Annotated in this window: 50 protein-coding genes and 2 pseudogenes; 25 read left to right on the top strand and 27 right to left on the bottom strand. The window is 59.8% G+C overall.

The window, feature by feature from the left end; genetic code table 11:
• The first annotated feature begins 254 nt into the window (after positions 1-254).
• Both M2401_RS26950 and M2401_RS26945 read left to right on the top strand, forming a co-directional pair.
• On the top strand, positions 255-1,160 hold the full coding sequence (locus M2401_RS26950) for a LysR family transcriptional regulator (protein ID WP_259108504.1): 906 nt from the start codon (positions 255-257) through the stop codon (positions 1,158-1,160).
• A gap of 168 nt (positions 1,161-1,328) precedes the next feature.
• On the top strand, positions 1,329-1,895 hold the full coding sequence (locus tag M2401_RS26945) for a hypothetical protein (protein ID WP_259108163.1): 567 nt from the start codon (positions 1,329-1,331) through the stop codon (positions 1,893-1,895).
• A gap of 46 nt (positions 1,896-1,941) precedes the next feature.
• On the opposite strand, the gene M2401_RS26940 is transcribed toward M2401_RS26945, so the two are convergent.
• The 6 genes from M2401_RS26940 to bioB form a co-directional block, all read right to left on the bottom strand.
• The gene (locus tag M2401_RS26940) at positions 1,942-2,859 is read right to left on the bottom strand and encodes a hypothetical protein (protein WP_259108161.1); all 918 of its coding nucleotides are present in this window, start codon (positions 2,857-2,859) and stop codon (positions 1,942-1,944) included.
• Between the two features lie 191 nt (positions 2,860-3,050).
• On the bottom strand, positions 3,051-3,731 hold the full coding sequence (gene bioD, locus M2401_RS26935; protein WP_259108158.1) for a dethiobiotin synthase: 681 nt from the start codon (positions 3,729-3,731) through the stop codon (positions 3,051-3,053).
• 147 nt (positions 3,732-3,878) lie between these two features.
• The gene (bioC, locus tag M2401_RS26930) at positions 3,879-4,688 is read right to left on the bottom strand and encodes a malonyl-ACP O-methyltransferase BioC (protein WP_259108155.1); all 810 of its coding nucleotides are present in this window, start codon (positions 4,686-4,688) and stop codon (positions 3,879-3,881) included.
• Positions 4,681-5,412, bottom strand: coding sequence for an alpha/beta fold hydrolase (locus tag M2401_RS26925; RefSeq protein WP_259108153.1), 732 nt, complete (start codon positions 5,410-5,412; stop codon positions 4,681-4,683). The genes bioC and M2401_RS26925 overlap by 8 nt, the downstream gene beginning before the upstream one ends.
• Positions 5,405-6,595 (bottom strand): 8-amino-7-oxononanoate synthase, encoded by a 1,191-nt coding sequence (gene bioF / locus M2401_RS26920; RefSeq protein WP_259108150.1) that lies wholly within the window; start codon positions 6,593-6,595, stop codon positions 5,405-5,407. Before bioF ends, M2401_RS26925 begins: the two co-directional genes overlap by 8 nt.
• Positions 6,596-6,771: 176 nt before the next feature.
• Complete coding sequence (bioB, locus tag M2401_RS26915) at positions 6,772-7,830, bottom strand: biotin synthase BioB (protein WP_259108147.1); 1,059 nt, start codon at positions 7,828-7,830, stop codon at positions 6,772-6,774.
• 111 nt (positions 7,831-7,941) lie between these two features.
• Between bioB and M2401_RS26910 the strand changes: the two genes are divergently transcribed.
• From M2401_RS26910 to rarD, 5 genes are all read left to right on the top strand, one after another.
• Entirely contained in the window at positions 7,942-8,676 is a 735-nt protein-coding gene (locus tag M2401_RS26910; RefSeq protein WP_259108143.1) for a ComF family protein, read from the top strand.
• A gap of 178 nt (positions 8,677-8,854) precedes the next feature.
• Positions 8,855-9,619 (top strand): TOBE domain-containing protein, encoded by a 765-nt coding sequence (locus M2401_RS26905; RefSeq protein ID WP_259108141.1) that lies wholly within the window; start codon positions 8,855-8,857, stop codon positions 9,617-9,619.
• An 85-nt stretch (positions 9,620-9,704) separates the two neighbouring features.
• Positions 9,705-11,606 carry a PhoX family phosphatase gene (locus tag M2401_RS26900; RefSeq protein ID WP_259108138.1) on the top strand — a complete coding sequence of 634 codons (1,902 nt, stop codon included), beginning with the start codon at positions 9,705-9,707 and terminating at the stop codon, positions 11,604-11,606.
• A gap of 199 nt (positions 11,607-11,805) precedes the next feature.
• Positions 11,806-12,780: a serine/threonine protein kinase gene (locus M2401_RS26895; protein ID WP_259108135.1), complete on the top strand. Its 975-nt coding sequence runs from the start codon at positions 11,806-11,808 to the stop codon at positions 12,778-12,780.
• Positions 12,781-12,896: 116 nt separating this feature from the next.
• Positions 12,897-13,784, top strand: a complete 888-nt coding sequence (rarD, locus tag M2401_RS26890) for an EamA family transporter RarD (RefSeq protein ID WP_259108132.1) — start codon at positions 12,897-12,899, stop codon at positions 13,782-13,784.
• A gap of 233 nt (positions 13,785-14,017) precedes the next feature.
• Here the strand turns inward: rarD and M2401_RS26885 are convergent, their stop codons facing one another.
• Complete coding sequence (locus M2401_RS26885; RefSeq protein WP_259108130.1) at positions 14,018-14,533, bottom strand: glycine cleavage system protein R; 516 nt, start codon at positions 14,531-14,533, stop codon at positions 14,018-14,020.
• A gap of 310 nt (positions 14,534-14,843) precedes the next feature.
• Here M2401_RS26885 and M2401_RS26880 point away from each other — a divergent pair, with 310 nt between their 5' ends.
• Complete coding sequence (locus M2401_RS26880) at positions 14,844-17,021, top strand: malate synthase G (RefSeq protein ID WP_259108127.1); 2,178 nt, start codon at positions 14,844-14,846, stop codon at positions 17,019-17,021.
• Positions 17,022-17,185: 164 nt separating this feature from the next.
• Here the strand turns inward: M2401_RS26880 and M2401_RS26875 are convergent, their stop codons facing one another.
• Positions 17,186-17,632: a response regulator gene (locus M2401_RS26875; protein ID WP_259108125.1), complete on the bottom strand. Its 447-nt coding sequence runs from the start codon at positions 17,630-17,632 to the stop codon at positions 17,186-17,188.
• 129 nt (positions 17,633-17,761) lie between these two features.
• Here M2401_RS26875 and M2401_RS26870 point away from each other — a divergent pair, with 129 nt between their 5' ends.
• The 8 genes from M2401_RS26870 to M2401_RS26835 all read left to right on the top strand — a co-directional run bounded on the left by M2401_RS26870 (position 17,762) and on the right by M2401_RS26835 (position 26,912).
• Positions 17,762-19,696: a putative nucleotidyltransferase substrate binding domain-containing protein gene (locus M2401_RS26870; protein ID WP_259108123.1), complete on the top strand. Its 1,935-nt coding sequence runs from the start codon at positions 17,762-17,764 to the stop codon at positions 19,694-19,696.
• Complete coding sequence (locus M2401_RS26865) at positions 19,693-20,406, top strand: PolC-type DNA polymerase III (protein WP_259108120.1); 714 nt, start codon at positions 19,693-19,695, stop codon at positions 20,404-20,406. The genes M2401_RS26870 and M2401_RS26865 overlap by 4 nt, the downstream gene beginning before the upstream one ends.
• A gap of 237 nt (positions 20,407-20,643) precedes the next feature.
• Positions 20,644-21,162, top strand: a complete 519-nt coding sequence (locus M2401_RS26860; RefSeq protein ID WP_259108117.1) for an RNA polymerase sigma factor — start codon at positions 20,644-20,646, stop codon at positions 21,160-21,162.
• Positions 21,159-22,148 carry a FecR domain-containing protein gene (locus M2401_RS26855; RefSeq protein WP_259108115.1) on the top strand — a complete coding sequence of 330 codons (990 nt, stop codon included), beginning with the start codon at positions 21,159-21,161 and terminating at the stop codon, positions 22,146-22,148. The genes M2401_RS26860 and M2401_RS26855 overlap by 4 nt, the downstream gene beginning before the upstream one ends.
• A gap of 287 nt (positions 22,149-22,435) precedes the next feature.
• Entirely contained in the window at positions 22,436-24,874 is a 2,439-nt protein-coding gene (locus M2401_RS26850) for a TonB-dependent siderophore receptor (protein ID WP_259108112.1), read from the top strand.
• A 64-nt stretch (positions 24,875-24,938) separates the two neighbouring features.
• Positions 24,939-26,039, top strand: coding sequence for a PepSY domain-containing protein (locus M2401_RS26845; RefSeq protein ID WP_259108110.1), 1,101 nt, complete (start codon positions 24,939-24,941; stop codon positions 26,037-26,039).
• Positions 26,036-26,218, top strand: a complete 183-nt coding sequence (locus tag M2401_RS26840) for a hypothetical protein (protein WP_259108108.1) — start codon at positions 26,036-26,038, stop codon at positions 26,216-26,218. The genes M2401_RS26845 and M2401_RS26840 overlap by 4 nt, the downstream gene beginning before the upstream one ends.
• A gap of 79 nt (positions 26,219-26,297) precedes the next feature.
• Positions 26,298-26,912 carry a glutathione S-transferase family protein gene (locus tag M2401_RS26835; RefSeq protein WP_259108502.1) on the top strand — a complete coding sequence of 205 codons (615 nt, stop codon included), beginning with the start codon at positions 26,298-26,300 and terminating at the stop codon, positions 26,910-26,912.
• Positions 26,913-27,157: 245 nt separating this feature from the next.
• On the opposite strand, the gene creD is transcribed toward M2401_RS26835, so the two are convergent.
• From creD to M2401_RS26815, 4 genes are all read right to left on the bottom strand, one after another.
• Entirely contained in the window at positions 27,158-28,537 is a 1,380-nt protein-coding gene (gene creD / locus M2401_RS26830) for a cell envelope integrity protein CreD (RefSeq protein WP_259108105.1), read from the bottom strand.
• A 126-nt stretch (positions 28,538-28,663) separates the two neighbouring features.
• A complete protein-coding gene (gene creC, locus M2401_RS26825) occupies positions 28,664-30,082 on the bottom strand; it encodes a two-component system sensor histidine kinase CreC (RefSeq protein ID WP_259108103.1) in 1,419 nt (472 codons plus the stop codon).
• Positions 30,082-30,762 carry a two-component system response regulator CreB gene (creB, locus tag M2401_RS26820; RefSeq protein WP_259108100.1) on the bottom strand — a complete coding sequence of 227 codons (681 nt, stop codon included), beginning with the start codon at positions 30,760-30,762 and terminating at the stop codon, positions 30,082-30,084. Before creB ends, creC begins: the two co-directional genes overlap by 1 nt.
• 59 nt (positions 30,763-30,821) lie before the next feature.
• Complete coding sequence (locus M2401_RS26815) at positions 30,822-31,322, bottom strand: ATP-dependent zinc protease (RefSeq protein ID WP_259108098.1); 501 nt, start codon at positions 31,320-31,322, stop codon at positions 30,822-30,824.
• Between the two features lie 176 nt (positions 31,323-31,498).
• Between M2401_RS26815 and M2401_RS26810 the strand changes: the two genes are divergently transcribed.
• From M2401_RS26810 to M2401_RS26790, 5 genes are all read left to right on the top strand, one after another.
• Positions 31,499-32,392, top strand: a complete 894-nt coding sequence (locus M2401_RS26810; protein ID WP_259108096.1) for an acyltransferase — start codon at positions 31,499-31,501, stop codon at positions 32,390-32,392.
• A gap of 240 nt (positions 32,393-32,632) precedes the next feature.
• The gene (locus M2401_RS26805; protein ID WP_259108093.1) at positions 32,633-33,268 is read left to right on the top strand and encodes a sigma-70 family RNA polymerase sigma factor; all 636 of its coding nucleotides are present in this window, start codon (positions 32,633-32,635) and stop codon (positions 33,266-33,268) included.
• Complete coding sequence (locus M2401_RS26800) at positions 33,265-33,939, top strand: anti-sigma factor domain-containing protein (protein WP_259108090.1); 675 nt, start codon at positions 33,265-33,267, stop codon at positions 33,937-33,939. The genes M2401_RS26805 and M2401_RS26800 overlap by 4 nt, the downstream gene beginning before the upstream one ends.
• Before the next feature lie 36 nt (positions 33,940-33,975).
• Complete coding sequence (locus M2401_RS26795) at positions 33,976-34,554, top strand: hypothetical protein (protein ID WP_259108088.1); 579 nt, start codon at positions 33,976-33,978, stop codon at positions 34,552-34,554.
• A gap of 225 nt (positions 34,555-34,779) precedes the next feature.
• Positions 34,780-35,775, top strand: a complete 996-nt coding sequence (locus M2401_RS26790; RefSeq protein WP_259108087.1) for an RHS repeat-associated core domain-containing protein — start codon at positions 34,780-34,782, stop codon at positions 35,773-35,775.
• Between the two features lie 54 nt (positions 35,776-35,829).
• Here the strand turns inward: M2401_RS26790 and fdhA are convergent, their stop codons facing one another.
• The 9 genes from fdhA to M2401_RS26745 form a co-directional block, all read right to left on the bottom strand.
• Entirely contained in the window at positions 35,830-37,029 is a 1,200-nt protein-coding gene (gene fdhA / locus M2401_RS26785) for a formaldehyde dehydrogenase, glutathione-independent (protein ID WP_259108085.1), read from the bottom strand.
• A 164-nt stretch (positions 37,030-37,193) separates the two neighbouring features.
• Positions 37,194-38,051 (bottom strand): formyltetrahydrofolate deformylase, encoded by an 858-nt coding sequence (gene purU, locus M2401_RS26780; RefSeq protein ID WP_259108083.1) that lies wholly within the window; start codon positions 38,049-38,051, stop codon positions 37,194-37,196.
• Between the two features lie 115 nt (positions 38,052-38,166).
• Complete coding sequence (locus M2401_RS26775; protein WP_259108082.1) at positions 38,167-38,799, bottom strand: sarcosine oxidase subunit gamma; 633 nt, start codon at positions 38,797-38,799, stop codon at positions 38,167-38,169.
• A gap of 113 nt (positions 38,800-38,912) precedes the next feature.
• Entirely contained in the window at positions 38,913-41,933 is a 3,021-nt protein-coding gene (locus M2401_RS26770) for a sarcosine oxidase subunit alpha (protein ID WP_259108080.1), read from the bottom strand.
• Positions 41,930-42,241, bottom strand: a complete 312-nt coding sequence (locus tag M2401_RS26765) for a sarcosine oxidase subunit delta (protein ID WP_259108078.1) — start codon at positions 42,239-42,241, stop codon at positions 41,930-41,932. The genes M2401_RS26770 and M2401_RS26765 overlap by 4 nt, the downstream gene beginning before the upstream one ends.
• A gap of 13 nt (positions 42,242-42,254) precedes the next feature.
• Entirely contained in the window at positions 42,255-43,505 is a 1,251-nt protein-coding gene (locus M2401_RS26760) for a sarcosine oxidase subunit beta family protein (protein WP_259108076.1), read from the bottom strand.
• A gap of 16 nt (positions 43,506-43,521) precedes the next feature.
• Positions 43,522-44,775, bottom strand: coding sequence for a serine hydroxymethyltransferase (gene glyA, locus M2401_RS26755; protein ID WP_259108074.1), 1,254 nt, complete (start codon positions 44,773-44,775; stop codon positions 43,522-43,524).
• A 366-nt stretch (positions 44,776-45,141) separates the two neighbouring features.
• Complete coding sequence (gene alaC, locus M2401_RS26750; protein ID WP_259108072.1) at positions 45,142-46,362, bottom strand: alanine transaminase; 1,221 nt, start codon at positions 46,360-46,362, stop codon at positions 45,142-45,144.
• A gap of 219 nt (positions 46,363-46,581) precedes the next feature.
• Positions 46,582-47,328, bottom strand: a complete 747-nt coding sequence (locus M2401_RS26745) for a conjugal transfer protein TraX (protein WP_259108069.1) — start codon at positions 47,326-47,328, stop codon at positions 46,582-46,584.
• Between the two features lie 217 nt (positions 47,329-47,545).
• Here M2401_RS26745 and M2401_RS26740 point away from each other — a divergent pair, with 217 nt between their 5' ends.
• Positions 47,546-48,586, top strand: coding sequence for a low specificity L-threonine aldolase (locus tag M2401_RS26740; RefSeq protein WP_259108066.1), 1,041 nt, complete (start codon positions 47,546-47,548; stop codon positions 48,584-48,586).
• 149 nt (positions 48,587-48,735) lie between these two features.
• Here the strand turns inward: M2401_RS26740 and M2401_RS26735 are convergent, their stop codons facing one another.
• Both M2401_RS26735 and M2401_RS26730 read right to left on the bottom strand, forming a co-directional pair.
• Positions 48,736-49,038 (bottom strand): cell division protein ZapA, encoded by a 303-nt coding sequence (locus tag M2401_RS26735; RefSeq protein WP_259108064.1) that lies wholly within the window; start codon positions 49,036-49,038, stop codon positions 48,736-48,738.
• Positions 49,035-49,268, bottom strand: a complete 234-nt coding sequence (locus M2401_RS26730; protein WP_259108061.1) for a hypothetical protein — start codon at positions 49,266-49,268, stop codon at positions 49,035-49,037. The genes M2401_RS26735 and M2401_RS26730 overlap by 4 nt, the downstream gene beginning before the upstream one ends.
• 288 nt (positions 49,269-49,556) lie before the next feature.
• Between M2401_RS26730 and M2401_RS34775 the strand changes: the two are divergent.
• Both M2401_RS34775 and M2401_RS34770 read left to right on the top strand, forming a co-directional pair.
• A pseudogene (locus M2401_RS34775) lies at positions 49,557-50,327 on the top strand (MCP four helix bundle domain-containing protein); the annotation flags it as partial.
• Entirely contained in the window at positions 50,310-51,182 is an 873-nt protein-coding gene (locus tag M2401_RS34770; RefSeq protein WP_409033991.1) for a methyl-accepting chemotaxis protein, read from the top strand. The pseudogene M2401_RS34775 and the gene M2401_RS34770, both read left to right, overlap by 18 nt.
• A gap of 142 nt (positions 51,183-51,324) precedes the next feature.
• Here the strand turns inward: M2401_RS34770 and gbcB are convergent, their stop codons facing one another.
• Positions 51,325-52,425: a glycine-betaine demethylase subunit GbcB gene (gbcB, locus tag M2401_RS26720; RefSeq protein ID WP_259108055.1), complete on the bottom strand. Its 1,101-nt coding sequence runs from the start codon at positions 52,423-52,425 to the stop codon at positions 51,325-51,327.
• Positions 52,426-52,744: 319 nt separating this feature from the next.
• On the opposite strand from gbcB, the gene gbcA reads away from it, so the two are divergent.
• Positions 52,745-54,040 carry a glycine-betaine demethylase subunit GbcA gene (gbcA, locus tag M2401_RS26715; protein ID WP_259108053.1) on the top strand — a complete coding sequence of 432 codons (1,296 nt, stop codon included), beginning with the start codon at positions 52,745-52,747 and terminating at the stop codon, positions 54,038-54,040.
• A gap of 737 nt (positions 54,041-54,777) precedes the next feature.
• Here gbcA and M2401_RS26710 read toward each other — a convergent pair.
• The 3 genes and pseudogenes from M2401_RS26710 to M2401_RS26700 all read right to left on the bottom strand — a co-directional run bounded on the left by M2401_RS26710 (position 54,778) and on the right by M2401_RS26700 (position 57,469).
• Positions 54,778-55,677, bottom strand: a complete 900-nt coding sequence (locus M2401_RS26710; RefSeq protein ID WP_259108050.1) for an RHS repeat-associated core domain-containing protein — start codon at positions 55,675-55,677, stop codon at positions 54,778-54,780.
• Positions 55,678-55,759: 82 nt separating this feature from the next.
• Positions 55,760-55,903: pseudogene (locus M2401_RS26705) on the bottom strand (GNAT family N-acetyltransferase); the annotation flags it as partial.
• A gap of 999 nt (positions 55,904-56,902) precedes the next feature.
• On the bottom strand, positions 56,903-57,469 hold the full coding sequence (locus M2401_RS26700) for a GNAT family N-acetyltransferase (RefSeq protein WP_259108047.1): 567 nt from the start codon (positions 57,467-57,469) through the stop codon (positions 56,903-56,905).
• Positions 57,470-57,671 lie beyond the last annotated feature (202 nt).

The following is a 57,671-nucleotide window of genomic DNA, read 5'->3' as shown; positions in this document are numbered from 1 at the left end:
CTGAATCGAATATCAAAAACCTCAGGTTGACGATGGCCCTTATGAATCAACGCCTGCGCACAAGTGTCATTTCTGCCATGCCTGAAAGGCATTAAAAATATTCTTTTTATGCAGCTCTTTACGTAGATACAGGTCAACCCATACGGCCTATGCTTATGCATTTAAAGCCTAAAAAACACTATAAACCTCTGTTGACGGAATAATCGTTGAGCCATGAAACTGCCACGCTCGCCTTATCGGAAGCTGTCTACACCATGGATCTGCGTCAGCTGCGCTACTTTATTGCCCTGCTCGAGCACCGCAGCTTTGTCCGCGCCGCCGATGCCATGGGCATTACCCAACCCGCCTTCAGCCGCAGCATCCAAGGGCTGGAACAGGAGTTCGGCTGCGTCCTGGTAGACCGCGGCAACAAGGACCTGCGCCCCACCGCCGAGGGCCAGGTGGTGTTGCAGCACGCCCTGCGCCTGGTGCAGGGCGCAGCGACCCTGAGCAATGAAGTCGCGCAGATGAATAAACTCGACGCCGGCGAATTGCGCCTGGGCAGCTGCGCCCTGGCCGCCGAGCAGTTGCTGCCCCAGGCCGTCGCGCAATTCGTTGGTGAATACCCGAAGGTCAGGACCCGCTTTCAGATCGGCGACAGCGAAAATCTGGGGCGCAGCCTGCAACGAGAAGATATCGAGTTTTTCATCGATGATATCCGCACCTTCGAGGCCGACCCCGCCTATCAGACCCTGGCCCTGACCCCACGCCACAGCGTGTTCTTCTGCCGTCCGCAGCATCCGCTGTGCAGCAAGGACAGCCTGTCCACCAACGAGCTGTTCAACTACCCATTGGCGGGCCCGGCACTACCGGCGGGCATGCGCAAGGTGTTGGCCAACCTGAGCGGCAAGACCGATCTGGCCTTGAGTATCGAAAGCCCGCACCTGAGTGCGCTGATCCGGGTCGTGCGGCAGTCCGATGCCATTGGCATCGCCACGCTGCAGGTGCTGCAGGAAGCGTTAGATCGCGGCGAGCTGGCGCGCCTGCACTGGCGTAACCAGCCGCACAACCTGGAAAGCCTGAGCCTGCGCCCCGGCATCGTCAGCCGCAGCGGCTATCGCCTCTCGGTGGCGGCGCAGATGATGATCGAGCGGCTACAGACCCTGGATCAGCTCGGCTGAGCGAACACTCATATAATTTTTCGGGGCAACTTCCGAAAAAAGACCAAAGTACCAATGTGTAGTCTATTTCATACAACGTTATGGGAATTATCTGACGAAGCTCTCAGGTCATCCAATTCATCGATCTGCCGTTACACCTCTCATGTACCCCTGACAGGAGAGACCACTATGAACCTGACTTTCTTCATGGATGCAAATCATTCATACAGACGCGCAATCGAAGTCGCCTATGAGAAGGCCAAAAAAAATGGCGGGGTTGATGAAGTAACTGCGCGGGAGTGCGAATGGATAATCAGCCAGCCGGAGCCGGATTATGTTTATCACGAGGTAGACCTTAGCCCGCGCCTACAGCCGGATGGATGCACATACTATAGAATGCTAAGTGGACGCGATACATGCGAACAAATAAAAATAGATGCCCGTAAGCGCGCAGCACAGAATGTCGCGAATCAAATGGATGAGACATGGAAAGATATCAAGAAGACCGCTGTCGACGTAGAACCTGAGTTATTGAACGAGCTAAGTTTCTCAGTCGACGAAAAAGGCACTATCAACCCCGTCAGCATTTCACGTCCACTCGATGCGAAAACCGAAAAGCTGCTTTTTGAATTACTGAATAATCACTCGGAATTCAAGAAAGTAGCAAAGGAGTATGTCTGGCTACTGGCAGGGCTGGTGGGACTTACGCTAGACGGCTTGTCAGCCCCATATGCCCGGCACTTTGCCGACTCTTGACTACAAGAAAGCTAACAGCATGAAACATGCCGTTAGCCTTTAACTATTACTGGATAAGTTTCATCGTGCAAATTTGAGTGATAGGCACGGGACTGCTGTTGGCAGCTGGATTGCCTCGGACAGACACGTGCCAGTGGCCGGTATTGTATGTGACTTGCCATTTGTTGATGAAGTCATATACCCCGGTAAAAATAGGGGTCACCTGGCGCCCGTGGCAGGCTGGAAAATTCACGTATTCCACGATCCCTCCCGTAACGGTGACGCGCTGCGACTCCGCCATGTTGGCGTTGGAAGGATGTTGGTCATCGGCAGTTATGACAAAATTGACGGTAGCCCCTTCAAGAAGGTGACCCGTTGAGTCCCTGATATTCGTCGCCCACATAATCTGGTCCCTGAATGTTTTTGTCCAGAACTGACTTCCGGTCGGCGGGGCTACTGTTTCGATTCTGACATAGTGCGCGTAGGGGGCTGAGCCGAAATCAATATGAAAGTACTTATCTGGGTGGAAGGGCTCTCCGACAAGGTGAGAAACTCTGAGTTGAACCTTCTGACCGGGGGTCAGCAAGGGCGTGATGACGGAGTCATACTTGGGTGCAGGTTGCCAATGCCCTGCGATGTTATACTCGACATTCCAGTAAGTCCCTTCAGTGCCTCGCAGGACATCGTTGATCATTACCTTCTGGCCGCGCAATGCCGTGAAGCTATAGTACTTCACCTCATTAGCGTTCTTTAACTTATCATAGAGTCGATTTATTTTGTCCGGCAAGTCGATGACTTGAACGGTGGGGGCCTCGACAAGCGCCTCAGTGGATCCTTGATTGTTCTTACTTTCACTTGTGTCAGTTTGCTCGCTGTTGCCTGGTTCACATTCCGGCGTGGGCAAAGCTGTTGAACCATATAAGCCGATTAGCGATAGGAAAAACGAGGTAGCAAGCACTGTCTTTTTAAGAGCGTGACTATTCATTGCAAATCCTTTTTTATATATTATTTTTTCCACGATGATGAGTACCCCGCGATACGCCAGGCACTCTTTAGTAATGTCTATTAGTTATTGTTCAACTAATGAAAGGACGTAATCATTGACTCCAGTCCATGGTCAACCCTGAGGATGTAAGCAAAAGTAAGCGCGCCACATCCTCTGCAGGTAGCGTCAGGCTAGTCCAGCAGCTCCAGGTGCAGATATTCCGCGACACCCTCAGCGCTCGGCCGCTTCAGTCGCGGCACGCGGCCCAGGCAAGGCGCAGGCAGACGTTCGGCCAGGGTGGCGAGGTTTTCTTCCAGGCGCGAGGTCTTGGGGTCGATGATATTGGCCACCCAGCCGGCCAGTTGCAGGCCGTCCTGGGCGATGGCTTCGGCGGTCAGCAAGGCATGGCTGATGCAGCCCAGGCGCACGCCCACCACCAGAATCACCGGCAGCCCCAGGCCAATGGCCAGGTCCGATAGATTGGCCTGGTCGGCCAGGGGCACGCGCCAGCCGCCCGCCCCTTCGATCAGGGTGAAGTCCGCGCCCTTGGCCAGCACCTCGCGCATTGGCCCGAGCAAGGCACTGACGGTCAGCGACACTCCGGCTTCTCGCGCCGCCAGATGCGGGGCGATGGCAGGTTCGAAGGCGAAGGGATTGACCTGGTCGTAGGTAAGGTTCAGCGAACACTCGGCCAGCAGCGCTAGGGCATCGGCGTTGCGCAGTCCTGCGGGCGTCACGTTGCATCCCGATGCCACGGGCTTGCCCGCCGCCGTGCTCAACCCCGACTGCCGCGCCGCATGCAACAGGCCCGCCGCCACGGTGGTCTTGCCGACATCGGTATCGGTGCCCGCGATGAAATACCCAATACTCATCTCAGTGGCCTTATCTAGTGGTGCTGGTTACTGAGTAGCACCGGCTTTAGCCGGGAAGGCTCAGGCATGATCGATACATATTCATTACCTGCCATATCGTCTTCCGGGCTAAAGCCGGTCCCACAGTTTTGTGCATGGGTTGTTCAATCAAGCCTTTTCCAGAACGGCATAAACCACCTGGTAGGTCGCTGTCAGGCCCTGGGGCTGGCGGAAGCGTTCGTAGGCCTCGATCAGCGCCATGATCCGCGCCCGTCCAGTCAGGCCGCCAGGGCGACCGGGATTGATGTTATGCGCACCCAGCGCCTTGAGTTCATGGGTCAGGCTACGTACATCAGGGTAGTGCAACACATGGGGTCGCACCTCCAGACTGCGCACGCGCAAGCCACTGGCCGCACACATATGCCGGTAATCATCGAGGGGGCGGAAGCGGTTGACGTGGACCATGCCGTCCACCGCCTGCCAGCTCTCGCGCAGCTCATACAGGGTGCCCACGCACAGGCTGGCAAAGGCAAAAACGCCGCCGGGCTGCAACACGCGATGGGCTTCGTTGAGCACGGCAGTGAAGTCAGCGCACCACTGCACGGCCAGACTGGAAAAAATCAGATCAAAGCTGCGATCACGCAGGGGCAGGCGTTCGGCATCGCCGGCGACAAAGTGTTTCGCGCCGCCCAAAGGTTGGGCATGACGCAGCATGCCTTCGGCAATATCCACGGCCACGCCGTCGCTGTCGGCAAAACGCTCGGCCAGGGCGCGACTGAAATAGCCGGTGCCGCTGCCCATATCCAGCCAGCGCGTCGGGCTCAACTCAGCCGGCAGTCGCGCCAGCAACTGGCTGCCGACATCGCGCTGCAGCTCGGCCACGCTGTCATAACTGGCTGCGGCCCGCGAGAAGGAAGCCGCCACCTGACGCTTGTCCGGCAAGGCGCCCGGCAGTGGCGGGTTGGAGAGATCAGTCATCGCTGGACTCGTGCAAAAAGGCCTGGATCGCCGCTGCCACTCCATGGGGGTTTTCCAGAATGAATGCGTGGCTGGCTTGTTCAATCAGGCCAACCTCAATGTCTGGCATCAGCGCCAGCAGGTCGCTCGCCGCTTCGGCGGGGACCAACGCATCGAGCCCGGCAAACAGATGCATCTGCGGGCCGCGATAGGTTTGCAGGGCGCTACGGGTGTCAAGTTTTTGCAACAGTTGCAGGCTCGCCAGCAGGCTTTCGCCGGAGCCGTGAGGCGCGGCGGCCTTGAGCAGGCGGGCGATACCGCGCGGGTCCTCGGCGCCTTGTGCGCAGAGCAGGCTGAAGCGCTTGAGGGTCGTTGCCGGGTCTTCAGCCCAGCCCGACAGGAAGGCTTCGAAATCACTCACAGCCATAGCCTGGGGCCAGGCACCGTGAGTGACGAAACAGGCGTTGCTGGCCAGGGTCAGCAAGCCGCAGCAGCGTTCGCCACGCCGTGCCGCCAGCTCCGCCGCCAGCATGCCACCCAGGGACCAGCCGCCCAGCCAGGCGTCGTTGGGCAGCGTGGCGTCCAGTTCGTCGAGCCATTCCTGCACGTCGCTGCTGTCCAGTTCCGGCAACGGTTCGATTTCCACCCGCAGGTGCTCATCGAGACCGCGCAACGCCGCCGCCAGGGGTTCCAGCGGTGAAATACCCAAACCCCAACCCGGCAACAGGATCAGACGATCACGCATGTTGTGACTCCACCGCGTCCTTCGGCCCGAGCAGCGGGTAACACTGCTCCAATGCATTCAACAATAGCTGCACTTGCGCTTCGCTGTGAGCCGCCGACAAGGTCACGCGCAAACGGGCGCTGCCAGCCGGTACAGTGGGCGGGCGAATGGCAGTGACCATCAGCCCACGTTCACGCAGCAATTGCGAAAGACGCAAGGCGCGGTCGGCATCACCGATCAGGATCGGTTGGATCGGCGTAAAACTGTCCATCAGGGTCAGGCCCAATTGCTCGGCGCCGCTGCGAAACTGCTTGATCAGCCGCACCAGATGCTCGCGCCGCCAATGCTCACTGCGCAGCAGCTCCAGGCTTTTCAGGGTCGCGCAGGCCAAAGCCGGGGGCTGACTGGTGGTGTAGATATAAGGCCGGGCGAACTGGATCAGGGTTTCGATCAGCTCTTCGCTGCCTGCAACAAAGGCACCTGACGTGCCGAACGCCTTGCCCAGAGTGCCGATCAATACCGGCACATCGTCCAGGCCCAGACCGAAGTGCTCGACGATCCCGCCGCCGTTGGCACCCAGTGGGCCGAAGCCATGGGCGTCGTCGACCATCAGCCAGGCGCCACGGGCTTTCGCGGCCTTGGCCAGGGCGGGCAGGTCGGCAATATCGCCGTCCATGCTGAACACGCCATCGGTGACCACCAGGGTATCGCCCACGGCCTTGTCGAGACGGCTGTTGAGGCTATCGGCATCGTTGTGCAGGTAGCGGGAGAATCGCGCACCGCTAAGCAGGCCGGCATCCAGCAAGGAGGCATGGTTGAGGCGATCTTCCAGCACGGTATCGCCCTGCCCGACCAGCGCCGTGACCGCGCCGAGATTGGCCATGTAGCCGTTGGAAAACAACAACGCACGAGGCCGGCCGGTCAATTCGGCCAGTGCTTCTTCCAGCTCGTGATGGGGCGTGCTGTGGCCGATCACCAGATGCGAGGCGCCACCGCCGACACCCCAACGCTCCGCCCCGGCCTGCCAGGCGGCAATGATCTCGGGGTGATTGGCCAGGCCCAGGTAATCGTTATTGCAGAAAGCCAACAGCGGCTGGCCATCGACCACTACCTGCGGCCCTTGCGGGCTTTGCAGCAGTGGGCGTTGGCGATAAAGATGTTCGGCGCGGCGCGCGGCAAGGCGGGCGCCCAGATCGAAAGACATGCGGGCCTCTGAAAAGAAAGGATGGTGGTCAGCAAAGTGGGTGCGAATTCATTCGCGAAAGAGGCAATTCAAACGATAGAGATCTGTTGGCTGTACCGACCTCTTCGCGAATGAATTCGCTCCCACAATGCGCGCCCGAATTTCGGCCCGCATGACCGCGGGCTGCCAACAACCTATCAAACAGCCGCAGCGTCGTAGAACATCGAGCTGCTCTTCTGCTCGACCAATGCCTGCTCAATCGCCGCCTGATGCACTTCGTCAGCGTGCTCCTCGCGGGCTTCGGGCTTGATGCCCAGGCGCGAGAACAGCAGCATGTCTTTGTCGGCCTGGGGATTGGCGGTGGTCAGCAGTTTGTCGCCGTAGAAAATCGAGTTGGCACCGGCAAAAAAGGCCAGGGCCTGCATCTGCTCGTTCATCGCCTCACGACCAGCGGACAGGCGCACGTGGGATTGCGGCATCAGGATGCGCGCAACGGCCAGCATGCGGATGAAGTCGAACGGGTCGATGTCTTCGGCGTTGGCCAGCGGAGTACCGGCGACCTTGACCAGCATGTTGATCGGCACCGACTCCGGATGCTCTGGCAGGTTGGCCAGCTGGATCAGCAGGTTGGCGCGGTCATCAAGGGACTCGCCCATGCCGAGGATGCCGCCGGAGCAGATCTTCATCCCGGAATCACGCACATAAGCCAGAGTCTGCAGGCGCTCGCTGTAGGTGCGGGTGGTGATGATGCTGGTGTAGAAATCCGGCGAGGTATCGAGGTTATGGTTGTAGTAGTCCAGGCCGGCATCGGCCAGGGCCTGGGTCTGGTCCTGATCCAGGCGACCCAGGGTCATGCAGGTTTCCAGGCCCATGGCTTTCACGCCCTTGACCATCTCCAGCACGTAAGGCATGTCCTTGGCCGATGGATGTTTCCAGGCGGCGCCCATGCAGAAGCGGGTCGAACCGATGGCCTTGGCCCGAGCGGCTTCTTCCAGGACCTTCTGCACTTCCAGCAGCTTCTCTTTCTCAAGACCGGTGTTGTAGTGGCCGGACTGCGGGCAGTATTTGCAGTCTTCCGGGCAGGCGCCGGTCTTGATCGACAACAGGGTGGAAACTTGTACGCGGTTGGCGTCGAAATGCGCGCGGTGCACCGTCTGCGCCTGAAACAGCAAGTCATTGAAGGGCTGTACGAACAGCGCCCTGACCTCGGCTAAAGTCCAGTCGTGACGCAGGGTAGCGGTAGTGCTGGCGCTCATCGGGCGGCTCCTTGGTGTTTTCTTGGCAATGGCCCGGTGGCTCGGCGGTGATGATTCACGCAGAAAGTCCACAGGCGCGACACGGATGTTTGGCATATTTAAGGAAGAGTCATGCGCTGTCAACCACAGAGCAATCATCAGGTTTACATCTGGTTAAAAAACAACCAAACCTGCCTGCTATGCGATGAACGCACCGATGCGGCACTGCCCATCTGCGTCGCCTGCGAGGCCGAGTTGCCGTGGCTCGGCGATCAGTGCATATGCTGTGCGCTGCCGATGCCCATGGACGGCCTGACCTGCGCAGCCTGTAGCAGACACCCGCCAGCGTTCAGCCAGGTTCTGGCTCCCTGGCATTACGACTTCCCCATCGACGCGCTGGTCACACGCTTCAAGCATCAAGCCCAGTGGCCCATGGGCCGTCTGCTGGCCGAACTGCTGGGGCAATTGCTGCAACACCGCTTCGACGACGCCCTGCCCCGCCCGGATTTTCTGCTGCCAGTGCCCCTGGCCAGCAAACGCCTGCGCCAGCGCGGCTACAACCAGGCCGCCATGCTGGCCAGGTGGCTAGGCGAACAATTAGAGCTGCCGGTTGCCGAACACTGGCTGCAACGCACCCGCGAAACGACGGCCCAACAAGGCCTGGACGCCAAGGCGCGCAAACGCAACCTGAGCGGGGCTTTTACCGTGGCTGATGGGCATGGCTTGCAGGGACGCCATGTGGCGCTAGTGGATGACGTACTGACGACCGGATCGACGGCAGATGTCATTGCACAAATATTGATCAAGGCAGGGGCGCGGCAGGTGGATGTTTATTGCTTGGCGCGGACGCCGAAGCCGGGGGATTGAAAACCGAGAATCCTCCTATCAGACACGATCCAGCTATTGATTTGAAATGATAGGTGAGAGCTTTTCTTTCATCCATAGACATGACACCGATGCCACCCAAACAAAGGCGCAGGAACGCTGCTAATCGGTAATTTGGCTTACACTCGGCGCTCATCAGTCACAAGCCAAACTGCCAGCCATGCCCCTGCCCACCCTCCTTACGCAACATATGGTCCACCGCCCGCAGCGTATCGCCCTGTTGCAGCACATTGCCGAGCAGGGCTCGATTACTCGGGCGGCGAAGAGTGCCGGGTTGAGTTACAAGGCGACCTGGGATGCCATCGATGAGTTGAATAACCTGGCGCAGAAGCCCTTGGTGGAGCGCAGTGTCGGTGGGCGCGGCGGTGGCGGGGCGAAGTTGTCGGCTGAGGGTGAGCGGGTATTGCGCCTGTATCAGCGTTTGCAGTTGTTGCAGGCGCAGGTGCTGGAGGCCACCGAGGAAAGCACTGATTTGCAGTTGCTTAACCGTCTGACTTTGCATACCAGTGCGCGTAATCAGTTGCTTGGGCGTATCGACACCATTACCCGACATGGCCATAAGGCGCTGGTGCGCCTGGCGCTGGCAGGGGACCTGTTTATCGAGTCGCAGATTACCCATGACAGCACGGTGCGTCTGCATCTGGAAACGGGCACTGAAGTGATGGCGCTAATCAAGGCCGGTTGGTTGCAGCTGCTGCCAGTCGGGCAGCCAGCAACAAGTGGATACAATTCCTTGAGCGGTAAAATCGAGGAAATTCTCGACGCCGAAGATGGCCCCAGCGAAGTCAAAATCACTCTGGCAAGTGGCCAGACATTGTGCGCGCTGGCAGAGCAGGCGCAGCTTTCAGCCTTGCAGCTGAAAATCGACAGCCCGGTACAGGTGCAATTCGACCCGACGATGGTGCTGCTGGGCACCACGGTTTAGGCCGACCCGGTCACTGTTTCGCCATAATTCCGTCATCTCTCCCTGCCTAAGGTTGCGGCCACAAAATCCGCAGGGAGCCGTGATGATGAGCCTGTTAGAAGAAAACCAAAGCACCGATCTCGAACAAATGGTCGGCCTTAGCCGCCGTCGTTTTATCAGCGCTGGCGCCTTGTGCGGCGCAGCCATGTTTCTGGGCGGCAACCTGCTGAGCCGCAGCGCATTGGCTGCCGGTGTCAGCGAGGCCTCGAGCAAACTGCTGGGCTTTGCCAGCATCCCCGCCGCCACCGCCGACAGCATCAGCCTGCCACCGGGCTATAAGTCTTCGGTACTGATCAGCTGGGGCCAGCCACTGCAAGCGGGCGGCCCGGCGTTCGACCCAAGCGGCAAGGGCAGCGCCGAGGCTCAGGAAGTGCAGTTCGGCGACAACAACGACGGCATGAGCCTGTTCCCCATGCCCGGCGACGGCAATCGCGCGCTGATGGCGATCAACAACGAATACACCAACTACCGCTACCTGTTCGATCACGGCCAGGCGCCGCAATCGGCCGAGGACGTGCGCAAGGCCCTGGCCAGCGAGGGCGTGTCGGTCATCGAGGTGCAGCACAAGAACGGCCAGTGGCAGTTCGTTCAGGGGTCGAAATACAACCGCCGCATCCACGGCAATACGCCGATTCGTCTGGGCGGCCCCGCTGCCGGGCATGATTGGCTGAAGACCGCCGCCGACGCCACCGGCACCAAGGTTCTGGGCACCTTCCAGAACTGCGCCAACGGTATGACCCCCTGGGGGACTTACCTGACCTGCGAAGAGAACTTCACCGATTGCTTCGGCAGCAGCAACGCCGAGCAGAAGTTCGATGCAGGCATCAAGCGCTACGGCGCGGTGGTGGCCAGCAAAGAAATCAACTGGCATCAACACGACGAGCGTTTCGATCTGGCGAAGAACCCCAATGAGATCAATCGCCATGGCTGGGTCGTCGAGATCGATCCGTTCGACCCGCAATCCACGCCGGTCAAACGCACCGCCCTGGGCCGCTTCAAGCATGAAAACGCCGCCCTGACCGAGACCAAAGACGGTCGCGCCGTGGTGTATATGGGCGACGATGAGCGCGGCGAGTTCATCTACAAATTCATCAGCCGCGACAAGATCAATCACAAGAATGCCAAAGCCAACCGCGACCTGCTGGACCACGGCACGCTGTACGTGGCGCGCTTCGATGGCGGCGACAGCAACCCGGACCACCCGAAAGGCAAGGGCGAATGGGTCGAGCTGAGCCACGGCAAACATGGCATCGATGCCAGCAGTGGCTTTGCCAGTCAGGCTGAAGTGCTGATCCATGCGCGCCTGGCTGCCAGTGTGATCAAGGCCACGCGTATGGACCGCCCGGAATGGATCGTGGTCAGCCCCAAGGACGGCAAGGTCTATTGCACCCTGACCAACAACGTCAAACGCGGCGACGACGGTCAGCCGGTCGGCGGCCCTAACCCACGGGCGAAGAACCAGTACGGGCAGATCCTGCGCTGGCAGGAAAGTGGCGACGACGCCGCGGCCATGAGCTTTGCCTGGGACCTGTTCGTGGTGGCCGGCAACCCGAGCGTACATGCCGGTACACCCCAGGGCGGTTCGAGCAATATCACCCCGCAGCACATGTTCAACAGCCCGGACGGCCTGGGTTTCGACAAGGCCGGGCGCCTGTGGATTCTCACCGATGGCGACATGAGCAATGCCGGGGACTTCGCCGGAATGGGCAATAACCAGATGCTCTGCGCCGACCCGCACAGCGGCGAGATTCGCCGCTTTATGGTCGGGCCGATCGGCTGTGAAGTCACCGGAATCAGCTTCTCGCCGGACCAGCGCACGCTGTTCGTCGGCATCCAGCACCCCGGCGAGAATGGCGGCTCGACCTTTCCCGAGCACCTGCCGAATGGCAAGCCACGCTCGTCGGTGATGGTGATCAGTCGGGAAGATGGTGGGATTGTCGGGGCGTGACAATTATTTGGCCAACGGGGTAATCCGTTGGAGCGAGGCTTGCCCGCGAAGAGGTCGGTACATCCGACATGGATTTATCGTTAATAACACGGCCTTCGCGGGCAAGCCTCGCTCCAACGGGATCGAGTTATGTCATCACGTGCCGGGTGCGCTAACATCTCTGGCCCGACGCAGCCGCCTGCTGCGCGCAGGAGTCAGCATGGCCCATCCGTTCTCAACACTTACCCCCGACCTGGTGCTCGATGCCGTTGAAAGCATCGGTTTTCTCAGTGACGCCCGCATCCTCGCGCTCAACAGCTACGAGAATCGCGTCTATCAGGTCGGTATTGAAGAGTCGCAGCCGCTGATCGCCAAGTTCTACCGGCCGCAGCGCTGGACCACCGAAGCCATTCTGGAAGAACACAGTTTTACTGCCGAACTGGCCGCCGTCGAAGTGCCCGTCGTCGCGCCCCTGGTGCATGAAGGTCGCACCCTGTTCGAACACGCCGGCTTCCGCTTCACTCTGTTTCCCCGCCGTGGCGGCCGTGCGCCGGAGCCGGGCAATCTCGATCAGTTGCACCGCCTGGGCCAGTTGCTCGGGCGCCTGCATGCGGTAGGCGCGACCAAGCCGTTCGAACATCGCGAAGCCCTGGCGGTGGAAAACTTCGGCCATGCCTCGGTCAACTACCTGCTGAACAACGACTGCATCCCGCGCAGCCTGCTGCCAGCCTACGAGTCCGTGGCCAAGGACCTGCTCAAGCGCGTCGAGGATGTCTACGCCAGGACCACCCATACCAATATCCGCATCCATGGCGACTGCCACCCCGGCAACATGATGTGTCGTGACGAAGTGTTCCATATCGTCGACCTCGACGACTGCCGTATGGGCCCGGCGGTGCAGGATATCTGGATGATGCTGGCCGGTGATCACCAGGAGTGCCTGAGCCAGCTGTCGGAGCTGATGGACGGCTACGGCGAGTTCCACGACTTCGACCCCCGCGAACTGGCACTGATCGAGCCGCTGCGCGCCCTGCGTCTGATGCACTACAGCGCCTGGCTGGCCCGGCGCTGGGACGACCCGGCGTTCCCCCACAGCTTCCCCTGGTTCGGCAACGAGCGTTATTGGGGCGACCATATCCTCGCCTTGCGTGAGCAGATGTCGGCGCTGAATGAAGAGCCGTTGAAGCTGTTCTGAACACATCCCACCGTAGGACCGGCTTTATCCCGGAGGGAGCACTCCCGGCTAAAGCCGGTCCTGCGAGGAGCGCGCATCACATTCAAATAAGGTCCACCTTTTTCCAGGGACGACACATGCAAGCCGCCAACCCGCGTCGCGGGTACATTCTGGGCCTGACGGCCTACATCATCTGGGGTCTTTTCCCGATCTACTTCAAACTGCTCGCCTCGGTGCCTGCCGTGGAGATCATCGTCAACCGGGCCATCTGGTCGGCGATTTCCGGGTCGTTGCTGCTGTTGGTGTGGAAACACCCCGGCTGGTGGCGCGAGCTGCGCGATAATCCACGCCGCCTGGCGATTCTGGCCGGTAGTGGCACGCTGATCGCCTCCAACTGGCTGATCTACGTGTGGGCGGTGAATAACGATCGCATGGTCGAGGCCAGCCTCGGCTACTTCATCAACCCGCTGGTCAACGTGATGCTGGGCATGCTGCTGCTACGTGAGCGCCTGCGGCCGCTGCAATGGCTGGCGGTGGGCCTGGCGGTGATCGGGGTGGCGCAGCAGGTCTGGCAGGTCGGCAGCCTGCCGTGGGTGTCCCTGGCGCTGGCGCTGACCTTTGGTTTCTACGGTTTGATCCGTAAGCAAGCGCCCGTTGCAGCCTTGCCTGGGCTGGTGGTGGAAACCTGGATACTGGTGCCCTTGGCATTGGCCTGGTTGTTGTTCAACCCCATGGCCCATAGCGCTCAACCCGAGTTCTGGAGTACGTCACAAGCGCTGTGGCTGGCGGCCGCTGGGCCGATCACCCTGGTGCCGCTGGTGTCGTTCAATGCCGCTGCCCGGCATCTGCCCTACACAACGCTGGGTTTCCTGCAGTACATCGCCCCGACTCTGGTACTGGCCCAGGCCGTACTGCTGTTCAACGAGCATCTGGCACCGGCGACACTGGTGACCTTCGCCTTTATCTGGGCGGGCCTGGCGGTCTACAGCGTGGATGCCTGGTTCAATCTGCGCCGCAGGGCCTGACTTAGACTCAGCAAAACCTGTACAAAAAACAACCAGACCGCTGCAAGCCAGGTAAATCCTGGCTTGCAGGCATCACTCCCAAGGTTATCCACAGCCTCGTTAAAGCTATTTGTGCACAACCCCGGCTCACTGACTATTTTTTGATCAGCTCACGCAACCCCTTGTAAAACGTGGTGTGCAGCTCCGTCTATACAGGTTATCCACAGGCAGGCGCAGGAAAACGTGGGATAACCTCAGTCTTCCTTGAGCACCAGCTCTACCATCAAGTCATCGGCCAGGGTTTCCAGGTGTTTCTGCAGGGTTTCCAGGGGCAGGGTCAGGGGCATGCCGAGGATCGCTTCGGCGTGGAACAGCATTTCGCTGCTCATCGGTGCCGGGCGTACATCAGTCACCAAGCGCTCGACGTTGACGCCCTGCTCCGCCAGCAGGCGGGTAATCTCGCGGACGATACCGGGGCGATCATTGCCCACCAATTCCATATTGATGTGCTTCCATACAGCGGTGGGTTCGATATCGTTTTCGGCAAACAGTACCTGGATGCCATGCACCGCCAGCTCGCGCAGGGCTTTTTTCAGCTCGGCCTGCTGCTCAATGGCGATGCCGATACGCACGATGCCGGTGAATTGCCCGGCCATGCGTGCCATACGGCTCTCCAGCCAGTTACCCTGATGATCGCCGATGCACTGGGCGATACGTTCGACCAGGCCCGGCCGGTCTGCGGCAAAAACGGTGACGACAATATGGTCCACAGGTCGATTCCTCATGTCCTGAATGTTGGGCAAGTATAGGCAAGGCCCGGCAAAGCGTGGCAAGGCCGAAAAACGCAAACTGTGTACAAAATGAAGTGTTATCTGGAACAATCGCCCGCTCGTTTGCGAGCATCGATCTCCTTAACGTGACTAACGATGCCAATCCAGTCGTTTGGTGACATCCTTCAGTCTCATTTTCACGTCGCCAATCATCATGTAGTATCCGCCGTCGCGCACTACATAATTGTTGGCGCTAACAAGACAGCGCTCCCAGAAGAACGCTAAAGCTGAGCAGAGTGAGGCAAATGCAATGACTGAACACGTTCAAGTCGGTGGCCTGCAGGTCGCCAAAGTGCTGTTCGACTTCGTGAATGACGAAGCCATTCCGGGCACCGGCCTCGATGCAACCGCTTTCTGGACCGGTGCCGATGCACTGATCCATGAGCTGGCGCCCAAGAACAAAGCTCTCCTCGCCAAACGTGATGACTTGCAGGCAAAAATCGACGCCTGGCACCAGTCCAATGCCGGTAAGGCCCACGACGCCCCGGCTTACAAAGCATTTCTTGAAGACATCGGTTATCTGCTGCCAGAAGTAGCGGACTTCCAGGTCTCGACGCAAAACGTCGACGAAGAAATCGCCCGCATGGCCGGCCCGCAGCTGGTTGTCCCGGTGATGAATGCCCGTTTCGCCCTGAACGCCTCGAATGCGCGTTGGGGCTCGCTGTACGACGCACTGTATGGCACCGATGCCATCAGCGAAGCCGACGGCGCGGAGAAAGGCAAAGGCTACAACAAGGTCCGCGGCGACAAGGTCATCGCCTTCGCCCGCGCCTTCCTCGACGAAGCCGCGCCACTGGCCGCAGGCTCCCACGTCGATTCCATCGGCTACAAACTGATCGACGGCAAACTCGTCGTCACCCTCAAGGGCGGCAGCAATACCGGCCTGAAAGACGACGCGCAGTTGATCGGCTTCCAGGGCGATAGCGCAGCGCCGACCACCGTGCTGCTCAAGCACAACGGTTTGCACTTCGAAATCCAGATAGATGCCGCAAGCCCGGTCGGCCAGACCGACGCCGCAGGCGTCAAAGACGTGCTGATGGAAGCGGCCCTGACCACCATCATGGACTGCGAGGACTCCATTGCCGCCGTCGACGCCGATGACAAGGTCGTGGTTTATCGCAACTGGCTGGGCCTGATGAAAGGCGATCTATCGGAATCGGTGTCCAAGGGTGGCAGCACCTTTACCCGCACCATGAACCCCGACCGCGTCTACACCTCGCCCACCGGCGAGCCGGTGACGCTGCACGGTCGCTCGCTGCTGTTCGTGCGCAACGTCGGTCACCTGATGACCATCGATGCGATCCTCGACAAAGACGGCAACGAAGTGCCCGAAGGCATTCTCGACGGTCTGCTGACCAGCCTCGCGGCGATCCATAACCTCAAGGGCAATACTTCCCGCGCCAACAGCCGCAGCGGTTCGATGTATATCGTCAAACCGAAGATGCACGGGCCGGAAGAAGCGGCGTTCACCAACGAACTGTTCGGCCGTATCGAGCAGGTCCTGGGCCTGGCGCACAACACCCTGAAAGTCGGGATCATGGACGAGGAGCGCCGCACCACGGTCAACCTCAAGGCCTGTATCAAGGCTGCCAGCGAGCGCGTGGTGTTCATCAACACCGGCTTCCTGGACCGCACCGGCGACGAAATCCATACCTCCATGGAAGCCGGCCCTGTCGTGCGCAAGGCGCAGATGAAAGCCGAGAAGTGGATTGCGGCCTACGAGAACTGGAACGTCGATATCGGCCTGAGCTGCGGCCTGCAAGGCCGTGCGCAGATCGGTAAAGGCATGTGGGCCATGCCCGACCTGATGGCGGCGATGCTGGAACAGAAAATCGCCCACCCACTGGCCGGCGCCAACACCGCCTGGGTGCCGTCGCCAACCGCCGCCGCCCTGCATGCCCTGCACTACCACAAAGTCGACGTGTTCGCCCGCCAGGCCGAACTGGCCCAGCGTGCCCGCGCTTCCCTGGACGACATTTTGACCATTCCCCTGGCGCCCAACACCAACTGGACGCCGGAAGAGATCAAGAACGAGCTGGACAACAACGCCCAGGGTATCCTCGGCTACGTCGTGCGCTGGATCGATCAGGGTGTGGGTTGCTCCAAGGTGCCGGACATCAATGACATCGGCCTGATGGAAGACCGTGCGACGCTGCGTATTTCCAGCCAGCACATCGCCAACTGGCTGCGCCACGGCGTGGTTGATCAGGCTCAGGTCATGGAAAGTCTCAAGCGCATGGCGCCTGTGGTCGACCGGCAGAACGCCAATGACCCGCTGTATCGCCCGCTGGCTCCGGATTTCGATAGCAATATCGCTTTCCAGGCGGCGGTGGAACTGGTCGTTGAAGGTGGCAAACAGCCTAACGGCTACACCGAGCCGGTGCTGCACCGTCGGCGTCGGGAGTTCAAGGCTAAAAACGGGTTGTAAGCACTACCTGTAAGGGAAAATCCTGTGGGGGCGAATTGTGGGAGCGAATTCATTCGCGAAGAGGCCGGTACATCCACCGCATCTTCAACGACTTGAATATCGCTTTCGCGAATAAATTCGCTCCCACAGGATTCGCCTCAGCAAATTGCCCCCACAATTTCCAGCTACACCATCCCCAATTCCCGCTTCACCAATTTCAATAATTGCTTGGTATTGATGGGTTTGAGCAGGAAGTCCACCACGCTCAGGTGCATGGCATCAATGGCATCGCGCACGCTGGCGTCGCCGGAAACGATGATGATCGGCAGCTCCGCGCGATTGGATTCGCGCACCTGGCGGATCAGGTCCAGGCCGCTGCACGGCACCATGCGCAGGTCGGTAATCAGCAGCGCGATGGATTCGCGCGCCTGAAGCAGATGCAGGGCGCTATTGCCACCGGCTGCGGTCAGGCAACTGATATCGTTGAGGCTGAGGATTTCCGCCAGCACTTCACGCGCTTCCCTGTCGTCGTCGACGATCAGCACCCGCTGCGGTGAATCAGGCACCGGGGCCAGCATGACTTCGTTGAGGGCCTCGCGCTCTTCGTCGCTCAAAATATCGTAGTCAGACATAGACATCTCTTCATTCCCTGCAATCAACGACGTGTAAGTGTCGCAGCCAGTACTAAGACTTACGTCCAATGGGCACCGTTGTGCAAGCGGTCGACCATTGTTTACAAATAAAAAAGCGCGGTACAGGTCATGAGCAAAGCGGACGCTTTCACCCAGGCAGGCAAAACAGCAGTGTTGCAGAACATTCATGGGACGATGCAGTTTCTGCAAAAGTTTCCGCCGTTCAACCTGATGGAGAACGCTCACCTCGCCTATCTGGTCGAGCAATGCCAGCTGCGTTTTTACGCCGCCGATGAGAGCATCATCAAGCCTGGCGATGGGCCAGTAGAGCACTTTTATATCGTCAAGCAGGGCCGCGTGGTCGGCGAACGCCCGCACACAGCCAAGGGCGGCACCGAAACCACCTTCGAAATCACTACCGGCGAGTGTTTCCCCCTCGCGGCATTGTTGGGTGAGCGGGCTACTCGTACCGAACACCTGGCCGCCGAAGACACCTTCTGCCTGCAGCTGAATAAACCGGCGTTCATCAAGCTGTTCGGTCTGTCCAACACCTTCCGCGACTTCGCCCTGCGCGGGGTCAGCAGCTTGCTCGATCAGGTCAACCAGCAAGTCCAGCAGCGCGCGGTTGAAACCCTCGGCACCCAATACTCGCTCAATACCCGCCTAGGCGAATTGGCCATGCGCCATCCGGTGATGTGCAGCCCGCAAACACCGTTGCGCGAAGCGGTGAGGATGATGCATGAGCATCAGGTGGGCAGCATCGTCATCGTCGACGAGCAGCAGGCACCCCTGGGGATTTTCACCCTGCGCGATTTGCGTGAGGCGGTCGCGGACGTCAACGCCGATTTCGGCCTGCCGATCCAGCAGCGGATGATCCAGGCCCCCTTCCATCTCAGCCCCGAAGCCAGTGCCTTTGATGCCGCCATTGCCATGACCGGGCGGCATATTGCCCACGTCTGCCTGGTCAAGGACGGGCGCCTGTGTGGCGTGGTCTCGGAGCGCGACCTGTTCTCGCTGCAACGGGTAGACCTTGTGCATCTAGCGAGGACCATCCGCAATGCCTCGCGCATCGAACAACTGGTCAATCTGCGCGGCGATATCGTTCAGCTTGTCGACCGCATGCTCGCGCACGGCGCCTCGTCGACCCAGATCACCCAGATCATCACCCTGCTCAACGACCACACGGTATGCCGCGTCATCGAACTGACTCTGGAAGAGAAAGGCGATCCCGGCGTGCCATTTAGCTGGTTGTGCTTCGGCAGCGAAGGCCGCCGCGAACAGACCCTGCACACCGATCAGGACAACGGTATTCTCTTTGAAGCCAAGGATGCCGCCGAAGCTGCGCACATCCGTGGTCTGCTGTTGCCCATCGCCGAGCGCATCAATCAGGGCCTGGCCCAGTGCGGCTTTACCCTGTGCAAGGGCAATATCATGGCGGGTAACCCGGAGCTGTGCCTGTCGCGGCTGGAATGGGCGCGGCGTTTCAGTGCGTTCATCCGCGAGGCGACGCCGGAGAACCTGCTGGCCTCGAGCATCTATTTCGACCTGCGGGTGGTCTGGGGCGACGAAAGCGGTGGGCAGCAACTGCGCCGCAGTATTCTCGATCAGGTGGCCGACAACCGTTTGTTTCAGCGCATGCTGGCAGAAAACGCCCTGCGCCAGCGTCCGCCCGTGGGCCGTTTCAAGGACTTCGTGCTGACCGGCAAAGGCAGCGACAAAGACACCCTGGACCTGAAGACCGCCGGGCTCACACCCTTCGTCGACGGCGCCCGGCTGCTGGCCTTGGCCAATGGCATCGAAGCCAACAACACCCTGGAGCGCCTGCGCCAGTTGGTTGAGCGCGAAGTGATCGACCCGCTGGACGGCGCCGCCTATGAAGAGGCCTATCACTTCATTCAACAGACTCGCATGCAACAGCATCAATTGCAGAGTCGGCAGAACCTGCCCTGGTCCAACCGGGTCGACCCCGACAGCCTCAATCATTTGGACCGACGCATCTTGCGCGAGTCTTTCCGCCAGGCCCAGCGCCTGCAAACCAGCCTGACCCTGCGCTATCAACTATGAATCTGTTCGAATGGCTACGCCCCAAGGCCAAGGCCGCTCCCCTGAGTTCCGAGCAAGAGCGGCGCCTGGGCCAACTGCACGCTTTTACATCCCTGGGCGAACATAGCCTGCGCCAACAGCGCTGGGTGGTGGTGGATCTGGAAACCACCGGCCTGAACATGAGCCGCGATCAGGTGCTATCCATCGGTGCCGTGGTCATCGAAGACGGTGCCATCGACCTGAGCCAGCAGTTCGAACAAACCCTGCTGCGGGTCGATCACAAGCCTGGCCCTGCCGTGCTGATCCATGGCCTGGGCCCCAGTGCGATTGCCGCGGGCAACGAGCCGGTCGAAGCGCTGCTGGATTTCATGGAGTTCGTCGGCGACAGCCCGCTGCTGGCCTTCCACGCGCCGTTTGACCAGCACATGCTGGGACGCGCCTTGAAAGACAGCCTCGGCTATCGTCTGCAACACGCCTTTCTCGATGTCGCCGATATCGCACCGATGCTTTGCCCCCAGGCCAACTTCCGCCAGGCAGGGCTGGATGACTGGACCGGTTTTTTCGGCCTGCACGCCGAAGAACGCCATCATGCCAGCGCCGACGCCATGGTCACCGCCGAGTTGGCGCTGATCCTGTTCAGCCACGCCCGCCGCCAACAGATCGACAGCCCGGCGCGGCTGGAGCAGTGCCTTGGGCAATGGCGGCGCAGAAAGCAGTCGCATTCCTTCTGAGCGCCCATGCCAGCCTGTGGGAGCGAGGCTGGCCCGCGAAGAGGCCAGTGCATCCGATACATTTTCCGAGCCTGGAACATAGCCTTCGCGGGCCAGCCTCGCTCCCACAGTGGCCCACCTAACAAATTTCGACGACTGGAGCGCAATAGATAATCACTACCAATTGCCAGCATCGATGTGCTCTGACACAATCGCGAATAATTCTCGTTAAATGATGTTACACACTCGGGGCTATTCGTGTCGTCAGTGCAAAGTTCTCAACGCGAGCTGGTAGGGACGCTGTATCGCGACCACCGTGGCTGGTTGCTGACCTGGCTGCGACGCAATGTAGCGTGCCCGCAGCGTGCCGAAGACTTGAGCCAGGACACCTTCGTGCGCCTGTTGGGCCGTGAAGCGTTCAATGACCCGCGCGAGCCCCGCGCCTTCCTCGTCGCCATCGCCAAGGGCCTGTTGTTCGACTATTTCCGTCGCGCCGCCCTAGAGCAGGCGTATCTGAACGAATTAATGCTGATTCCCGAAGGCGAACAACCGGGCCTGGAAGAGCAGCACCTGATTCTCGAAGACCTCAAGGAAATCGATCGCCTGTTGGGCAAGCTGTCGAGCAAGTCCCGTGCGGCTTTCCTTTATAACCGCCTCGATGGCCTGAGCCACGGCGAGATCGCCGAGCGCCTGGGGGTTTCCGTGCCCCGCGTGCGCCAGTACCTGGCCCAGGGCATGCGCCAGTGTTACATCGCCCTGTACGGCGAACCGACATGACCAGCTTCAATGCCCACCCCGTTTCCGCCAAAGTTCTGGATGCCGCCATCGCCTGGCAGTTGTGCCTGGACGGCGACAACGGCAGCGCGACCGAGCGTGAAGAATTCAATCAGTGGCTCGGCGCCAGTGAAGAACACAGCCGCGCATGGCGGCAACTGGGTCTGCTCGATCAACGCTTTGCCATTGGCACAGGTCCCGCGAGGCGGGCCTTGCAGCACAGTGACGAAAGTGCCCGGCGCAAAGTGCGTACGCTGCGCAGCAGTTTCTTCGGCATGCTGCTGGTCGGTGGCCTGGGTCTACTGTTGAGCAATACCCGTTATCTGCCAGTGGATTACTGGCTTGCCGATCAGCGAACGGCCACCGGCGAGCAGCGCAGCGTGCGCCTGGCCGATGACACCCTGGTGCGACTCAACACGCACAGCGCTATCGATGTACGTTTCGACGGCAAGGAGCGGCGAATCATTCTGCAGGATGGCGAAATCCTCGTCGAAACCGGCAGCCATAACGATCCACGCCCGTTTATCGTCGAAACCCGCGATGGCCGCATGCATGCACTGGGTACGCGCTTTCTGGTCAAGCGTGAAGACGACGACACCCTGCTCAGCGTGCTGCAATCGGCGGTCGCGGCCCATCCCCAGGCCAGTGAGCAGGAACAGATCGTTCGCGAAGGCCAGCAACTGCGCCTGAGCCGCGACAGCCTCAGCCCGCTGACCGCCCTCAATCCCGGCGCCGATGCCTGGACCCGAGGCATGCTGGTGGTGGACAACGCACGCCTGGGCGACCTGATCACCGAGCTGGGCCGCTATCGCATCGGGCATCTGGGCGTGGCACCGGAAGTGGCCGACCTGCGCATTACCGGCAGTTTCCCACTGAACAACTCCGACCTGGCCCTCAAGGCCCTGACCCCGACCCTGCCCGTGCAGATCGAACAGCACACACCGTGGTGGGTAACGGTGGTGGCACAGACGCCAAAACCTGGAACCTGACCCGTTGGAGCGAGGCTTGCCCGCGAAGGGGGTGTTCCTGACGACACATTTATTTCGGATGTACTGGTCAATACTCACAATGTGGGAGCCGCCTTGGTGGCGATCGAGTGCAAAGCGCTCGCAAAAGCGGCAGTGACTGATCTGCCGCTATCGCCAGCAAGCCGGCTCCCACAAGTTTTATTCCGTATCGGCAATCTAAATCAAAATTATTTTCGATCAGCCCTATCACTTTCCCATTCTCGTTCGGCACACAGGCATTGAGTACCGTTTCCCTCCAGGAGCCTCCTATGTCCCGCGCGCTTGAAACCCTGTTGCGACCCAGCCTGTTGGCTGTTGCCATTGCCCTGACCACTCCCCTCGCCAGCCTGTCGATCCAGGCCGCCGAGCAGGCTTCCAGCGTGCGGGCCTACAACTTGCCGGGCGGTTCGCTGTCCACGACCCTGAACCAGATCGCCAGCCAGGCCGGTATCGCCCTGGCCGTTGATCCGTCTCTGGTCGCCGGGCGCACCTCGGCGCCGGTACAGGGTCAGTTCGACGCCACCGGCGCCCTGCGCCAGGCCTTGCGTGGCAGTGGCCTGCAATTGGTGCAGAGCAGCGCAGGCAGCTTCAGCCTGATGGCCGCGCCGGAAGGCACCGTGGCCCTACCGGAAACCACCATTCAGGGTCAATCGGCCGGTGCTGAGAGCGCCTGGGGCCCGGTGGAAGGTTATGTCGCCAGCCGTACCGCCGCCGGCACCAAGACCGACACAGCCCTGGCCGAAGCGCCACGCTCGATCTCCGTCGCCACTCGCGAGCAGATGAAAGACCGCGCCGTACAGAACCTCGACGACGCCTTACGCTACATGCCGGGCGTCACCGCCAGCAGCTACGGCAGCGACAGCCGCGCCGAGTGGCTGAAAGTCCGTGGCTTCGAGCCGACCCAGTTCCTCGACGGCCTGGCGCTGCCCAAAGGCGCCTACGTGATGCCGAAGCTGGAAACCTGGGACCTGGAACGCGTCGCCCTGCTCCGCGGCCCGGCCTCTTCGGTCTATGGCCAGACGCCGGCAGGCGGCATGCTGGACATGGTCAGCCGTCGTCCTGAAGCCACCGCCAGCCACGAAATCCAGGCTCAGGTCGGCAGCTATCAGCGCAAGCAGATCAGCTTCGACAGCACCGGCCCGATCGATGATGAAGGTCGTTTCGAATACCGCGTCAGCGGCGTGGTGCGTGACAGCGGTACCAGCGTCGAGCACATCGACGACAAGCGCTACAACCTGGCCCCCAGCCTGACCTGGAACATCGACCCGGACACCAAGCTGACCTTCCTCAGCCAGTTCAACCGCGACGATACCGGTATCACCAGCCAGTTCCTGCCGCTGGAAGGCACGAAGCTGTCGACGCCAGCCGGCAAAGTGAAATATCACGAAAACCTGGGCGATCCGAAGTGGGAGTTCTACGACAAGACCTATTACGCACTGGGTTATGCCTTTGAACACCGCTTCAACGATGTCTGGCAGTTCAAGCAGAACCTGCGCTACACCAAGAGCGATCTGTCGTTCCAGGGCATCACTGCCGGTGGTTACTACGGCTCGGTCAGCGCTGACGGCACCGTGGCCCGCGGCGCCAACGTCGTGAACGAAGACATCAGCCAGTTCGCCGTGGACAACAATTTCCAGGCCGATTTCAATACCGGCATCATCCGCCACACGGTATTGCTGGGCCTGGATTACCAGCGCATCAACCACAACTACAAGTGGGAATACGGCAACGCGCCGACCAGCAACATCATCAACCCGATCTACGGCCAGGACTTCAGCAAGGTTTCGTACACCGCGTACCAGAACTACAACCAGAAGACCGACGATACCGGCCTCTATGTCCAGGACCAGATGGCTCTGGAAAACTGGCGCCTGACCCTGGGCGGCCGTCAGGATCTGCTGAAAACCGATTCAACCTTCTACAACATGAGCGACGCTCACGATAAGCGCACCGACAGCCACTTCAGCGGCAACGCGGCGCTGAGCTATGTGTTCGATTCCGGTTTCACTCCGTACATTTCCTACGCCGAGTCGTTCGAGGCTGAACAGGGCGGCAGCGACGGCAAGGCTTATCAGCCAGGCACCGGCAAGCAATATGAACTGGGTCTGAAGTACCAGCCACCGGGCAGCGACATCCTGTTCACTGCAGCGGTCTACGACCTGACCCGCGAAAACATCGTGCTCTCCGACACGTTCGGCAACACTCGCCCGTTGGGTGAAGCCAAGGTTCGCGGCCTGGAGCTGGAAGCGGTTGGCAACGTCACCGAAAACCTCAAGCTGACGGCGTCCTACACCAACGCCAACACCAAGATGACCAAGGTCGGCAACCCGCTGGACAAGAACCGTCCGCTGCCGCTGACCCCGGAAAACCAGGCGTCGGTCTGGGCTGACTACACCTTCCACAATGGTCCATTGGCAGGTTTCGGCATGGGTCTGGGCGTGCGTTATATCGGTGAGACCGATAACATCGCCATCGGCAGTCTGGGTTATGTCCGTGACAAATCCGACGGTCATACCAACGACTACACCCTGTGGGACGGTGCCGTGCACTACGACCTGAGCTACCTGAACCCGTCCCTCAAGGGCGTCAGCGTGGCGGTCAATGCCAACAACCTGTTCGACAAGGAATATCTATCCACCTGTGACGGCTTCTACTGCTACTACGGCGACCGCCGCAACGTAATGGCCAGCGTCGACTACAAGTGGTAAGAAACACCGAGTCAATCCGAGGGCCGCTGCGTGATCAGCGGCCTTTGGCTTTCTGGAAAATGCTATGAAAAGCCAGACTATCCGGCGCTGGTCCGCGATCCACACCTGGACCAGCCTGATCTGCACCCTGTTTCTGCTCATGCTGGCACTGACCGGCCTGCCGTTGATCTTTCATCATCAGATCGACCACCTGCTGGGTAACGCGCCGCAGTTCAAGGCGATGCCCGCCGACGCTCCACGCCTGAACCTGGACCAACTGATCAAGGCTGCCGAGGCGCACCGGCCCGGTGAAGCCATGCAGTATTTCGCCTGGGAAGAAGACGAACCCAATGGCGTGATGGCCATCATGGCCGCCACACCGGGCACCGAGCCCAACTCGTCCCACACCTTCATGCTCGATGCCCGTACCGGTGAGGCTCTGGAAATGCCTTCGGCCAATGGTGGCTTCATGATGGTCATGCTGCGCCTGCATGTGGACATGTACGCCGGGCTGCCGGGCAAACTGCTGCTGGCCTTCATGGGCCTGATGTTCGTCCTCGCGATTGTCTCGGGGATCGTGCTCTACGCGCCCTTCATGCGTCGCCTGCCGTTCGCCACCGTGCGCCCGGAGAAATCCACGCGCATCCGCTGGCTCGACCTGCATAACCTGATTGGCGCCGTCACCCTGAGCTGGGCGCTGGTGGTGGGCCTGACCGGGGTAATCAACGCTTGCGCCGACCTGCTGATCACCTCCTGGCGCAACGACAGCCTGGCGGCAATGATCGCGCCCTATCGCGACGCCCCGCCCCTGACCCAACGGGCGCAGGCTGCGGATCTGTTGAAGCTCGCAGAAACAGCAGCACCGGGCATGCAGGCCGACTTCATCGCCTTCCCCGGCACCCTGCTGTCCAGCGAGCATCACTACGCAGTGTTCATGAAAGGCGCCAGCCAGCTCACCTCACACCTGCTTACGCCGGTGTTGATCGACGCCAGTAACCTCAAGCTCACGGCCGTGGTCGAGCGCCCCTGGTACATGGACGCGCTGGGCCTGTCGCAACCCTTGCACTTCGGTGACTACGGCGGCCTGCCGATGCAGATACTCTGGGCGGCGCTGGATGTGCTGACCATCCTTGTGCTCGGCAGCGGCCTGTACCTGTGGTGGGTGCGGCGGCGGGTGAAGGCATGAAGAACTCGACCTTCTGGAAAGTCTTCGCCGCGCCCACAGCCATTGCCGTGCTGACCCTGGCCGGGCTGTTCGCCGCCCTGCTCGGTGATGGCGCCTGGGATGCGCTGTCATGGCTGGCCATGGGCATCTCCACGGCGGTGAGCCTGAAGGGTTTGTTGACGCGCAAAAAGCTGTCGTAACTGGAGATTGCAGACGAGCGGTGCCCTGACTAGTCTATGGGCCTGTTCGACTCCAGGAGGCTCCATGATCAATACCGACATGACGTTGCACTTCAACGCGGCTTCGCCCTTTGCCCGCAAGGTATTGGTCCTGCTCCACGAGACCGGACAACTGGACAAGGTGATCCTGTTGCCGACCCCGGTTACACCAGTCAACCCCGTCGAAGACCTCAATCAGGACAACCCCGCCGGCAAGATCCCGGCCCTACGCCTGGCCGACGGCAATGTCATCCATGACAGCCGGGTGATCCTCGACTACCTCGATCACCATCACAACGGCACCCCACTGATCCCGCGTTCGGGTTCGGCGCGCTGGCGGCGCCTGACCCTGGCCTCCTTGGCCGATGCCGTACTCGATGCTGCCGTGCTGATCCGTTATGAGACCTTTCTGCGCCCCGCAGACAAGCACTGGGAACTATGGCTGGACAATCAGCACGAAAAAATCCAGCGCACCCTGGCCTACTTCGACACCGATGCCATCACCGAACTCGGCACCCACTTCGACATCGCCGCCATCGGCGTGGCCTGCGCGCTGGGCTACCTGGACTTGCGCCAGCCCGACCTCGGCTGGCGCAGCAGCTACCCGCGCCTGGCCAACTGGTACGCCGACGTCAGCCAGCGCCCGTCGATGTGGGCGACACAGCCTCCGGTTTGATCTACCGACGAAAGCTGAGTTGTGGGAGCTGATACTGTGGGAGCGGATTCATCCGCGAAGGCGTTATGTCAGACGACAGAAATGTGTTTGATGCAATGGCCTCTTCGCGAATGAATTCGCTCCCACGCAACTCGCTTACACATTCGCCTGCACCGAATCCACCCGCACAGAACACTGGAAACAACTGGGCAATCTGCGCAATCAACCGCGCAGCCATATCCTGATCCTCCCGCGTCCCCAGCCACCTACTCATGGACGGTCTCCTCGATCTTGAACTCCACAGGCTTGGCCGGTTTAGCCAGGGCCACGCCGTACCAGTCGAGCTTGCGGGTGACGATCATGAACACACCGAGCAGGCCGAACAGCAGCAACGAGCCCATCAGCAGCGCATAGTCTTCAGCACCCAACAGGCCATAGAGCAGGGCATACAGCGCCGCCAGCCCCGCCGTAAAGCCCAGTCCATGCTGCACGCTGCGCAGCACATGGCAGACATAGAAGCCGATCAGCAACACACAGGCGGTCGCCGACAGCAGGTAGGCCAGGGCAAAACCAATGTGCTCGGACATCGACAGCAGCAACAGGTAGAAGAACGCCAGCGAAACCCCGACCAAGGCATATTGGATCGGGTGCACGGCCATGTTTTTCAGCACTTCGAAGAGGAAGAAGCCGGCGAAGGTCAGGCCAATGAACAGCAGGGCATATTTGATCGCCCGGTCGCTTTTCAGGTACTGGTCAACCGGCTCGATAAAACTCACGCCGAAACTGCGATTGCTCAACTCCGCGCAGGGGGCGGCTTCATGACAGCGCGTCAGGGCCTCTTCCAGGTTGGTGGAAAAGAACGAGGTCTGCCAACTGGCGCTGAAGCCCGTGTCAGATATCTCCCGGCGGGTTGGCAGATAACTGCCGATAAAGCTCGGGTGCGGCCAATCCGCGTTCAGCACCACTTCGCTGGTTTTCCCCACAGGGGTAACCTTGAATTGCCCGGTGCCTTGCAGCAGGAGGTTGAACGCGAAATTCAAATGCCTGGCGCGCTTGCCATCCATAAACGGCAGATTGGCGCTGACACCTTCGCCCAGCCACTCCAGGCGCGAGCCCGGGACAAAATCCACCTCCTGGTCGTCGAGGTTCAACTTCAAGCTTTTCTCGATGCCACGAATATCGCTGATCCCCACCGACAGGTACGGCTGATCGAACTGGTAGCTGTCGAAGTCTTCGGTGATGCCCAAGTACTGCGGCAGCTCGAAATGCCCCTCGATGGTGTTGTCGGTGTGGAACAGCCGGGCCTCGTAGATACCCCGCGAACGCCGCTCGGTATTGACCTTGCCATTGAGCTTGAATTTGTCCGGCAGGAAGTACAAAAAACCGCGTTCCTGAGCCACTTCCTGGTAGCGCTCATTGGTTTGTGCGTTGGTCTTCCAGATCTGCACGGTCTTGCGAAAAGGCACCACCAACAGCGGCCCGCTCAGTTGCTGGCTGTAGCTGGAACTGCGGGCTATATCCTCCAGCACGCCGTCACGCCGGGCCTGGCGATCACCGATCATGCCGTCGATCATCATCAACGGCACCAGCAACAGAATGATCAGGAGCGCGATCATTCCCAGTTTTATAGTCAGACTGCGATTCATGGGACTCTCCCTGTTTTTGATAGGCAGAGTCTGCGAAAGCTGTGTGGGGGGTTTATGGGGGGAATGTGGGGATTGTGTGGGAATTGCCCGCGCGGACCCGTAGCCCTCGCTCCAACGGACGGAGAGTCACGGAATCAGCAGGGTGACCAAAACGCCTTGCTCAACATTACTGATACTCAACTGCCCCCCATGCAGCTGCACGACTTCCTCGACAAAATTCAGCCCCAGCCCCGTGCTTTTACGCCCGGTCGCCGGGCGCGGCAGGGAGTAGAAGCGTTCGCTCAGGCGCGGCAGGGCATAGTCGGGGATGGCTTCGGCGGTGTTGAACAGGGTAAAGCGGACTTGCCCGCCGCTGCGTTCTGCGCCGAAACGCAGAGTGCCGCCCGGCGGGGTAAAGTCCAGGGCGTTCTCCAGCAGGTTGGCGATGGCCTGACGCAGCAGGAAGCGCTCGCCGGTGATCGTCAGGTCGTTGTCGATCAGTAACTCCACTTGCAGATTCAGCCGCTCGATCCGTGCGCTGCGGGTGCTGAGCAGATCATCCACCAACGCTGCCAGAAGCACCGCCACCTGCTCTTCCAGACCCTGGCGTTGTTCGACCATTGCCAGGTTCAGCAGACGCTCGATCAATTGCTGCACACGGGCACTTTCGCTGCTGATATTGCTGACGAAGCGCTGGCGCTGCTCGGCGGGCATATCGTCCTGCAACAGCTCGGCGGCGCCGCGAATGGCCGCCAGAGGGCTTTTCAGTTCGTGGGTCAGGGTATGCACATAGCGCTCGACGTAAGCCTTGCCTTCCAGCTGCGTGCGCATGTGCTCCACCGCCGCCGACAACTGCTCAAGCTCCCCGCCACGATAGTGCGGCAGCTCGGCGCGCCGGCCCTCGCTGACCGCCTGGGCATAGCCGGTCAGGCGACGCAATGCCTTGCCCAGCCACCACGACAGCAGTGCGCCAAACAGCAAACCGAGAATCACCAGACCTGCGCCGTACAACAACAGACGGTGTTCGGCACGGTCGACGTAGGGCTGCAATGAGCTGTTGGGCTTGGCCACGGTCACGACACCGATGATCTTGCCGTCATCGCGGATCGGCGCCCCCACATGCATCACCGAGGACTCCGGATTATCCGGATCGCTGCGGGTCGAGCGGGCGCCGTATTCGCCGCGCAGAGTCAGGTAGACGTCGTTCCAGCGCGAGTAATCCTGCCCCACCGCCAGGCCGCTGGAGTCGAGCAGCACAATGCCCTTGGCATCGGTGACGTAGATTCGGTTATTCACCTGATTCTTCTGCAGACCCCAGATCTTCGCCGCTGGCTGGCGCAGACCGTAAGCCTTGAGCGCGTCCGGCAGGCGGCTCTGGCTCAGGGTGCCGCCCTTGACGTCGTCGTGGATGATTTCTGCCAGCAGGTTGGCGGTATCGACCAGGGTTTCTTCCGTCGACTGGCGCACGCCGGGGCGTACTTCCTTCATCACTGTACTGAGCACGAAATAGCCGGTCAGGGCTATGAACACGGCATAGACGAGGAAGATCCGGATGCTCAGGGGCATCAGCTGTGGCTCGGGCTGTAGCTGTAGCCGAGGCCGCGATGGGTCTGGATCGGCTCGGCGTCAGGAGCGATCAGGCGCAGCTTGGCACGCAGGCTCTTGATGTGGCTGTCGATGCTGCGCTCGTATCCGGCATCGGCGGCAGTGCCCAGCGCATCGAGCAATTGTTCGCGGCTGAACACTCGCTCGGGCTGTTCCAGCAGGCTTTGCATCAGGCGAAATTCATGGCGGGTCAGGCTCAGCAATTGGCCGCGATAAGTGATCTGCACCCGCTCCCGATCGATGCCAAACAGCTCGCTGGCAGACGCAGCTTCGGTGCGTGGCAGCAGGCGTTTGAGAATTGCCCGCACCCGCGCCGTCACTTCGCGCGGGCTGAACGGCTTGACCACATAATCATCGGCGCCGATTTCCAGGCCCACGACCCGGTCGATCTCTTCACTGCGGGCGCTGAGAAACATCACCGGCACTTCGCTGAAGCGGCGCAGTTGCTTGCAGGTTTCGAAACCGGTGATGTCCGGCAGGCCGACATCGAGAATGATCAGGTCAGCAGGCATTGCGCGCTGATGCTCCACGGCGGCCAGGCCCAGGGTCAGCCAGGTCGTGGTGAAACCGTCGCTTTGCAGCGCGTAGATCAGGGTGTCGGCAATCGCGGCTTCGTCTTCGACAATCAGGATATGCGGCATGGCATCCAGGCCCGGCAATGGAAGGCCGCAAGGTGCCGGATGTCGGGCCCGGGCGTCAATCAGCAATCCGGTTTGTCGGCGGTAAAGCGCCGTGCCGGGTTGACCGCGGCATTGAACTCGCGCAACGCCTTGACCCCGATCAGCAGCGGATAGTTGAAGTGGCTGCGGTCGACCAGATTGACCTCGACGGTGTGCTTCTGGTTGCCCAGGCACAGTTCCAGCTCCACCACCGGGCGCTTGGTCGGGTCGATGACTTCGTCTTCCTCTTCGCCGTCGGAGCGGCCCTTGATCTTGCTGATCCGCGCTACCTTGTGCTCGAAGACCTTGTTATCGGCGTCCTTGGTGGCCAGGCGGAAACGCACCCAGTCCTCACCATCACGCTGGAACAGCTGGATGTCCTTGGCCGACAGCGAAGCGGTCAGCGCGCCGGTGTCCATCTTGGCCTGGAAGGTCGCATCGACTTCCGGCACACCAATGTATTCGAAGCGGCCATACAAGGTCGGCTCGGCGGCCATGACCGGCAAGGCCAACAGCGCCGACAGCGCCAGAATCGATTTCATGCAGAGGTTCCTAAATGGCAGTACGGGCGGGATTTTAGACTGCGCGCGGGGCAATCGTTCGTCTGTTCTATACATAAAGAGTCACAAACTTACACATTCATTCACGACCGCCGGGTTTGGCGTTGGCGGCGCGGATCTTTATCATTGCGGGCCTTTTGCCTTGTATTGAGTGTTCTATGCGTCACCTGCTGACCGGTTGTTTCGTTGCGCTGCTGCTGTTGCTCAATACCCTGACCCTGATTGGCCCGCTGCTGGTATTCGCGCTGCTCAAGTTGTTGTTCAAGGGACGCATGCGTGATCGAATTTCCTGGGCAGTGATGTGGATTGCCGAGACCTGGGCTGAAATCAACAAACTGATCTTCAAGGCGTTCCTGCCGACCCGCTGGGATATCCGCGGCGCAGACGGCCTGCGTCGGGACACCTCGTATCTGGTGGTCAGCAACCATCAGTCCTGGGTCGATATCCCGGCGTTGATTCAGGTCCTGAACCGGCGCACGCCGTTCTTCAAATTCTTCCTCAAGAAAGAACTGATCTGGGTGCCGTTCCTGGGCCTGGCCTGGTGGGGGCTGGACTACCCGTTCATGAAGCGCTACAGCAAGGCGTTTCTGGAGCGGCACCCAGAGCTCAAGGGCCAGGACCTGGAAATTACCAAGGCCGCCTGCGAGCTGTTCAAGCGCCAGCCGGTGACCGTGGTCAACTACCTGGAAGGCACCCGCTTTACCCAGGCCAAGCACGATCAACAACAATCGCCCTATGTACATCTGCTCAAGCCCAAGGCCGGGGGCGTGGCGTTTGTCCTGGCGGCCATGGGCGCGCAGCTCGATGCCCTGCTCGATGTCACCGTGGTCTATCCGGGAGCACGCAAGCCGGGGTTCTGGGACCTGCTCTGCGGGCGCGTACCGCGGGTGATCATCGATATCCGCACCCATACCCTCGACCCGGCGCTCTGGGCGGGAGACTACGAAAGCAATCCGCAACTGCGCAGCAAGGTCCAGGCCTGGGTCAATCAGCTGTGGCAGGAAAAGGATGCGCGGATTACCGCCTTGGTCAATGAAACGCCTGGCCGTTGATCGGCTGGCTGCATCTGTTTGTTTGTCTCTTGCGTATGGATAAAGGCGATCACAGCGCATGACTCGTGGGAGCCGCCTTGGTGGCGATCGAGTGCGAAGCGCTCGCAATGACGTCAGCGACTGAACCACCGCCATCGCCAGCCAGCCGGCTCCCACAGAGTTTCCTTTCAACTCGAGCAATTGAGCTGTGTTTGACCAGCGCGGGCAAATATCTGCCCGCCCATGCAACGGGCCTCGACAATGTCTGGTACATCCGCGTGCCTTGATCTATCTTCTGCCTTCCTGCGGCGCTCCCCGAGCGCACGGGCCCGACACAGGAGAGTCGTCATTTCAGCAGTCGATATCGATCAGCTCCGACAGTTGCTTGCCCAATGCTCGCTGGGCAACCGTCGCGCCTTTGAAACCCTCTATCGTCAGTCCAGCCAACGCCTGTTTGCCGTAGCCCTGCGCTGCATGGGCCGGCGCGAATTGGCCGAAGAGGTGTTGCAGGAAGCCTTTGTGCGTATCTGGCACAACGCTGCGCGTTACGACGCCGCGTTGTCGGCGCCCATGACCTGGATGATCAATATCACTCGCAACCTGGCAATCGATCAGCTGCGCAAACATCGCGAACTGCCGCTGACCGATGAACAGGCCATGGCGCTGTTCGATGACAGCCCTTCGGCCCATGATCAACTCGACAGCCAACGCCAGGCCAGCGCCCTGCAAGGCTGCCTGGAGATCCTTGAGGACAAGCAGCGCGAGTCCATTGTCATCGCCTACTTCCACGGCCTTTCCCACGCCGATCTGGCCGAGCGCCTGGCGGCGCCGCTGGGTTCGGTAAAGTCGTGGATTCGTCGGGGCCTGGAACGCCTGCGCAGGTGCCTTGAGTCATGAACTATTCACAACCCGAACTGCGCCGCGCCCTCGCCGCCGACTACGTCATCGGCCTGATGCCCGGCACCGCCCGCCGCCGCTTCGAGCGCCTGCTGCAGGACGACCAGAGCCTGCGCGGGGAAGTTGCGCAATGGCAGGAAACCCTGGCCACCCTGACCACGCCCCTGAGCGATCAACCGGTACCCGAGCGGGTATGGCAGGCCATCGTCGCGCGGATTGAACCGCAACACTTGCACGTTCCGGAAAAACGCCCGTTCTGGAACTGGCTGCGCATCGGCGCCCTGGCTTGTTCGCTGCTGTTGGCCACCGTACTGGGCGTGCTCTACAACCGCGACAACGCCACCTTGCGTGCGACCCTGGTCGCGGACAACCAGCAACCGGCGTTGCGTATCCGTGCCTACGACAGCTATCTGAAGGTCGAGCCGCTGAACCTCGCGGGCGTACAGGCCGACCGCAGTCTGGAACTCTGGGTGATCCCGGCCGATGGCAAGCCGGTGTCCCTCGGCGTGCTGCCGCGTGACGGCGACGGTCAGCTGCAGTTAAGCGACACCCAACGCAAACTGGTCAGCGCCCCGACCACCCTGGCCATTACTCTGGAACCGCAAGGTGGCTCGCCAACCGGCGGCCCGACCGGACCGGTCCTGTATCAAGGCAAACTGGCAGCGCTGTAAGGCGCTGCGCCGCTCCATTGAACAAGGAAGTGCGACATGGTTGTGCAAATCGGCGGCGGCGCTGCAGCGGTGATCTTCCTCGGCATCGTGATCGTGCTGGGGCTCAACGAATGCTCCAAGGGGCCGCTGGAGCCGGAATTCCCCGCCAACACCTCGGATGAGCAAAAAGACTGGCTGAGAGTGCAGCACCGCATCCAGCGTTCGGATGCATCATTGGTCGATGTCAGCCGTGACCAGCAGGGGCTGACGATCCAGTACCGCCCGGCCGCCGATCAAGAGCCCCCTTACGTGTGGAGCCACGAGATGCTGCGCATTGTCGCCGGCGGTCTGGCGGCCCTGAACAATGCCCCAGGCGGCAAGCAATACCGATTGGTGACAGTAAAGGCGCAGGTCCAGACGGCGCCCGATCACTATGTCGATGGCGCCACGCTGGTGTACGACATGAGCGGCTTCGACGCGATCAAAATCAAACAGCGCGGCTACGAAGACTTCGTCGACGCCCCGCAAAGCCTTACCCTGACAGCACCGGGGCGCAAGGTCGCTACAGAGGATTGTCGTGGCATGGAAGCGGGGTACTATCCCGGATTTTGCGAACGGGTGTCGGACGCCAAATAACGCGCGACCTCCTGACTCGAAACGCTATTTGTAGGCGCTGCCGAAGACTGCAAAAGCGGTGTAGCAGACAGGCCCATTCGCAGCCTTCGGCAGCTCCTGCGGGATCCTGTTTGGCGCATGAGATCCCGATTATCAGGATCACTGGCCAACCGCCTACCTAGCATTTCTGCTAGCTAGGCAAAACCGCAAGCCGGGTCGACACTAAGCATTCAGGAGGTCATTTCCATGAATGCCACTTACGCCCAGCTCTGCCGCTACCACTACGACCCACTGGACCGCCTCGCAACCTGTTCACCCGCCGAACAGCTGGGTATTCAGCGCTTCTACCAGAAGAACCGCCTGACCACGGAAATCCAGGGACAGATACAGCGGGCGTTTTTTCAGACAGAAGATCAGTTGTTGGCGCAGCATCAGGGGCCTAACACCTGCACCCTGCTTGCCAGCGATCAACAGCGCTCGGTACTCGAAGGATTAGATGCCCAACGACAATCTGCGTCCTACACCCCGTACGGTGTTCGTCATCCGCAGGCCAATCCGCTTGAGTTATTGGGTTACACCGGGGAACGGGCGGATCCGGTGACCGGACATTATTTGTTGGGTAATGGGTATAGAGCCTATAACCCTGTATTGATGCGATTCAATAGCCCGGACAGTTTGAGTCCGTTTGGGAAGGGTGGGTTGAATGCTTATGCGTATTGTGGGGGGGATCCGGTTAATCAAGTAGATCCTACCGGACATACACCTATGCTTGTTAAAGTATTCCTTCGAGCGCTGAAAATCATGAAGAAGCCCGATCGTGTAGCGACTCCATTATCAAAGAGCACAAAAATCCCTGGCAACGTCCCCACTCGACTCATTCAAAGAGAAAAATTCAACCTCCCCCAATCGCCCAACATCAACAACATGTCCAGACAGGTACAACCCAACTTTAGCGAAATTCAAAAAACAGCATTCAAAGCTGAAATCAACAACAATAAACGAATACTAACCGAGCTTAATCAAACTATATACAGAGACAACAAAGCCTGGGGTGCAATCACTATGAACAGAGACGCAAACCCAGTAATTCACGACATGATTCTTGACCATCTAACCTTTAAAGACAACTTACTTGACAAAACAACCCAACTAACCATGAAACTGGGAAATCTCCCAGATTACAACTTCGCATCTGGTCTCCCTCGTTACACGGATGCTTTGGAAAACATACGAAGATCATAATATTTACTCCCACGGAAATGGGCGACAAAGTCGCCCATTACTTCGACAAAAAACTTATGCCGCACTAAACATCTTATGCGGATCAATCACAAACTTCTTCGGCACGCCCGCATCGAACTCGCCGTAACCACGCGGTGCGTCGTCAAGGCTGATGACCTGGACGCCGACCACATCGGCAATATTGATGCGGTCCCACATGATGGCTTGCATCAGTTGGCGGTTGTACTTCATGACCGGAGTCTGGCCGGTATGGAAGCTGTGGGACTTCGCCCAGCCGAGGCCGAAACGGATGCTCAGGCTGCCCATTTTCGCGGCGGCATCCACAGCACCCGGATCTTCGGTGACGTACAGGCCGGGAATACCGATCTTGCCTGCCACGCGCACTACGCCCATCAGGGAGTTGAGTACGGTAGCCGGGGCTTCATGCTGCACACCCGAGTGACCATGGCCACGGGCTTCGAAGCCAACGGCGTCGACGGCGCAGTCCACTTCCGGCTCGCCCAGCAGTGCGGCGATCTGTTCGTGCAGCGGGGTGTCCAGGGACAGGTCGGCGATTTCGAAGCCCTGTGCCTTGGCGTGCACCAGACGAGTGGGGTTGACGTCGCCAACGATCACGACCGCAGCACCGAGCAGACGGGCCGAAGCCGCAGCGGCCAGGCCTACAGGACCGGCACCGGCGATATACACCGAGCTGCCTGGGCCAACGCCCGCTGTTACAGCACCGTGGTAGCCAGTTGGCAGAATGTCGGACAGGCAGGTCAGGTCACGGATCTTTTCCATGGCCTTGTCGCGATCAGGCAGTTTCAGCAGGTTGAAGTCGGCATACGGCACCAGCACGTATTCGGCCTGACCACCGGTCCAGTCGCCCATGTCGACGTAACCGTAGGCACCACCGGGACGCGCCGGGTTGACGCTCAGGCAAACGCCGGTGTGTTGCTCTTTGCAGGAGCGGCACAGGCCGCAGGCAACGTTGAAAGGAACGGATACCAGATCGCCGATTTTCAGGTTTTCGACGCCGCTGCCCATTTCGATCACTTCACCGGTGATCTCATGGCCCAGCACCAGGCCGACCTGGGCAGTCGTACGGCCGCGGACCATGTGTTGGTCGGAGCCGCAGATATTGGTGGATACCACGCGCAGGATGACACCGTGCTCGATCTTCCGGCCGCGCGGGTCCTGCATTTTTGGGTAGTCGATCTTCTGTACTTCGACCTTGCCGCCGCCGAGATACACCACACCACGATTACCAGACATGCATGTCACCTCTCTACTTGTTATTGGTTGGGTGAGTCGTCAATGAGCTTCAAGCTGCAAGCTTCGAGCTACAAGAAAAAGCAGCCGAATCCTGAAGTTGAAGCCTGTCGCCAGTTATCTTGCTTTCCTCTTGTAGCTTGTAGCTTGTAGCTTGTAGATTTCGACTACAGGACAACCGTCCTGTTGGCATTCAGGAACACCCGCCGTTCAATGTGATAACCCACCGCCCGGGCCAGGGTCAGGCCTTCGATATCCCGGCCTTTGGCAATCAGGTCTTCGGGATAGTGGCTGTGGTCTACCACTTCTACGCCCTGGGCGATGATCGGGCCTTCGTCCAGGTCGTTGTTGATGTAGTGCGCGGTGGCGCCGACCAGTTTCACGCCCTTGTTGTAAGCCTGATGGTAAGGCTTGGCGCCCTTGAAGCCGGGCAGCAACGAGTGGTGGATATTGATCGCCTTGCCATCGAGCTTGCGGCACAGGTCCGGCGACAGCACTTGCATGTAGCGGGCAAGAATCACCAGTTCGGCACCGGACTCCTCGATCACCTGCCAGACCTTGGCTTCCTGGCCGGGCTTGTCGTTGGGGTCGAGGGGAAAATGGTAGTACGGAATTTCGTGCCAGCGGGCCAGGGGCTCGAGATCCGGATGGTTGGACACCACCGCGACCACGTCCATGGACAGCTGATTGATACGTTGGCGATAGAGCAGATCGTTGAGGCAGTGATCGGCCTTGGAGACCATGATCACCACTTTTGGCCGATAGTTCGGCGCCGTGAGCTCGAAGATCATGCCAAAGGCCTGGCCGCGCTCGGACAGCCCGGCGCGGAAGGCCTGCTCGTCGAAACCCTCGGGCTGACGGAATTCGACGCGAATGAAAAAGCGACTCGACAGGCGGTCATCGAACGAGTGGTGCTCGGTGACATAGCAACCCTGTTCGAACAGATAACGGGTCACCGCATCCACCGTACCCAGCACACTGGGGCAATCGGCAGTCAGAATCCATGTGTCGGGGGCGCGGCTCATCGGTTATCTCCGGATCTTGTTCATCTGTACTGACGCCTTCGCGAATAAATTCGCTCCCACGGTTATCGCGTCACGTTTGGGAGCGAGTTCATCCGCGAAGAATTTGAACAATGGCTCAGGCCTGAATGCCCAGACCGTATTCGGCCGCAGCATCCTGCAACCACAACCACCAGTAATCGGAGAAGCTGCGGCGGATCAGCAGTTCCCAGGTTTCTTCGCCGGTACGACGAATCACCAGTTGCGACTTGGCGAACACGGTGCCGACGGCCTTGCCGACCGGGAAGTTGTCCGGGTGCACGTCGTAGCTGGTGGATTTCATCAGTACTTCGCGGACCTTGGGACCGGTCAGTTCCAGCAGGGACTGGCCGCCGCTGACGTTGACGATAGCGATGTGCAGGCCAGCCAGGGCTTCGCGCAGTTTCTGCTCTGCGTCAAATTCCTCGCCTGTCGGCACGATCAGCAACCACTCATCCGGGCCAAGCCATTGCAGGGAGCTGTCGCCGCTGCTGACCAGAGTCAGTGCGGATGGCAGTTCCATGCCTAGGGCTTTGTGTACACCGGCGGCGAAGGCCGGGTCATGGGCGTCGCCACGAATGGTCAGATGGCCGAGCAGTTTTTTCTCGCGCAGGATCACGCCAGGGTTGGTGCGGCCTTTGCCGATCAGGCTGCCGAGGTCGGCATGGAACAGCGGCGACTCAGCCTTTTCGCCGGTCGAAGGCCGCTGCTGGTAAACGTTGGCTGTGGTCATAAAGCACCTGTGTTGAATTCTGTTATTCGGTAAATGCGGCGGATGCCTTCGCGGATGAATCCGCTCCCACATGAGATGCAGCACCTGTGGGAGCGGATTTATCCGCGAATAGGTCATTCGATATTCTGCCGCTCACCCTTCGGATCGAAGAACACCGACGAGACGATCTCGGCCTCGATGAAGCTGCCATCGGCCAGAGGTGCCCAGACCTTCTCGCCCATGCGCTTGAGACCACCCTTGACCACGCCCATGGCGAACGAGTAACCCAGCGAGTTGACCGCGTAGCTCGACGTCACGTGACCGACCATGGTCATCGGGATCGACTGCTTGGTGTCGAACACCAGCTGGGCGCCTTCCGGCAGCCACTTGTTAGGGTCAACAGGCTTGAGGCCGACCAGTTGCTTGCGTTGATCACGCACGCAGTCTTCGCGATTCATGCCGCGCCAGCCGAGCCACGAGAACGGTTTGGTGCGACCGACACACCAGCCCATGTTCAGGTCGTCCGGGGTCATCGAGCCGTCTGTGTCCTGGCCTACGATGATGAAGCCTTTCTCGGCACGCAGAACGTGCATGGTCTCGGTGCCGTACGGGGTCAGGTTGTACTTCTTGCCGGCCTCGACGATTTTTTCCAGGACGCCCATGGCGTAGTCGGCCTGAACGTTGACTTCGTACGACAGTTCACCGGTGAACGAGATACGGAACACACGGGCCGGAACACCGCCGACCTTGCCTTCTTTCCAGGTCATGAACGGGAAGGCTTCGTTGCTCAGGTCGATGTCGGTGACTTCACTGAGCAGTTTGCGGCTGTTGGGGCCGGACAGCGTCATGGTCGCGTAGTGGTCGGTGACGGAGGTGAAGTACACCTTCAGGTCCGGCCATTCGGTCTGCTGATAGATTTCCAGCCATTGCAGGACGCGTGCAGCGCCGCCCGTGGTGGTGGTCATGATGAAGTGGTTGTCGGCGACGCAGGCGGTGACGCCGTCGTCGAAGACCATGCCGTCTTCTTTACACATCAGGCCGTAGCGCGCCTTGCCCACATCGAGCTTGGTCCAGGCGTTGGTGTAGATACGGTTGAGGAACTCACGTGCATCCGGGCCCTGGATATCGATCTTGCCCAGGGTCGAAGCGTCGAGCAGACCGACGCTGGCGCGCACGGCCTTGCACTCGCGGCCGACGGCGGCATGGATGTCTTCACCGGCTTTGGGGAAGTACCACGGACGTTTCCACTGGCCGACGTCTTCGAATTCTGCACCGTTCTTGATGTGCCAGGCATGCAGCGCGGTGAAGCGCACAGGCTCGAAGATGTGACCGCAGTGACGACCGGCTACTGCACCGAAAGTCACCGGCGTGTAGTTCGGGCGGAACATGGTGGTGCCCATTTCCGGGATGGTCACGTTCAGCGAACGAGCGGCGATGGCCAGGCCGTTGACGTTACCCAGTTTGCCCTGGTCGGTACCGAAGCCCAGTGCGGTGTAGCGTTTGACGTGTTCGACCGATTCGAAGCCTTCGCGGGTCGCCAGTTCGATGGCGGCAGCGGTAACGTCGTTCTGCAGGTCGACGAATTGCTTCGGCGCACGGGCAGTGGCTTTGTCGTGGGGGACCTGGAACAGCGCCAGCGTCGGCTCTTCAGCACGGCTCAGGGCTTTTGGCAGGACGCCTTCGACGGCTTTGAAACCGGCTTCGCTGGCTGCACGGACGCCGCCTTCGAAACCGTCGGCCAGGGAGTCACCCAGGGCGTAGACGCCATTGATGCCACCGACGCACACACGTTTCTGCGGTGCTTCGCCCGGTACGAACCCGAGGATTTCTTCACGCCAGACTGGCTTGCCGCCCAGGTGGGAAGCCAGGTGGACGATCGGGCTGTAGCCGCCGGAGCTGGCGATCAGGTCGCAATCGAGCCATTCGCCAGGGCTGGTGACTTTGTGGCTGCGCACATCGATCGCAGCGACGCGGGCAGCGCTGACGCGCTTGCTGCCACGGGCTTCGATCACGGCACTGCCGGTCAGGATACGCACGCCTTTGGCGCGAGCTTCTTCAACCAGGGCACCGCGCGGGTTATGGCGGGCATCGGCGACGGCTATCACTTGCAGGCCGGCATCGAGCCAGTCCAGGGCAACGCGATAGGCGTAGTCGTTGTTGGTCGACAGCACCAGTTTCTTGCCCGGTGCCACGCCGTAACGACGCACATAAGTAGAAACGGCACCGGCCAGCATGTTGCCCGGCACGTCGTTGTTGCCGTAGACCAGCGGACGCTCGTGAGTACCGGTCGCCAGTACGACACGCTTGGCACGCACGCGGTGCATGCGCTGACGGACCTGGCCGATGGGCGCGCGATCACCGAGGTGGTCGGTCAGCCGCTCATGGATGGTCAGGAAGTTATGGTCGTGATAACCGTTGACGGTAGCCCGTGGCAGCAGGATGACGTTGGCCAGGCCCTGCAACTCGGCGACGACGGCAGCGACCCATTCAGCAGCCGGTTTGCCATCGAGGCTTTCGCGGCTGTCGAGCAGGCTGCCGCCGAACTCTTCCTGTTCATCGGCAACGATGACGCGAGCGCCACTGCGACCGGCGGCCAGGGCTGCGGCCAGGCCCGAAGGACCGGCGCCGACCACCAATACGTCGCAATGATGGTTCATCGCATCGTAGGTGTCAGGATCGTTTTCGGTCGGCGAGCGACCCAGACCGGCGGCCTTGCGGATGTACTTCTCGTAAGTCATCCAGAAGGATTGCGGATACATGAAGGTCTTGTAGTAGAAGCCCGGTGGCATCATCTTGCCGCCGACTTTACCGAGGATCCCCATGACGTCGTTGTTCACGCTTGGCCAGCCATTGGTGCTGGTAGCGACCAGGCCCGAGTACAGCGCCTGTTGCGTGGCACGTACGTTGGGGATCTGGGTGGCTTCGGTCGCGCCGATCTGCAGAACGGCGTTCGGCTCTTCGGAACCTGCTGCAAAGATCCCGCGAGGACGCGAGTATTTGAAGCTGCGGCCAATGATGTCGACGCCGTTGGCCAGCAGGGCTGCGGCCAGTGTGTCGCCTTCAAAGCCCTGGTAGGTCTGACCGTTGAAGCTGAAGTTCAGCACCTTGGTCCGGTCGATGCGGCCGCCGTTGGGCAGACGATTGCTCTGGCTCATGCCTTGTCTCCCTTGTTAGTGGCTGCCGTATTGGTGAACTGGGGCTTGCTGCCAATCGGATAGGTTTCGAGAATTTCGTAGGTCACGGTGTCCCGGGTCGCGTTGAAGTACTGACGGCAACCGGCGGCGTGAATCCACAATTCGTGGTGCAGGCCACGGGGGTTGTCACGGAAGAACATATAGTCGCCCCACTGTTCGTCGGTGCAGGCATTCGGGTCCAGAGGACGTGGAATGTGAGCCTGGCCGGATGCGTGGAATTCCTCTTCGGAGCGCAGTTCGCCACAGTGAGGACAGAAGATGTGCAGCATGGGATTTCTCCTGTTAGTGGGCGACAGCCGCGGCGCCATGTTCATCGATCAACGCACCGTTGTGGAAACGGTCGATGGAGAAAGGCTTGGCCAGTGGGTGCATTTCACCCTTGGCCAGGCTTGCAGCGAAGACGTTGCCCGAGCCCGGCGTGGCCTTGAAGCCACCGGTGCCCCAACCGCAGTTGAAGAACATGTTCGGAACGGGGGTCTTGGAAATGATCGGGCAAGCGTCCGGCGTGGTGTCGACGATGCCGCCCCACTGACGGTTCATGCGTACCCGCGAGAGCACCGGGAACATCTCGACGATGGCCTGGATGGTGTGCTCGATCACCGGGTACGAACCGCGCTGGCCGTAGCCGACCCAGCCGTCGATACCGGCACCGATCACCAGGTCGCCCTTGTCAGACTGGCTGATATAGCCGTGTACGGCGTTGGACATGATCACGCTGTCGATGATCGGCTTGATCGGCTCGGAAACCAGGGCCTGCAACGGGTGCGACTCGACCGGCAGACGGAAGCCCGCCAGTTTGGCCATGTGCCCGGAGTTACCGGCTGTGACGACGCCGACGCGCTTGGCGCCGATGAAGCCTTTGGTGGTCTCGACACCGACGCAGACGCCGTTTTCCTTGCGGAAACCGATCACTTCGGTCTGCTGGATCAGGTCAACGCCCAGGGCGTCAGCGGCACGGGCAAAGCCCCAGGCCACGGCATCGTGACGGGCTACGCCGCCACGGCGCTGAACGGTTGCACCGATAACCGGGTAGCGAGTGTTCTTGGAGCAGTCCAGGTACGGAATCTCGTCCGCAACCTGTTTGGCGTTGAGCAGTTCGCCGTCCACGCCGTTGAGGCGGTTGGCGCTGACCCGACGCTCGGAATCACGCATGTCCTGCAGGGTGTGACACAGGTTGTAGACGCCGCGCTGGGAGAACATCACGTTGTAGTTCAGGTCCTGGGACAGGCCTTCCCACAATTTCATGGCGTGCTCGTACAGGTGGGCCGACTCGTCCCACAGGTAGTTGGAGCGCACGATAGTGGTGTTACGGGCGGTGTTGCCGCCGCCCAGCCAACCCTTTTCGACCACGGCCACGTTAGTGATGCCGTGTTCCTTGGCCAGGTAATACGCCGTGGCCAGACCATGCCCGCCGCCGCCGACGATAACCACGTCGTAGACTTTCTTCGGGGTTGGCGTGCGCCACATGCGCTGCCAGTTTTCGTGGTGGCTGAGGGAGTGCTTGAAGAGGCCGAAGCCTGAGTAATGCTGCATGAGGGCTACTCCTGACTCAGCGGTAAACCGGGAAATCGGCGCACAGTGCCGCAACCTGACGGGCAACGTCAGCCTCGACATCGGCATCGCCGAGGTTGTCGAGAATGTCGCAGATCCAGCCGGCCAGCGTGACGCACTGGGTTACTTTGAAACCGCGAGTGGTGACGGCCGGGGTGCCGATGCGCAGGCCCGAAGTCACGAATGGCGATTGTGGGTCGTTAGGTACGGCGTTCTTGTTGACGGTGATGTGCGAGCGGCCCAGGGCAGCGTCAGCTTCTTTACCAGTCAGGCCCTGCTTGATCAGGCTGACCAGGAACAGGTGGTTGTCGGTGCCGCCGGAAACAACGTCGTAACCGCGATCGATGAACACCTGGGCCATGGCCTGGGCGTTGTCGATCACTTGCTGTTGATACGCCTTGAAGCCTGGCTCCATGGCTTCCTTGAAGCACACCGCCTTACCGGCGATCACGTGCATCAACGGGCCGCCCTGGGCGCCCGGGAATACAGCAGCATTGAGCTTTTTCTCGATTTCTTCGTTGGCCTTGGCCAGGATCAGCCCGCCACGTGGGCCGCGCAGAGTCTTATGGGTAGTAGTGGTGACCACGTCAGCGTACGGCAGCGGGTTAGGGTACAGACCGGCGGCAACCAGACCGGCTACGTGAGCCATGTCGACGAACAGCAGGGCGCCGACCTTGTCAGCGATCTGACGGAAGCGCGGGAAATCCAGAGTCTTGGAATAGGCAGAGAAGCCGGCAACGATCATCTTCGGCTGGTGCTCGACCGCCAGGCGCTCGACTTCGTCGTAGTCGATCAGGCCGGTGGTGGTGTCGATACCGTACTGCACGGCGTTGTACAGCTTGCCCGAAGACGAAACCTTGGCACCGTGGGTCAGGTGACCGCCGTGGGCCAGGCTCATACCCAGAATGGTGTCGCCCGGCTGGATCAGTGCCAGGTAGACAGCGCTGTTGGCCGACGAGCCGGAGTGCGGCTGGACGTTGGCGTAATCGGCGCCGAACAGTTGCTTGGCGCGCTCGATGGCCAGTTGTTCGACTTTATCGACGTGCTCGCAACCGCCGTAGTAACGCTTGCCCGGATAACCTTCGGCGTACTTGTTGGTCAGGCCGCTGCCCTGGGCTTGCATCACGCGCTTGCTGGTGTAGTTCTCCGAGGCGATCAGTTCGATGTGATCTTCCTGACGTTGCTCTTCGGCGTTCATGGCCGACAGGAGTGCATCGTCATAACCCTGGATCTGGTCTTGCTTGCTGAACATCGCGGATCTCCCAGCGGCGGCGCTGCGCCTGACTTTATCGATAGGGCTTGTGGACTGCCCTTTGTCAGCGATGGTAGGGCTCGGACGGGTCGGTCAGATGCCTACGGACGCCACGCAAAGGTGCGTTTACGACATGGCTTGGTCGGGATTGAAAAATGATGGGTTTTACGCGCTCGCAAGCGATGAAAGGAATATCGAGTGGAAGCGGATTTATCCGCGAAGACGTCGGCAAATCCAGCATTGCCGCCGCCTGAAGCACCGCTTCGCGAATGAATTCGCTCCCACAATTCGCCCCTCGGACCTTTGAGTTTGCATAAATAAAAATCCCCCGATTGCCGGGGGATTTTTTACATCGAAATGTCGCAATCAGGCCAAAGGCTTGTTCGCGACCAGACCGTCAGCACGGAACATGCCGCGAATACCGCGCACCGCCTGGCGAATCCGATCCTGGTTCTCGATCAGGGCAAAACGCACATGATCGTCGCCGTATTCACCAAAACCGATGCCCGGCGACACGCAGACCTTGGCTTCAGCCAGCATCTTCTTGGCGAACTCCAGAGAGCCCATGTGCGCGTAGGCTTCGGGGATCTTGGCCCAGACATACATGGATGCCTTGGGATTCTCGACCATCCAACCTAGCTCGTGCAGGCCCTTGACCAACACGTTGCGACGCTGGCGGTACTGCTCGGCAATGTCTTTCACGCACTGCTGGTCACCTTCAAGAGCGGCGATGGCCGCCACTTGCAGCGGAGTGAAGGTGCCGTAGTCGTGGTAACTCTTGATCCGCGCCAGGGCATTGACCAGTTCCGGGTTGCCGACCATGAAGCCGATGCGCCAGCCCGCCATGTTGTAGCTCTTGGACAGAGTGAAGAACTCCACCGCAATGTCCTTGGCGCCGGGCACCTGCATGATCGACGGGGCTTTCCAGCCGTCGTAGACGATGTCGGCGTAGGCCAGATCGTGAATGACCAGTACGTCGTACTGCTTGGCCAGGGCCACAACACGCTCGAAGAAATCCAGCTCCACGCACTGGGCAGTGGGGTTGGACGGGAAGCCGAGGATCATCATCTTTGGCTTGGGAATCGAACCACGAATGGCTTTCTCCAGCTCGGCAAAGAAATCCACACCGGGGATCAGCGGCACCGAACGCACCTGGGCGCCGGCAATCACGGCACCGTAGATATGAATCGGGTAGCTCGGGTTCGGGACCAGCACTGTGTCGCCCTGATCGAGGGTGGCGAGCATCAAGTGCGCCAGACCCTCTTTCGAACCGATGGTGACGATGGCCTCGGTTTCCGGATCGATATCGACCTCGTAGCGATCCTTGTACCAGTTGGAGATCGCCCGACGCAGGCGCGGAATCCCGCGGGAGGTGGAGTAACCATGAGTGTCTTCGCGCTGGGCGACAGTGACCAGTTTTTCGACGATATGCGGCGGCGTGGCCCCATCGGGGTTGCCCATGCTCAAGTCGATAATGTCCTCACCACGACGGCGAGCGGCCATTTTCAGCTCGGCGGTGATGTTGAACACGTAAGGGGGGAGTCGATCGATGCGCGAAAAGCGGCGCGGCGAACCTTGGTCTGCCATGAGAGCCTCTGAAGACGTAAGCGCCCGGAACCGTCCGAGCGACGCTGGCCGCATGTGGCGGCCTGGGCAGAAGATAAATCCAATAATGGCGTTTTGTCTAATCCTGTTTTCGCGACGTCACAAACTTGTGGGAGCGAGGCTTGCCCGCGAATGAGCCGACACGGACTCTCAGGAACACCGCGCTGCACAGTTCGCGGGCAAGCCTCGCTCTAACGGGTATCAGGCCAACAGTCTGGTGACGCCATACAACAGCAGAAAATGCGCCGGATAAATCCCGTACGCCCAGCGCCGCATCGGCCATACCCGCCCCGCAGGCTGTACGCGCAGCAACAGCATCCCCGCCAGCGGCGCCAGCACACAGGCGATCAGCGCCCCGATGGAAATCGGATCGCCCCAGGCCACGGCGGCGAATATCTGCGACCAGGCGTTGCTGAACAGGCAGACCACGCCGGGAATCAGGGCAAAACCCATAGGCCGTTCCAGCACCAACAGACAGGCCCAAGGCAGCAGCACGCCAAAAAAACCGAACATCAGCTTGTCCTGCAGCAAGGCCCCGAGCAGCACCGCAGCCAACGCCAGGTTGCGGCTGACGGGCGAACGATGGCGCCAGCCCTGGGCCACCAGCATGCCCAAGGCGAGGGTGGGCAGCACGTTCAGCGTTTGCGCCTCCCCGGCCGGCATATAAAGCCGATAGGGAATCTCCGCCAATCCGGCGAACAGCAACAACCAGCCCAGGTAGTGCCATTGCACACGCGGGCCTTCCAACCCCCGTACCCGCCGCGCCAGGTTCACGGCGATGGCCAGGCAAAACCAGGGAAACGCCAGACGCCCCGGTACATACAGAACGTTAAGCGGCAAACCGATATAACGCAGGTGATCCAGCACCATGCTGGCCATGGCCAGCCACTTGAGCAGGTCCAGCGCCTTGTTGCGACGCGGCAGGTACGGCGGGTTAGAAAGATCCATGGCACTCCGAAATATTGGGTTCTGCTCTCATTCTGTTGGAGCGAGGCTTACCCGCGAATAAGGCGGTACAACCGACACATAGTTTGCGCCTGGAATATTGCCTTCGCGGGCAAGCCTCGCTCCAACAAACCGGGTCCAATCAGCGATAGATTGTTTGATTGGCCCCAGCCCGCTTTTTGCTACAGTGCGCACCATAATCGATCACAAGGAGCCGGCCATGTCAGACCAAAGCCAACAGTTTGCCAGCGACAACTATTCCGGGGTCTGCCCCGAAGCCTGGTCCGCCATGGAGCAGGCTAACCACGGCCACCAGCGCGCCTATGGCGAAGACCAATGGACCGCCCGCGCCGCCGATCATTTCCGTAAATTGTTCGAAACCGACTGCGAAGTCTTCTTCGCCTTCAACGGCACCGCAGCCAACTCCCTGGCGCTGTCGTCACTGTGCCAGAGCTACCATAGCGTTATCTGCTCGGAAACCGCCCACGTCGAAACCGACGAATGCGGCGCACCGGAATTTTTCTCCAACGGCTCCAAGCTGCTGACCGCCCGCAGCGAAAACGGCAAGCTGACGCCGGAGTCGATTCGCGAAGTTGCCCTCAAGCGTCAGGACATCCACTACCCGAAACCGCGTGTGGTGACCCTGACCCAGGCCACGGAAGTCGGCAGCGTCTATCAGCCCGAGGAACTCAAGGCCATTAGCGCCACTTGCAAGGAACTGGGTCTGAATCTGCACATGGACGGCGCCCGCTTCGCCAATGCCTGCGCCTATCTGGGCTGCTCACCTGCAGAGCTGACCTGGAAGTCCGGGATCGACGTGCTGTGTTTCGGCGGCACCAAGAATGGCATGGCCGTGGGCGAAGCGATTCTGTTCTTCAACCATAAGCTGGCGGAAGACTTCGACTACCGCTGCAAGCAGGCCGGGCAACTGGCGTCGAAAATGCGTTTCCTGTCGGCGCCCTGGGTCGGTCTGTTGGAAAACGACGCCTGGCTCAAGCACGCCCGCCACGCCAACCACTGCGCGCAGTTGCTGGCTGAACTGGTCAAGGATATTCCGGGCGTGGAGCTGATGTTCCCGGTGCAGGCCAACGGCGTGTTCCTGCAACTTTCAGAACCGGCCATTGCGGCGCTGACGGCCAAGGGCTGGCGCTTCTATACCTTCATCGGCAACGGCGGCGCCCGCTTCATGTGCTCGTGGGACACCGAAGAAGAGCGCGTGCGTGAGCTGGCGGCGGATATTCGCCTGGTGATGAGCGCCTGATACAGCAAATCCCCGCTGACGGCATCAAATGGTGGGAGCGCATTTATCCGCGAAAGGGCCGGTTCATCCGACGCATTTTTACCGTCTGATATACCGTCTTCGCGAATGAATTCGCTCCCACAGAACCGTGATCCTACTCAACAAAGCTCTCAGCCCTGGGCGATAGTCTTGGAAATCACATCCACCGTCGCATCGACCTGCTCCCGGCAGCGGTCGAGCTCTTCGCGGTGCTGTTGCTGCATTTCGATCTGCTGCGAGCAGAGGTTCAGGGCCGCCAGCACCAGCAGGCGGTCGCCGATCAGGGTCGGGTAGCGGCGCTTGGTCTCGGCCAGGGCTTTCTTGAGCATGCCGGTGGCTTGCAGCAGGGTGATTTCTTCGCCCGGCGGTGCCTTGATCGAGTAGTCGGTGCCGAGAATCGAGACCACTGTGACGCCGTTTTCGTCCTGGATCATGCGCTGACTGCACTGACGCGGGTGGCGCGTTCAACCAGGGCCTGGATCCGCGCGGTGGTTGCGCCCTGCTTCTCTTCCTGCTCCAGCAGGCTCAGTTGCAGGCTGTCGTTGTCATCCCTGACTTGGGCCAGCTCGGCGCTGAGCTGTGCGTTCGTATCCTGCAGTTGCTGGTTGTGTTGCACCAGGTCACTGACAAGTTGTTCCAATTGATTAAGGGATGCTTCCAACATTTTGATTTCTCGAGCGAATTTCAACGGGCGCACACGATAAAGAAAAGTCACTGGCCATGCCAGAATTTCGTGGGCGCATAAGGGCTCTGTTGACTATGTTTAACCCGACAGGTTCCTGCTGTCGGTCGGCAAGGAATCTGTCGCCATCGCGGCAATTCGCCATGAATTTGTTTCAAAATGCTACGAATTCATTCAAGAACCGCCACTTCTGACCGATAGACAACTACCAGAAATGCCGGTCCAGCCCGCTCAGGGCCGTTATCCAACTTTCCCTACGGAAGATCGCTCATGTCACTGCGCAACATGAATATTGCTCCGCGCGCGTTCCTCGGTTTTGCCGTTATCGGCGCGTTGATGCTGATTCTCGGCATTTTTTCCCTCACGCAGATGAGCAATATTCGCCAGTCCGGCGATGTCATTGCCCGCGACAGCGTGCCCAGCATCCGCAGCCTGGACAAGATGATCGACACCAGCGTGCGCCTTCGGGTGTTGTCCTATCGCCTGCTGGTCAACCGCGACCCGGCCGTGCAGCAGAAAACCCTGGATGCCATGACTGCGCGCTTCCAGCAAATGGGCATTGCCCAGGCGGTCTATGAAAAGCTCATCACTGGCGACGAAGAGAAAGCGACCTATAACGAATTCCTCCAGTTGCTGAGCCAGTACCGCCAGTTTGAAGATCGTATGCGCGGTTACAGCCGTGACGACAAGCTCGACGAACTGGGCAAGATGCTCAATACCGAACTGCAACAGAACTCGGACCAGATGAACGTGGTGCTGAGCAAACTGGTCGAGATCAACGGCAAGCAATCCGAGGCTGCCAACAACCACGCTGCCGACCAATACTCTTCGGCCTTCAATATGGTGGTCGTCCTGCTGATCGTGGCGACCGTCCTTACCTTGCTGTTCGCCTGGTTGCTGACCAACAGCATCACCCGGCCGATTTCCCAGGCGCTGACCGCCGCCGAAACCATTGCCGAGGGCAACCTGACCCATCCGGTCAAGGTCGACGGCACCGACGAAGCCGGCCGCCTGTTGGCCGCCATGCACAAGATGCAGGAAAAGCTGCGCGACACCCTGCAAAGCATTTCCGGCTCGGCCGACCAGCTTGCGTCGGCAGCTGAAGAACTCAACGCCGTCACCGACGAAGGCGCTCGCGGCCTGGCCCGGCAGAACGACGAGATCGAACAGGCCGCCACAGCGGTCAACGAGATGACCAGCGCCGTGGAAGAAGTCGCGCGCAATGCCATCAGCACCTCCGACGCCTCGAAAAACGCCACCAGTTCCGCCGGTGACGGTCGCGACCTGGTGCAGGAAACCGTCAGCGCCATCGAACGCATGAGCAGCGATGTGCAGGCGACTGCCGATCTGGTCGGCAACCTGGCGGAAGAGTCGCGGGATATCGGCAAGGTGCTGGACGTGATTCGCGGCCTGGCCGATCAGACCAACCTGCTGGCACTCAACGCTGCCATTGAAGCGGCGCGGGCTGGTGAAGCCGGTCGTGGGTTTGCCGTGGTCGCCGATGAAGTTCGCGCACTGGCCCACCGCACACAGCAATCGACCAGTGAAATCGAGCGCATGATCGGCAGTATCCAGGGCGGTACGGAAAAGGCCGTGGGTTCGATGCGCAACAGCACCGAACGCGCGGCGTCGACCCTGAGCATCGCCAAGGGCGCCGGCCTGGCCCTGGATACCATCAATACTGCGATTGTCGAGATCAACGAACGCAACCTGGTCATCGCCAGCGCCGCCGAAGAACAGGCCCAAGTGGCCCGGGAAGTGGATCGCAATCTGGTGAATATTCGCGATTTGTCAGCGCAATCGTCCGACGGCGCGAGCCAGACCAGCGCGGCCAGCGGTGAGCTGACGCGCCTGGCGGTGGATCTGAACGGGCTGGTTTCGCGGTTCAGGTTGTAAATAAAACGGCATGAAATCTTGTGGGAGCGTGGCTTGCCCGCGAAAAGGGCGGCGCGGATTATCAGGGATACCGCGTTGAACCCTTCGCGGGCAAGCCTCGCTCCCACAGTCCGCCGCTAAAGGCGCAGGTATTGCAGACTGATCAATACTCGATCCGCACATCGCCCTTCGGCACGCTGCAGCACGACAGGATGTAACCCTCGGCCACGTCGTCGTCGGTGATGCCGCCGTTGTGCTCCATCTCCACTTCGCCGCTGAGCTTCATCACCTTGCAGGTACCGCAGATGCCCATGCCACAGGCCTTGGGGATCATCATGCCGAGCTTGGCTGCGGCGGCATGGACGGTTTCGCCCGGTGCCACGCGGATGCTCTTGCCGGTTTCGGTGAATTCGACCTGGTGCAGCTCGGAGGTGTCGACATCCGGCGCTTCGGCTGCCTGTTCGGCGTGCTCGACGGCATCGGCGCGGGCTTCCGGCGGCGTCGCGCCGAAGGATTCCTCGTGATACTGGGCCATATTGAAGCCGGCGGCTTCCAGCAGGCGCTTGACCGCATTCATGTACGGCGTCGGGCCGCAGCAGAATACTTCACGCTCCATGAAGTCCGGCGCCATCAGTTCGAGCATCTTGTGGTTCAGGTAACCGCGATAACCAGCCCAAGGCTCACCCATGCCGTATTTTTCGCAGATCAGGTGCAGGCTGAAGTTATCGATCCGCGACGCCATGTGCTCCAGTTCGCGGTGATAGATGATGTCTTTCGGTGAACGGGCGCTATGCACGAAGACCATGTCGACATTGGCGTTGGTGTCGTAGAACCAGCGCGCCATGGACATGACCGGCGTGATACCGACACCACCGCTGAGGTAGAGAATCTTCGGATTCGGGAAGTCGATGGCGTTGAACAGCCCGACCGGCCCGTGCACGGCCAGCTCCTGGCCTTCATGCAGGGTGTCGTGCAACCAGTTGGAAACCTTGCCGCCCGGTACGCGCTTGATGGTCACCGAAAAGCTGTAAGGCACCGATGGCGAGCTGGAAATAGTGTAGGAGCGCATGATCTGCACGCCGTCGATCTCCAGCTCCAGGGTGACGAACTGCCCCGGCTTGAAGAAGAACAGGATCGGCTGGTCGGCCATGAAGCAGAAGGTCCGTACATCCCAGGTTTCCTGGATCACCTTGACGACGCGCACCAGGTGGCGGCCATTGGCCCATGTCTGGGTATTTACCGGGCTGAGGAAACTATTGGACATGCTGTTCTCCACGGCCGACTGTCGGCCTTATATGGGACGGATTCTGCGTAACGTGCAGGACGACCACTTACCTATCTGCGACATCGACGTACTTACGGCGACCAGCCCCCAACGACATGGGTTGCGACGTCGGGAACGGATGCGGCCATGTCGCCCATGGATAAGGTTCGGTCGCGACTCGGCTCCACACTCGCCGCTAAATATTTGTCGATATTTCAGCATGGACGGCAAAAGAACCGGCCAAGCGTGCAAACACCAACACAACCGTTATTAGCCAATTTCGTCGACCGCACCGTGAGCGGTCATGAGGATTACCGAGATGGACACTACTACCCTGAGCCTGGGCGATCCGCTGGAACCTGCACGCAAGGCCACTGCCGAGATGTTGCAGAATCGCGAGCGCACCTATTCGCTGCCGCAGCCTTTCTACAGTGATGAGCGCCTGTTTGAAATCGACATGCAGGAAATCTTCCAGAAAGAATGGCTGATCGCCGGCATGACCTGCGAGATTCCGGCGAAAGGCAACTACATGACCTTTCAGATCGGCAAGAACCCGGTCCTGATCGTGCGTGGCCCGGACGGCTCGGTCAACGCGTTCCACAACGTCTGCCGCCACCGCGGTTCGCGTCTGTGCACCGGCGAAAAAGGCAAGGTCGCCAAGCTGGTCTGCCCTTACCACCAGTGGACTTACGAACTGGACGGTCGCCTGCTGTACGCGGGCAGCGAAATGGGCGCTGACTTCGACATGAAGAACTTCAGCCTCAAGCCGATCAACGTCAAGACCGCTGGCGGCTACATCTTCATCAGCATGGCCGAAAATCCGCCGGCCATCGACGCGTTCCTGGAAACCCTCAAGCACTACATGGAACCGTACGACATGGAAAACACCAAGGTGGCGGTGCAAACCACCTTGATGGAAAAAGCCAACTGGAAGCTGGTGCTGGAAAACAACCGCGAATGCTACCACTGCAGCGGCTCGCACCCTGAGTTGCTCAACACCCTGCTGGAATGGGATGACGTGACCGACCCGCGCGCGACCCAGTCCTTCAAGGACCACGTGGCCGAATCCGCCGCTGCCTGGGATGCCGAGAAGATCCCGTTCGCCCACGCCAGCTTCGGCCTGCGCAACCGTATCGTGCGCATGCCGCTGCTCAAGGGCACTGTGTCCATGACCATGGACGGCAAGCAAGGCAGCAAGAAGCTCATGGGCCGCATCCAGAACCCGGACCTGGGCTCGATGCGCATCCTGCACCTGCCGCACGCCTGGAACCACTGCATGGGCGATCACATCATCGTCTTCACCGTGTGGCCGATCAGCGCCCAGGAAACCATGGTCACCACCAAGTGGCTGGTGCACAAGGACGCCGTCGAAGGCGTGGACTACGACGTCGCGCGCCTGCGCGAAGTATGGGACGCCACCAACGACCAGGACCGTCGCCTGGCCGAAGAAAACCAGCGCGGCATCAACTCCGTGGCCTACCAGCCTGGCCCGTACTCCAAGACCTACGAGTTCGGCGTGGTCAACTTCATCGACTGGTACAGCGCCCGCATGCTGGAAAACCTCGGTGCCGAGCCTGCTCCGTACCTGAAGGGCATTGCGGTCAACCACGAGTAATCACATCTCGCGGCTGAAGCCGCTCCTACGGCGCGATATTGCGTAGGAGCGGCCTAAGCCGCGAGCTTGTTGAAGCTGATCAAAAAACAACCAACACCCCGCCACACCAACCCCGCCGCCCCTCGCCACATTCCACAAACAACTTATCCACAGGCAGGCCCACAGTAAATGTGGGAAAGTCGATCTGTGCCTGTGCAAAAAGCCAAGAAAAACCGTGACTTATTCAGATAGCTACAATCCCCTCCACGCTGATCATTTATTGATCATATCTCTGTAAGCCACGTAATACGCGGCCCTAAGCGGACCACGAACACCTTATCCACAGAAGCGCCAACAGAGAATGTGCACAACCCTGACAATCGTCGAGTTTACCCGTGGAAAGGTGAATAACGTTTTCAGGTGTGTCTGAAAAGGGAGGGATTCTTTGAAGAAGCCTGGAACTGATCACTATTTGATCATATCTCTGTAAGCCACGTATTTCCTAGGCTACAGAGGATAACGAACAACTTATCCACACGACCGCACACAGAGATTGTGGGCAACCTTAGCGTGACAAGGCGTCCAGGTGTGAAGAAAAATCCTTTAAAAACCGCAAGATAGCCTGATCAATATTTAATCAAACGACTGTAAGCCAGAGAACACAAGGCCTTCATAACTCCGCGAACAAGTTATCCACAGCACGGCCCACAGCGGATGTGCACAAGTAGATTCAGGAGAGCCATTAAAATGCACCGGAATTAACGTCTGATATTTGGCGGAACTCGAGAAGTTCGGATCCACTTCTGATCCATTACAGATTTTCTCATGTGCTCGATTGGAGAGGGCTTGCCTAAAGACGCCAAGTCAGGCTGGGCTTTTCCCTGGTAACGCGCAACTGCAGCCAGATAGCCCGGAATGTTCACATCGTTAGCCCTGTCTACAATGGACGGTCTAACAGGCCCTGATGCTGGCACAGTTGCACGCTCGGACCTGGGAGGTATCCCCACCAGGCGTCTCACATTTCTAAACAATTTGCGTCGCCAATCCGGGTCGGTCGCCAACGAGTGGACGCTCATCCCCCCCCTCGTCGCAACCCCAAGAGCCGATATACCCGTTCCTGTCGCACTCAGGTACTTCCCTTCTTCAACTCCGGCTAGCTGCAGCGTTGCGCCGACTACAGCGACTGGCGAGCCGATCAATGACAAACGCACAGCGTGCAAGCCAATCCCTACCGGAGGAGCGACCACCGCAGCAGCGGCCGTCGCAGCAAAGGTTAAGACATTTAACGCAATTGTCGGCACAGGTTGCAGCCATTCCGGCAACTGCCCAGTAGGATCCACAAGGTTGACCGGATCCCCAACGCAATAGGCATAGCTGTTCAACCCACCCTTGCCGAACGGGCTGAGCTTATCGGGCGTATGAAAGCGCATCAGCACCGGGTTATAGACCCGATGCCCATTACCCAGGTGATACCAGCCGGTGGGCCGCTCCCGCAGCTGGCCGTTGAAGCCAAGGCTGTTCTGCACAACACCCTTGGCGCTTTGCGCGCCGTAAGGCGTATAAGCCGACGCGTTGACCCCCGCAGGATCAATCGCCGCCAATACTGTGTTTCGAGTATCACTTGCCAGCAACAATGTCGTAACGAGATCTGCGCACATGCTCTTCACCGGAGGAAATGAGAAGGCCTGTGCATAACTCTAAAGCATCTCGCCGACGCGCATAACTAGCAGAACTGCTAGGTCAGGCCCTTTGCATAAGATAAGCCTCACCCGTCATCCGAATCATCGGATGTGGATAAATCTGGCAGGTCTTGACGATTTTGAAGCCATGGAGCTCATAGAAGCGGCGGGCGCCGGTGTTTTCGGCGTATTCGATCAGGCATACAACAATATCGAATCCAACCTGCAGGCTACGAGAATAATGAAACGGGTATGGGCTTTCACCGGCTTGGCTTAATCTTATTCCATGAAGCACCTAGAGGCGTGCCAAGAAACTCTCAATAAAAAATGTTTCGATTTATTTAACATTAAGCCATTTTGCTCAGCGCGGCCCCGGAGCTACGGCTCGTATCGACTACGTCTCCCCCCGTCAAATGTAGGATTGCAACAAGTAAATAAATCATCCAACATTTACACGATGCATTTAGGATGCATCATACAACCTGAAGCTAAATCAAAGAGACAGACTCGCATGGACAAGAAAACCTCGGCCATTTTTTGCAGCATATATATAATTATTACCAGCCTAACGATCATGGAGGTATCTTATGGCGACTGTACAAGCCGTAGTGTAGTTGCGTTAATCAGCAGCCTACTAGGTACGATCGCCATCACCTGCTTCTTTTCGTCAAACCGCAACAATATAAATAGTTTTATGAAGGACCCAAGCTTTAAAAAAGCAAAGAAAATATTATTAATAAGATAATATAGCCAATACAAGTACAAGTCGCCTGGAATTGACCATGCACTCATTTTGCAACGATGGAACCGTAACATTTTTTATTGGTTGCTGCATTTTGATAGCCGCTTACCCTATTATTCGAAAATTACGTAATAATTCGAAAGCCCATAAGAACGAGCTTTCTCGGGCAATATTTTTGCCGGCTTTTACTTTAAGCATGATTATTATCAGCAGGGTGGCGACCGATAAATTTATGATTTGCGCTCCTTAAGCCCTCGACAAATCCAGTCAATCAAAGCTAACAATATATTCTTTATTTATCTTCGAACATTCAATTTAAATGCAAACAGGGTCTTACCAGCCAAAATATCAGCCGCTGGTAACACCTTAAATTTCCCACTCCTGACATCGGCGCTTTATAGCTATTCACAGGATCACTAAATCTCCTGAGATCAAGATCAACTGCCCAAGGCCAACGTCAGATCAGGCCCTGTACATAAGATAAGCCTCACCCGTTACGCGAATCATCGGATGTGGATAAATCTGGCAGGTCTTGACGATCTTGAAGCCATGACGCTCGTAGAAGCGGCGGGCGCCGGTGTTTTCGGCGTAGTCGATAAGGCTCAGGCCGTTGAGCTTCAGGGCGTCGGCACGCTGCTGGGCGCGATCGAGGAACTGCACGCCCAGACCCTGGCTGCGCCAGCCTTCGTGCAGGGCCAGGCTTGAGATGTAGAGGGTGTCGGGTACTTCCATGTCGTTGTAGGGCGCCAGTACCGGGTCAGTGCTGGGTGTGGCATCCGGGTCATGACGCATGACGTAGCTGTGCATCATGCCGATCACCTGGCCGTCAGCTTCAGCGATCAGGCAGTTCTGGTAGGAGAAATCCACGCCTTCGCGGGCGTAGCGGACGGCGCCTACATCCAGCAGGTCTTGGCCTGGCCCGGCCAGTTGGCTCCAGATGTAGTCCGAAGCGCCTTCAGAAGTAACCTGGAACAGGCGGGCGATTTCACGGGCGTCAGTGGCTGCGGCAGGACGAAAAACGACGGGCATTGATGGGGCTCCAGAAAAGATCGTGGCGCCGCTGACTGCATGAGAATCAGGGCGCCGCAGCCTACCCCCGTTGGGGGGGGGGGGGGGGGGGGGGGGGGGGGGGTGGGGGGGGTGGGGGGGGGGGGGGGGGGGGGCGGCGGGGGGGGGGGGGGGGCGGGGGGGGGGGGGGGGGGCGGGGGGGGGGGGCGGGGGGGGGGGGGCG

The sequence above is a fragment of the Pseudomonas sp. JUb42 genome (assembly GCF_024807945.1).
Lineage (GTDB): Bacteria > Pseudomonadota > Gammaproteobacteria > Pseudomonadales > Pseudomonadaceae > Aquipseudomonas.
The sequence above is the reverse complement of the archived record's forward strand: the minus strand, read 5'-3'. Positions and strand labels throughout refer to the sequence as shown.

Coding starts and splice junctions, on each gene's coding strand:
- creD (WP_259108105.1), bottom strand. CDS start 28,537: ATGAATCGCAGTCTGACTATAAAACTGGGAATGATCGCGCTCCTGATC.
- alaC (WP_259108072.1), bottom strand. CDS start 46,362: ATGGCAGACCAAGGTTCGCCGCGCCGCTTTTCGCGCATCGATCGACTC.
- M2401_RS26770 (WP_259108080.1), bottom strand. CDS start 41,933: ATGAGCCAGAGCAATCGTCTGCCCAACGGCGGCCGCATCGACCGGACC.
- M2401_RS26800 (WP_259108090.1), top strand. CDS start 33,265: ATGAACTATTCACAACCCGAACTGCGCCGCGCCCTCGCCGCCGACTAC.
- M2401_RS26740 (WP_259108066.1), top strand. CDS start 47,546: ATGTCAGACCAAAGCCAACAGTTTGCCAGCGACAACTATTCCGGGGTC.
- M2401_RS26895 (WP_259108135.1), top strand. CDS start 11,806: ATGGCCCATCCGTTCTCAACACTTACCCCCGACCTGGTGCTCGATGCC.
- M2401_RS26950 (WP_259108504.1), top strand. CDS start 255: ATGGATCTGCGTCAGCTGCGCTACTTTATTGCCCTGCTCGAGCACCGC.
- M2401_RS26875 (WP_259108125.1), bottom strand. CDS start 17,632: ATGTCTGACTACGATATTTTGAGCGACGAAGAGCGCGAGGCCCTCAAC.
- M2401_RS26880 (WP_259108127.1), top strand. CDS start 14,844: ATGACTGAACACGTTCAAGTCGGTGGCCTGCAGGTCGCCAAAGTGCTG.
- fdhA (WP_259108085.1), bottom strand. CDS start 37,029: ATGTCTGGTAATCGTGGTGTGGTGTATCTCGGCGGCGGCAAGGTCGAA.
- M2401_RS26815 (WP_259108098.1), bottom strand. CDS start 31,322: ATGAAATCGATTCTGGCGCTGTCGGCGCTGTTGGCCTTGCCGGTCATG.
- M2401_RS26790 (WP_259108087.1), top strand. CDS start 34,780: ATGAATGCCACTTACGCCCAGCTCTGCCGCTACCACTACGACCCACTG.
- purU (WP_259108083.1), bottom strand. CDS start 38,051: ATGAGCCGCGCCCCCGACACATGGATTCTGACTGCCGATTGCCCCAGT.
- bioD (WP_259108158.1), bottom strand. CDS start 3,731: ATGAGTATTGGGTATTTCATCGCGGGCACCGATACCGATGTCGGCAAG.
- M2401_RS26810 (WP_259108096.1), top strand. CDS start 31,499: ATGCGTCACCTGCTGACCGGTTGTTTCGTTGCGCTGCTGCTGTTGCTC.
- M2401_RS26760 (WP_259108076.1), bottom strand. CDS start 43,505: ATGCAGCATTACTCAGGCTTCGGCCTCTTCAAGCACTCCCTCAGCCAC.
- M2401_RS26910 (WP_259108143.1), top strand. CDS start 7,942: ATGCGCTGTCAACCACAGAGCAATCATCAGGTTTACATCTGGTTAAAA.
- rarD (WP_259108132.1), top strand. CDS start 12,897: ATGCAAGCCGCCAACCCGCGTCGCGGGTACATTCTGGGCCTGACGGCC.
- M2401_RS26925 (WP_259108153.1), bottom strand. CDS start 5,412: ATGCGTGATCGTCTGATCCTGTTGCCGGGTTGGGGTTTGGGTATTTCA.
- M2401_RS26940 (WP_259108161.1), bottom strand. CDS start 2,859: ATGAATAGTCACGCTCTTAAAAAGACAGTGCTTGCTACCTCGTTTTTC.
- M2401_RS26855 (WP_259108115.1), top strand. CDS start 21,159: ATGACCAGCTTCAATGCCCACCCCGTTTCCGCCAAAGTTCTGGATGCC.
- M2401_RS26905 (WP_259108141.1), top strand. CDS start 8,855: ATGCCCCTGCCCACCCTCCTTACGCAACATATGGTCCACCGCCCGCAG.
- bioF (WP_259108150.1), bottom strand. CDS start 6,595: ATGTCTTTCGATCTGGGCGCCCGCCTTGCCGCGCGCCGCGCCGAACAT.
- M2401_RS26945 (WP_259108163.1), top strand. CDS start 1,329: ATGAACCTGACTTTCTTCATGGATGCAAATCATTCATACAGACGCGCA.
- M2401_RS26850 (WP_259108112.1), top strand. CDS start 22,436: ATGTCCCGCGCGCTTGAAACCCTGTTGCGACCCAGCCTGTTGGCTGTT.
- M2401_RS26700 (WP_259108047.1), bottom strand. CDS start 57,469: ATGCCCGTCGTTTTTCGTCCTGCCGCAGCCACTGACGCCCGTGAAATC.
- M2401_RS26765 (WP_259108078.1), bottom strand. CDS start 42,241: ATGCTGCACATCTTCTGTCCTCACTGTGGCGAACTGCGCTCCGAAGAG.
- bioB (WP_259108147.1), bottom strand. CDS start 7,830: ATGAGCGCCAGCACTACCGCTACCCTGCGTCACGACTGGACTTTAGCC.
- M2401_RS26735 (WP_259108064.1), bottom strand. CDS start 49,038: ATGATCCAGGACGAAAACGGCGTCACAGTGGTCTCGATTCTCGGCACC.
- M2401_RS26710 (WP_259108050.1), bottom strand. CDS start 55,677: ATGTGCGCAGATCTCGTTACGACATTGTTGCTGGCAAGTGATACTCGA.
- gbcA (WP_259108053.1), top strand. CDS start 52,745: ATGGACACTACTACCCTGAGCCTGGGCGATCCGCTGGAACCTGCACGC.
- M2401_RS34770 (WP_409033991.1), top strand. CDS start 50,310: ATGCACAAGATGCAGGAAAAGCTGCGCGACACCCTGCAAAGCATTTCC.
- bioC (WP_259108155.1), bottom strand. CDS start 4,688: ATGACTGATCTCTCCAACCCGCCACTGCCGGGCGCCTTGCCGGACAAG.
- M2401_RS26775 (WP_259108082.1), bottom strand. CDS start 38,799: ATGACCACAGCCAACGTTTACCAGCAGCGGCCTTCGACCGGCGAAAAG.
- M2401_RS26870 (WP_259108123.1), top strand. CDS start 17,762: ATGAGCAAAGCGGACGCTTTCACCCAGGCAGGCAAAACAGCAGTGTTG.
- creC (WP_259108103.1), bottom strand. CDS start 30,082: ATGCCCCTGAGCATCCGGATCTTCCTCGTCTATGCCGTGTTCATAGCC.
- M2401_RS26805 (WP_259108093.1), top strand. CDS start 32,633: ATGTCTGGTACATCCGCGTGCCTTGATCTATCTTCTGCCTTCCTGCGG.
- M2401_RS26900 (WP_259108138.1), top strand. CDS start 9,705: ATGAGCCTGTTAGAAGAAAACCAAAGCACCGATCTCGAACAAATGGTC.
- M2401_RS26865 (WP_259108120.1), top strand. CDS start 19,693: ATGAATCTGTTCGAATGGCTACGCCCCAAGGCCAAGGCCGCTCCCCTG.
- creB (WP_259108100.1), bottom strand. CDS start 30,762: ATGCCGCATATCCTGATTGTCGAAGACGAAGCCGCGATTGCCGACACC.
- M2401_RS26835 (WP_259108502.1), top strand. CDS start 26,298: ATGACGTTGCACTTCAACGCGGCTTCGCCCTTTGCCCGCAAGGTATTG.
- M2401_RS26840 (WP_259108108.1), top strand. CDS start 26,036: ATGAAGAACTCGACCTTCTGGAAAGTCTTCGCCGCGCCCACAGCCATT.
- M2401_RS26795 (WP_259108088.1), top strand. CDS start 33,976: ATGGTTGTGCAAATCGGCGGCGGCGCTGCAGCGGTGATCTTCCTCGGC.
- gbcB (WP_259108055.1), bottom strand. CDS start 52,425: ATGTCCAATAGTTTCCTCAGCCCGGTAAATACCCAGACATGGGCCAAT.
- glyA (WP_259108074.1), bottom strand. CDS start 44,775: ATGTTCAGCAAGCAAGACCAGATCCAGGGTTATGACGATGCACTCCTG.
- M2401_RS26845 (WP_259108110.1), top strand. CDS start 24,939: ATGAAAAGCCAGACTATCCGGCGCTGGTCCGCGATCCACACCTGGACC.
- M2401_RS26745 (WP_259108069.1), bottom strand. CDS start 47,328: ATGGATCTTTCTAACCCGCCGTACCTGCCGCGTCGCAACAAGGCGCTG.
- M2401_RS26730 (WP_259108061.1), bottom strand. CDS start 49,268: ATGTTGGAAGCATCCCTTAATCAATTGGAACAACTTGTCAGTGACCTG.